Origin of the sequence: Kitasatospora sp. NPDC057936, assembly GCF_042887525.1 — a bacterium.
Classification (GTDB): Bacteria; Actinomycetota; Actinomycetes; order Streptomycetales; family Streptomycetaceae; genus Kitasatospora.
On the sequence record NZ_JBHVPD010000019.1, the window covers coordinates 56,282 to 106,163 of the forward strand.

The window sequence follows — 49,882 nt, forward strand, 5'->3', positions numbered from 1 at the left end:
TCGGCTACGTGGGTGCGGTGGCGTTCAGTCCGGACGGCAAGACACTCGCCACCGGATGGTCCGACCTAGCACACCTGGGAAACGGCTCGGCGCAGCTATGGGACGTCGGTTATTTGGTTGATACCCCGGCATGGCTTTGTTCCCGGGTGCAGCGTTCGCTCTCAGGTGCAGAATGGGCGAAGTATGTGCCGGTTGGACCGTCATACCGCAAGACTTGTCCCTGATCTGGCGGCGCTCCTGGACGAGCCGTTGGCGCTGCGCAAGCCCCGGACCGGCCACACCCCGGCCCGGCGCCTGACCTGGCACTGCTCGATACGCAGCACCACCCAGTCCGCGCTCACCGACGACCACTGGTTCGACCTGCTGCGGCAGGTGCTCACCGCCACCGTCATAGAGCCGGAGGGCGACCCCGAGGCTTGCCGCTGGGTGGCGGTACGCAACACCGACGACAGCCTCGACGTGGTCGCCACCGTCATTCGCAGGGACGGCCGTTGGGCCCGGCTGCACAACGATGAACTCTTCGCCCGCTTCGCCTGCGAGACGTTCGCCCGCGACCACGCACTCGCCTCACGGCGCTGACGCCTGCGCAGCCAGCGGCTGGTGCCGGCCGATGGCCGCCGCCTATCACCGATCTGCGGCCGAGCCAAACCGTCAGATCTGCGGACTCTGTCCCCGTCAGCCCGCACGCCGGGCTCCGCCGCCCGTCCGAGAGGGGACGCCGTGATCGCCTACCTGCAGCGCGCCACCACCACGGCCGCGCTGATTCCCACCCTGTACGGCCTGGACGCGCCGGGTGACCGGTCGCGTCCCCGGCTGATCGGCGCCAACTACCGCGGCGCCGACAAGCAGTTGCCGCTGTTCGGTGACCCGCAGGAGGTCCTCGGCGGCGGCGTGCTGGATGCCCCCGCCCTGCGGATCGGCGCCCGAGCGCCCAAGCACCCGGTGTGGATGTGCTCGGTGCGCTCCGACCCTCGCCACCCGGACCTGAGCGACACCCAGTGGGTCGACGTCGCCCGGCGTCTGGTCACCGCTACCGGGCTCGCCCCGGACGGCGACCCGCAGGGCTGCCGGTGGGCCGCGATCCGCAACGGCGACCGGTCGGTGCACGTCGTCGCCACCGTCGTGCGCGAGGACGGATACATCCACAGCACCTACCGCGACCCCTTCCACGTGCAGGCCGAATGCACCCGCATCGCCGCCGAACTCGGCAACCTCACCCGCACCGTCACCACCGCCAAGGACCACCGGATGCCCGCCATCACCATCAGCGCCGAGCCCAGCGGCAGCGTCGTCGCCACCGGCGCCATCGACGACCTGTCGGCCACCCTGCTCCGCCACGCCGGCTTCAAGCAGATCGACGACTGGCACGGCCGCCGCCACCGGCTGCCCACCACCACCGCCCCCTCCGACCGGGCCGCCATCGCCACCCACGCCACCGAGATGCTGCGCGCCGCCCGCTACACCGTCGGCCTCGACCCCAAGCTCAGCGCCGAACCGCTCAACACCGCAGGCCAGCAGATCCTGAATCTCACCGATGAGCTGCGCGGCGCCACGGACTTCGCCGAGCTCGCCGGGACGCTCGACCAGCTGCTCGACCCGGACGACGGGATGCTGGTGCGCCTCCAGGAGGCCCTCGAGATCGCCTCCGAGCAGATCACCGAACTCGACCCCGACCAGTTCGAACTCTCCGACCGGTTCGGCTTCGCGTCCGACCAGCTGGTCACCGCCCAGGCCGAACTGGCCGGGGCCGTCGACGAGGTGCAGCTCGCCATGTCCCGCGAAGCAGGCACCTCCGAGGTACGGAGTGCCGACGACCTGCGCACCCGCGCCGCCCTCGCTCGCAGCACCGCTTCCCCGGCCGTCGGCAACGCCCTGGGCGTGCCTGCCGCTGCCGCCTCCGCCTTGCCGGCGCCCGCACCGGCAGTTGCCGCCAGCCGCCTCCGCTGAACGTTCCCGCCCGCTACTACTTCCTGGGAGCCCCGGTGCCCGAGCATTACTCGTCGATCGGCGAAGCAATCGGTGCCGCGATGCAGCACAACATCCGCCTCGCCCACGGACCGGCCGTTGAACCGCCCCTCCGGGTCCGCTACTTCCCGCCGCCCGCCGCCGACCCGCTCTCGTTGCCCGGGATGGTCTCGCGCCTGGAGGTCACCGCGAGCCCGGACGAGGTCGCCGGGATCATCGAGGAGGTGACCGGTGCCCTGGTCGGTCCGCTGACGCAGCTCACCGAGCTGGTCGCCGCCTCGGCCGACTGGGCCAGGGCCAGGATCCACCTGGCCGAGGTCGGCGACTTCGAGGACCCCGCAGCCGGGACCTCCTACGGCCTGTGGGCACGGCTGGCCTCCGCCCACAAGATGCTGACCATCGCCCAGCAGGACCTGGAAGGCGCCGTCGCCCCCATCGCCGCCGCGCCGGCTCAGCTCACCGACCCCCGCAACCACGAGCCGTTCCAGGTCCTGCGGACCCGCGAACTCCTCCACGACGTCATGGGCAGCGTGCCGCCGTCCACGCCGGAGGCCCAACGCTGTCAGGCAGCCATCGCCGGCTCCCCCGGGCGCGTCCCCCAACCGTCCACCACCACCGCGACCGCGCAGAGCACCGCCCCCGTCACCGGCCCGGCAGCGGCACCGCGCCGGACCCGCTGACAGCAGCACCAGAAGGACTGACCATCATGGGAACCTCGCCGACACCTGCGGCACCGATGTCGAGATCTACCGCGGCGGCGACGGCCTGATCTGGGCCGACTGCCGTACCGACGCCCCCGCTCTCGTCGACCGCACCCTGCGCCAGTTCGGCTTCACCGCCCCGCCCGAGCCCGGCAACCCCGCCTCCTACAGCCTCCCGCCGGAACGGCCCAGCGCCGACCAGCTGACCGCCGCCTCCGGCGCGGCCTACCTGCTGGGCGTCCAGCAGCACCGAGTCGCCATCGAGCCACAGTTGGTCGTCGCCCTCGACGGCATGGACTACCCCACCGAGCTGCGGCGCACGGCAGCCCTCGCCACCTCCACTGCGGCGCCCGTGAACGCCGCCGTGCAGCAGCCCCCGGCCCCGCCGAGGGCGGCGGCAGAGCGCCCAAGCAGTCGTATCCGCTGAAACGTTCCTCCCTCCCTGCCCCGAAGGAGAGCAGCCCCGTGGCGATCCGTACGAGAGCCGAGCGCGCCCCGCCCACCGTCCGCTCGCACCCACCTGGACTCCCCCTTGCCCGCCCCGCGCACCGGCGCGCCGTCGACCACCTCCGGCACGGACGCCCTCCTCTACCTCCTGTTCGGCGTCCTCGGCGCCGCCATCGTCTTCGGCAGCCTCGCCTGGCTGACCGGAAACCTCACCAACTCCTTCGTCGGGTCCGGCCCTTGGGCGCCGTTCCACGCCACTGAGGCCCTCCTTCACCCCGACCGGCTGTGGCCTCACCTGGCTCCGACCGCCGTCCAGGTCGGTGCACGCGCGGTCCCCGGACTTCTCACCGTCTTCCTCGGCGGCATCGCGCTCGGCCTCGTGCTGCGGCGCCGCGCCGGGATGAAGAGCGGCATGGCCCGGCCTGCGGACGTCGCTCCGCTGCTGAACAAGGAGATCACCGCCAAGGCCCGTAGCCTGCGCCCGAGCCTGAACGGCCGGGAGTGTAAAAGAGGTCGCGCCGAACGACCGGGGCATCCCCATCGGGACGCTCTCCCCGGGCAACGGCGAGGTCCGGGCCTCGTGGGAGGACGTGATGGTCGCCATCATGGCGCCCCGCTCAGGCAAGACGAGCGGCATCGCGATCCCCGCGATCCTCGCAGCCCCAGGGCCCGTCCTGCTCACCAGCAACAAAGCGGCGAACGACGCCTTCACCACGACCGTTGACGCCCGTGCGAAGGTCGGCAAGGTCTGGACGCTGGACCCGCAGCAGATCGCGCACCACCCGCGCGAGATGTGGTGGGACATCCTCGCGGATGCCCGCGACCTCGCTGGCGCCAAGCGATTGGCCGGGCACTTCGTCACCGCGAGCGTGGACGAGTCCAGTGGCTCCGACTTCTGGTCTACCGCGGCGAGCAACACCCTCGGGTCGCTGTTCCTGGCCGCTGCGAGCCACCGGCGTCCGATCACCGACGTGCTGGCCTGGCTTGCCTCCCCCTCCGACCGCACCCCGGTCGATCTTCTGACGGATGCCGGCCACCACGCGGTCGCCGCCCAGCTCCAGGGCACCGTCACCGGCGCCACCGAGACCCGTGACGGGATCTACGAGACGGCGCGCCAGTACGCCAGCTGCCTGCTGGACCCGGAGATCGCGGCGTGGGTCACCCCCACCGAGGGCCTGTCGGAGTTCAAGCCGTTCGACTTCGCCTCCTCCCGCGACACCCTGTTCCTGCTCAGCAAGGACGGCGGCGGCAGCGCCTCAGCGATCATTGCGGCTGCGGCCGACGCGGTGATGCGTGCGGCCGTCATCGTCGCCGAACGCAGCGGCGGACGGCTCGACCCGCCCGCGCTGTGCGTGCTCGACGAGGCCGCAAACGTGTGCCGGATCGCCGACTTGCCGGACCTCTACTCCCACCTCGGCAGCCGGGGCGTCATCCCGATCACCATCCTGCAGTCCTACCGGCAGGGTCAGCGATGCTGGGGCGAGGCCGGCATGGACGCCCTCTGGTCCGCGGCCACCATCAAGGTCATCGGCAGCGGCATCGACGACGCCGACTTCGCGGACAAGCTGTCGAGGCAGATCGGCGAGCACGACGTGCAGACCGTCTCCGTGTCCGACTCCAGCAGCGGCAAGTCGACTTCGGTGTCGATGCGCACCGAGCGGATCCTGCCGCCCGACGAGATCCGGGCTCTGCCCAAGGGCAAGATCCTGCTCTTCGCGACCGGCATGCGGGTGGCGATGCTCAACCTCAAGCCCTGGTACAAGGAGCGCTCCGCCAAGGAGATCGGCCCGGCCTCCGCCCGCGCCACCAAGGCCATCACCGAACGCGCCATCGCCAAGGCCGCCACCGGCCGCGACGACTTCACCCTCTCGGCCTGACCCACCCCACCCGGCGGCGCCGACCGGGAACCCGCCTCTTCCCCGGCCGGCGCCGCCCCCAGCCGCTTCCCCTCCTCCGCCTCGACTCTGGAAGTTCTCTTCATGTCCGACACCAACTCGGCTGCTGCCCACCGCCGTTCGGCACCGCTGGCCGGGGCGCCGGTCGTCCGCCGGGGCGGTCAGTGGTGGCTGATCACCGGCACCGGTTCGATCCTGGCCAGCGACCCGGTCTTCACCGGTGAGCTGGACCGCTTCGCCGCCGCGATGGCCGCCGCCGACCGTGAGGTAGCCCTGCTGCGGGACAAGCAGGCCGCCACCCGGAAGAAGCGGAAGGGGAAGCGGCGGTGATGGACGCACTGCTCAAGGGCGAGCAAGCCCTTCTTGGCGCGGTCCTCCTCGACCCGGCCCAGCTCGACACCGTGGCCTGGCTGACGCCCGCCGACTTCTACCGTCCGGCTCACCGAGCCCTGTTCGCTGCGCACCGGACCCTGAGCAACGATCAGCGTCCGGTGCGGGAGGCTGACGGGACAGTGCCGCTCTCGTGGGTGACCGACACGGTCTCCGAGGCGAGCCGCCAGGTGCGCGGGTTGAACGCCTCGTACCCGTTCACCCTGATCGCCGCGTGCCCGCGCCCGCAGAACGCCCCGGTATACGGCCGCATGGTGCTCGAAGGGTCCTTCCACCGCACGGTGCTCGAGCACGCCGTCCGCCTGGAACACGTTGCCCGCATCGATGCCGAGCAGCACCAGGTCGAGGGCGTCCTGCACCACGCCGATGCCCTCACCGGTGTGCTCGGCGACCTCGCCCGCCGCTGGGGCACCGAGCCCCGTCCCGTCCCGCCGCCCGGACCGGGCGCGAACGCGGCGCCCTCACCGGTCGGGCTCGAGGAGACCGAGGACGAGCGGTTCCTCCTGGCCGTCCTCGTCCACCAGCCCGAAGCGATGGCCGAGGTGTACGACTGGCTGCGGCCCGGCGACTTCGTCGATGCCGACCACGGCCAGGTCTACCGCTGCCTCGGCTCCCTCCACCACCGGGGCGAGCCGATCGACGAGGTGACCGCCCTGTGGGAGGTCCAGCGGCGCGGTCTGCTGGCCGACGGCACCCTCTCGCGCGAACAGGTCGACGGTCTCTTCGGCGGGCCGGGGGCGGGTTCGGCCGAGTGGCTGGGTGACCAGGTCATCCGCTCTTCCGTCGTCCGCACCGCCGCCGGAGCCGCCACCACGATCAAAACGCTGGCCGAGGCCGAGGCAATGGCGCCCGGCCGACTCATCGGGCAGGCCCTGTACGCCCTCGGCCCGCTCGACGAGGTGCGCGCCCGCTGGCGCACGGCCAACCAACTCCCCTCCGCAGCACCCGAGAAGGACGCCGCCGAGGTACGCCCTGACCCTGCGGCTCGGGTGCGCGCGGCACTGTCCCGAAGCCCCCAGCCGCAGCTCGCCGCGAGGGCCGCCCCGCCCGTAGCCGCCCTGTCCAGGTCGGGCGCCGCGACTACGTCACCCGCCCGCCCCCTCCCCGCCCACCGCCTCCGGAGCACCCCGTGAACAGCCCGATATCGGAAGCACTGCTACTGCACGCCACCGCATCCGGGCTCGACGCCCAGCGCGCCAAACTGCCCCAGGTCAGTGCCCCGTTCCGCCTGCCCAATCCCATCGGCGTGGCCAGCCAGATCGCCGAACTCGGCGGATCCATCATCACGATGGGCGACGAGTACCTGTTCCATGCGGGCGCAGTCGGACCGCAGGAGCACGCGGTGCACGCGGCCGAGGCGCTCGCCAGCGCCATCGGCAGCGTCGCCCAGGCCGCGTCCGCTCTCCACACGGTCGCCCAGCAGATCGCCTTCGTCACCCGAACGGCCGGCAAGCGCGGTGATGCCGGCTTCGAGGACGCCCACACCGTCGCCGAGCAGATGATCGAGTTCGCCGTCGAGACCGCCCGCGACGACCTCTCCGAGGCAGCCCAGACCCTCCGGACCGCCGCCTCGGCCATCGCCCCACCGGCCGTGAAGCTCCAGCGGGCCGCTCTCGCACGCTCTCCGGGCGCTCCGGCACCAACCTCGGCTCCGACCGCAATCGCCGTACCTGCCACCGCAGCAATCCAGCGCGCCCCTGCCCGCTCGCACTGAACCAATCCCCGTCCCCTCCACCTCTGGAACCCGCCACCATGGACTTCATCCCCTACCGCCTCGAACGTGAGCAGCTCCACGCGCTCGCCGACCAGCTCGTCGACGCCGCCCGGCATCTGGCCCGGCTGGCCCCGACCAGCCGCCTGCCCGCCCCCGAAGCGGCCTCCGACGTCCTGACTGCTCTCGCGGGCCTGCAGCAGTACGTCCTCTCCTGTGCCGGCGATGTCAACGAGACCGGCGCTCTGGAGCCCGACCAGGCACGTGCCCACCATCGCGCCGTACTCGGCGACGCCTTGGTCGCGCCCGTGATCGCACACGCGATCACCGTGGCCTCGTCCGCGCTCATCACCACCGGCCACAAGATCGCCCGGACCCACCCGGTCCATCTGCCCACCGATGGCATGAGCGTCTACCTCGACCTCCTCGATGCCCAGACCACCCTGGTCGCCGCCGCCGGTGCGCTACGCCAGCTCGCCGGTCAGCTCACCCACGACCAGCCCGCCGCCCTGGACGAACTCGCTGCCCTCCACGCCTCGCCACCGCGCCTGCGCCACCAGGCCGCACCCGCCCCCGGCACCACCAAGCCGGAGACCCTGCGCGTGCGGGGGCGCTGACATGCACCCGGACTCCGTCCTGCCGCCGCTCGGGCAGGCCCCGCCTGCCGTCACCGCCCGTCCCGTCCTTCAGGAAGCACCCGTGAACGCACCCTTCGACGAGTCACTCACCCTGCACGCCAGCCCCGGCCCGCTGCTCGGGAGTTTGTGCAGCGGGTACGGGGGGCTCGACCTCGGCGTGCAGGCCGCGCTCGGCGGCCGTCTGGCCTGGCACGCCGAGACCGAGCCCGGCCCATCCGCGATCCTCGCCCGTCACTGGCCCGGCGTGCCGAACCTGAGCGACATCACCACCATCGACTGGTCCACCGTCCCGGGGGTGTGCGTCCTCACTGCGGGATTCCCCTGTCAAAGACGTCTCGGTTGCCGGCCGCCGCGCCGGGCTCAACTCCGAAACCCGATCCGGTCTTTGGCTGCACGTGGCTCGCGCTGTCGAGGCCCTGCGCCCGCACCTCCTGGCGGTCGAGAATGTACGAGGACTGCTCACCTCCCCCGCCGTCGCAGCCTCCGCTGGCGACGTGGAACGCTGCCCGTGGTGTCTGGGAGACGACCCAACTCAGTCTGATCTGCGGGCACTTGGCGCCACACTCGGCACCCTGGCCTTCCCTCTCAACTCAGCCTGTTGCAAGCGGAAGGGAAGGATAACGGCCCTTATCCTTCCTTTTCTCCCGGGCCGCCGGACGGGTGAACCCGCGCGGCGCGGCGCGCGGGCACCGCCGCGGGCCGGGCCGGCCGCCCGACGATGGGGGGATGACGCAGCCGATCCCGTGCGGGCCGTGAGCACCGCCCCCGCCTCGCAGGAACTGCCCCACTGGGAGCACTGCGGGCACGGCGCCGACCCCGCGACCGACCCGGTCGGATGCCGCGGCATCCACGTCCCCGGCCACACCGCCTGCCTGGCCCACATCCCCGACAACGACCGTGACGACTACCTCGCCGACCTGCACCCCGGCGCGGACATCGACCACCAGGGCACCCCCTTCACCGGCGACCTCCTCAGTTCCCTCCTACAGCCCCTTCGGGACCCTGCCACCCAAACCGCCAGAATCGGCAATGCCGGGTTCAACGAGGCAACGTTCTCCGACCACGCCGACTTCGACGGGGCGACGTTCTCCGGCGACGCCCGCTTCGAGAGGGCGACGTTCTCCGACGGCGCCGACTTCAGCGTGGCCACGTTCTCCGGCCTCGCCGCCTTCAGTTGGACGACATTCTCCGGCGGCGTCTGGTTCAACGAGGCGACGTTCTCCCACGGCGTCCGGTTCCACGAGGCGACGTTCTCCCACGACGCCGGCTTCGGCTACGCGGCGTTCCCCGGCAACGCCTGGTTCGACGGGGCGACGTTCACCGGCGACGCCTGGTTCGACGGGGCGACGTTCTCTGCCAAAGCCCACTTCAGAAATGCGACATTCTCCGGTAAAGCCAACTTCGACGGGGCGATGTTCTCCGGCGACGCCCGGTTCGGAGGGGCAATCTTCCGCCGCCCCGGGAGGTTTGAGCGGGTCAGGTTCGAGCAAACGCGGCAGTTCGGGCCGTTGCTGGCTCACCGAGGGCTGATGCTGGATGAGGCGCAGTTCATGCAGCCGGTGCAGATCGAGGTGAGCACGATCGGGCTGTCCTGCCGCCGCGCACGCTTCCCCGGCGGCGTCCAGTTCCGATTGCGGTGGGCTCGTGTCGTACTGGACGACGCCGACTTCCCCGCACCATCGATCCTCACCGGCATCCCCCAGCTGGCCGGTGACCGGCTGCGGGCCCAGGAACAGCGCATCGCCAGGGCCTGGCAACGCCTGTTGGCAGGGGAGTTCTCCGAGCGCCCGCAGCTGCTGTCTCTGCGGCGCGCCAACGTCGCGGGCCTGGGGCTGAGCAACGTCATCGCCGCCGACTGTCTGTTCTCCGGCGCGCACAACCTCGACAAGCTCCGCCTGGAAGCCGATGTCGGCTTCACGACTACACCGCAGAGCTTGGATTGGCGGCAGGTGATCGCCGAAGAGCGCAGCTGGCGGGCCGCCCGGTCACGACGCTGGGCCGCCCGGCTACCTCGCCGGGCCGCTTCTGCGCTTGATCGGGCCTTCCGATCGTTCCGCTGGGCCGCCCCGCGCTGGCCGAAGTGGTTCGAGCCGCCGCCTGGGGAACTGAACCCAGGCCAGACCGCCGCTCTGTACCGGGCCCTGCGCAAGGGACGCGAGGACGCCAAGGACGAGCCCGGTGCCGCCGACTTCTACTACGGCGAAATGGAAATGCGGCGATGCGCGCGCCCTGCTGCCGGGAGTCCGGCCGATGGCCGGACCAGCAGGGGGCAGGTCGAACACTGCGTATTGACGGCGTACTGGCTGGTGTCCGGGTACGGGCTGCGCGCCTGGCGGGCGCTTGCCTGGCTCATCGTCGTGACCGCGATTCTCGCGCTCGTGTTCCATCTGGTCGGCTTCACCAACCCACCGCAGCCGGTCTCGTACTGGACCAGCCTGCTGTATGCACTCCGTGCCACCCTGTCGCTCACCGACAGTGAGGTGACGCTCACCGCATGGGGAAAGCTGCTACAAGCCGTTCTCCGCGTCACCGGCCCGGTCCTACTCAGCCTCGCCCTCCTTGCCCTCCGGGGCCGCGTGAAGCGGTGAAATGTACAGGGCCGACTGCCCCAACGAGCATGCATGCCTGAATGGGAACCAGATTGATCAATATCCTTCATTACTCTGACGGCCCGCCGGGAGGGTGAACCCCTGCGCCGGGCCGTTTCAGATACCGCCGAGGGGCGATGGCATGGATCGATGATGGGGGCATGGAGAGCCGAACAGTCCGCCAGCCATGAGCACACCATTCACTCCGGCATGGCAGCGTCCCGGTTGGCCGAAGTGCGGGATGAGCCAGACCGATAGCGACCTGGTCGGCTGCCGAGGAAGCCAGCTTCCGGGGCTGAATATCTGTCTGGTCCACGCAGAAGCTGAGGACCGTACAGAGTACTTCCGGAGCCTTCGCGCGTCCGGCGCCCGCGCCAAGGTCGATCACCGTGGTACCCGCCTTGATGCAGCCCTCCTTGCTGGACTCCTGGGGGCACTGCGGAACCCGGACACAGGACGGATCGAGGTTGGCCGAGCCTGGTTCGACGAAGCGGAGTTCTCCGCCGACGCCGCGTTCGACGGGGCGACGTTCTCCGGCGAGGCACGGTTCGCCGACACAACGTTCTCCGCCGACGCCCGGTTCGACAGGACGACATTCTCCGCCGACGCCCGGTTCGACAGGACGACATTCTTCGGCGACACCTGGTTCGTCGGGGCTGAGTTCTCCGGCGAGGCCCGGTTCGACGGGGCGACGTTCTCCGGCGAGGCCCGGTTCGACGGGGCGGATTTCTCGTCCGACGCCGACTTCACCGACGCGACGTTCTCCGGCGGCACCTGGTTCGACGGGGCGACGTTCTCCGGCGACGCCGGGTTCATCAGGGCGACGTTCTCCGCCGACGCCGCATTCGACGGGGCGAGGTTCTCCGGCAGCGCCTGGTTCGACGGCGCGACCTTCTCCGCCGACGCCGAGTTCGCCGGCGCTGAGTTCGCCGACGATGCCGACTTCAGAAGGGGGACGTTCGCTGCGGCACGGTCGTTCGGGCCACTGGTATGCCAGCACGCGGTGAACTTGTCCGAGGCGGTCTTCGAGCTGCCGGTCACGATGGAGATCGCAGCCCGCGAAGTTCGCTGTGTCGGGACACGATGGGAGTCAAGAGCAACCCTGCGACTCCGCTACGCGGTGGTGGACCTGAGTGATGCCGTGCTGTCCTCCCCCACGGCCGTCACCGCTCACCCAGTCTCATTCACCGCAGATGCCGGCGAGGTCCTGGACGAACTGCTCCTCCTCCCACTCGACCCTCGCGCATGGGTGGCCTCAGTACAGGGGGTGGACGTCGCACACTTGGTGCTGACCAGCACCAACCTGACGGAATGCCGTTTCACGGAAGCCATCCACCTGGACCAACTCCGGCTGGAGGGAAGCTGCACCTTCGCCCGTACCCCGGCTGGCTACCACTGGCGCTGGCACCTATACAAGGTCGGGCTCTACCGGTGGAGCCGCCGACGGACCCTGGCCGAGGAGCATCACTGGCGGGCGAAGTGGGCGGAGGAGACCGGAATCAAGAACCCAAATCCGCCACGTGGCTGGCAGAAACCTGACACAGCAGTTTCCGCCGGCCCCGAGCCGGTGAGCCTAGCTGCGACATACCGGCAGCTCCGCAAGGCCTTCGAAGACGGCAAGGATGAGCCCGGCGCTGCAGACTTCTACTACGGCGAGATGGAGATGCGCCGCCACGACCGAACGGGAACCTCGCGCGCCGAGCGAGGCCTGCTGTGGGCATACTGGCTGCTCTCCGGCTACAGCCTGCGGGCCCTGCGCGCCGTGGGCTGGCTGGCCGCGGCCATGGTCTTGACCGTGATCCTTCTGATGGAGTTCGGATTGCCCCTAGACCCCGGCCCGACAGAGAAATCGCAAGGCACAGTTACTGCTGGGCAAGTCGTCAGCTGGAGTACCACGCCTCAAGAACCCGGCGGCGCCGCGCCCGGCGAAAGGTTCACCGTGCCGCGGCTTGAGTGGGCAACTCGAACCGCGTTGAACTCGGTGGTCTTCCGCTCCGCCGGGCAGGGGCTGACCACCAGCGGCACCTACATTGAGATGGTCTCCCGGTTTGTTGAACCGATCCTGCTCGTCCTCGCCCTGCTGGCGGTGCGCAACAGGGTCAAACGCTAGAAGCACGCGCCCCAGACGACACCCCTCTGGTCTGTACCTGTACCGAGAACACCTTCCCGCCCGCCAACGAGCATCCCCTTCAGATCGTCTTCAACAGGCACATCCAACGGGGAACTGGCCGAGCTTCGGTACGACGCGAAGTGGCTCGTGCTTCGCACCTCCGACGTCGGTGCACCCCACCACCGAGCCAGGGTCTTCCTCACCGCCTGGCCCACCGGGACTGGTGCTGATGAAGACGCCCACGAGCAACATCGGCTCCAACGGCGGGAGCCAGCACCCGGAGAAGAGGAAGCTCGGCGGCCACGGCCCGAACCTAGCGGACGAGGTGGAGTGACTGCTGCCCACTCCGAAGGCGTCCGACGGGATCAAGGGCTCGCCGAACCAGCGGCACGGCGGCGGGGACCTGACCCTGCCCTCGGCGGCCGCCTCGCTCCGGCCTTCCTCGCCCCGGAACCCGGCCTGGCGCTCCTCCCGGTGCCGGGCCTCGCCGACCTCGACGGCAGTGGCGCTGCCGCTGTGGCCGCAGGCGGAACAGGACGGCTCGACCCGGACGCTGGGGACCATACGCCGCAGCCGTCGCCCGATGGGAGATGCTCACCCGCCCGGCGCCGACGGCCACCGACGAGGGCGGCAAGCTCCGGGCGAAGTTCGTCGAGTGGATGCAGGGCCTTCCGCCAGGCTGGGTGACCGCCGCCCCCGGACTCGGCCGCCCGGCCCAGCTCACCGCCCTTGGCAACGGCGTCGTCCCCCAACAAGTCACCAAGGCACTGGAGTTGCTGGCCCCGCCCTTCCCCCGCTGCCCGCGCTGCTCTACCGGGTGAGGGGCTTCTACCTCTTTTTCCCGGCCGTACCAAATCCCGGAATCCGCGGACTCTTCTGCCCGCAGCCGCACCAAACCGAGGGGGCTGTCATGCCTGCGCATGCCCCGGTCCGGCGCGCCCGCGCGCCGCCGGCCGTACGACCGAAGGACCTTCTCCCTTGAGCACCACCACCGCCTGCGGCCCTACCCAGGACAGCGGATACCGCGCTGTCCTGGGTTCGCCGCACGTCGCCCGCCTGCTGGGCGGCACCCTGATCGGCCGCCTGCCCACCGGCATGGCGCCGATCGCGATCCTGCTGCTGGTGCGCACCGAGCACGGCCCGCTCGCCCTGGCCGGAGCCCTCGGCGCCTTGTACGGCCTCGCCTGCGCGCTCGGGCAGCCGCTGCTCGGGCGCCTGGTCGACCGCCACGGTCAGAGCCAGGTCCTCGTCCCCGCCACGCTCGCTGCCAGCACGGCGTTCCTGCTGCTGCCGTGCACTGGCCCGGCGCACCACCCGGTGCTCGCCGCGCTCACCGTGCTGGTGGCGGGGCTGGCAACGCCGCCGTTGGAGGCCGGTCTTCGGGCTCTGTGGGTGGTACTGCTGCCCGACGCCGGACGTCAGCGCACCGCACTCTCGCTGGACAGCAGCACCCAGGGCCTGGTGTTCGTCGCAGGGCCCCTGCTGGCCACCGGCTTCGCGGCCGGCGCCGGAGCGACCAGCGCGCTGGTGGCGACCGCGGCCCTCGGCCTGCTCGGCACTGGCCTGGTCGTCACGGCCCGGCCGTCCCGCTCCTGGACGCCGTCAGAGTTCACCGAGGCGGTGCACTGGACGGGTCCGCTGCGGGTGCCGGGACTGCAGGTGCTGTTCGCGGCGCTGGTCGGCACCGGTGTCGCGCTCGGCGCGGTCAACGTCCTGGCGCTGTCCGCCGCCGAGCACCACCACGCCGGGTGGCTGGCCGGGGTGATGCCGGCAGCGCTGTCCATCGGCAGCATGCTCGGCGGCCTCGCCTACGGCCGGCACGTCTGGCCCGGCGCCCCCGCCCGGCACCTGGTCGCCGCCTCGGTCGGCTTCGCAGCCGGATGGCTGCCGCTGCTGCCCGACCCCGCCCCAGCCGTCGCCGTCCTGGGCGCCGTGCTGCCCGGCACCTTCCTCGCACCGCTGCTGACGGTCGCGTTCCTCACCGTCGACCGTCTCGTCCCCGAGGGCGAGTCGACCGAGGCGTTCGCCTGGCTGATCGCCTGCATCGGCGTCGGCCAGGCCGCCGGCACCGCCCTGGCCTCCCTCGCCTCCGTCCCGCTGCTCGTCGCCGCCGTCCCGCTCGCCGGGGCCGCCTTCGCGCTGTGGCTGCTGCACCGCTTCAACGACCGCCTCTCCGCCTGACCACCACGCTCATCCCGAAGGACACCACCGTGAACACCCCCCTCTTCGCCGCCGCAACTCCCAACGCCCGCATGCACGTTGTGTGGGACTGGAACGGCACGATCAAGGACGACCTCGACGACCACGTCTGCGCCCTGAACGCCACCCTGCCCGCCCTCGGCGGCACCGTGGTCGACCGGGAGACCTACCGGGCCAAGCACACCGTGCCGATCCCCAACTTCTACGCCCGTCTGCTCGGCCGCACGATCACCGAACAGGAGTGGCTCTCCAGCGACAGCGCCTTCCTGGCCCATCTGCGCGCCCAGCCGGTGCGCGTGCGCGAGGGCGCCGTCGAGCTGATGGCCGCCCTGCGCGAGGCCGGGCACACCCAGTCGCTGCTCTCCCTGTGCCCGCACGACACCCTCGTGCGCGAGGTCGAGGAGGCCGGCATCGGCCACTTCTTCACCCGGGTCGAGGGCCGCACCGGGCCCTCCGGCGGCACCAAGGCCGCACCGCTCACCGCCCACCTCGAAGCCCTCGACCTCGCCGATCAGGCGCACCGGGTGCTGCTGGTCGGCGACGCCGTCGACGACGCGGACGCCGCCCACGCCAACGGCGCTCACGCGGTGCTGCACACCGGCGGGCTGCACCACCCCGCCAAGCTCGCCGCCGCCGGCCACCCGCTGACCGACACCCTCGCCGACGCCGTCGCCCTCGGCCTGCGCCTCATCCAGGACCACGGCGCCCAACTGTCCTGCGCCTAGCACGGATCGGCGGCCGGACCAAACCGCCGATCCTGCGGACCATCTCCTCACCAACCGCTGCACCGGAGCCCTGCCGTGACCCGAAGAAGACCTTCCGACCCCGCCCTCCCCGTCCGTCCGAACCCCCTGGATGTGCCATGTCCGAGTCCGCCCCGATGCCGGGCGCCCCCGAGCCCGAGCCGATCCGTATCCCCGACGAGGCCCTCGACGACCTCGTCAGCGCGCTGAACCGCACCATGGCCGAGGTGCGCCAGCACGGTGTGCTCCTCGACCGCCTCGGCTCCGAAACCGACGCCGAGACCGGGTCCGGCGCGGCCCAGCCGGTCCCCGAGGGCGAACCCGCCCCTGTCCCTTCCCTGTTCATCCTCGCGATGGGCGGCGCCCAGTACGCTGCCGAGCTGGCCGAACTCTCCTTCTGGGTCACCCACATCCTGCTGCCCGTGTACGGCCGGGAGGTCGGCTCCACCCGGCCGTGGTGCGCGAAGTGGCACGAACACCCCGAGGCCGTCGCCCGCCTCCACGCGCTCTGGCTCGCATGGCAGCAGCTGACCGCCGCCGAGGCCGGCCACACCGGCCCGTCCACCTGGCATCGCGACCACCTGGACCACACCCTGCTCCAACTGCGCTCACCCGACGGCCCATTCGCCGCCTGCACCACCAGCCCCTCCCGGCTGGCCCACCGCGTCCTGACCACCCCCGACCAGCTGGGACTCGCCGCATGAACACCCGCGACTTCCGCCTCGACGGCCTCAAGGCCGCCGACGAGTCCCCCGGCCATGCGTACAACCACCCCCGGGAGAAGGACTTCCAGCTCATCTCCCACCACGACGTGGGCGACCGCAGCTTCATCATCGCCTTCGACAACACGGCGACCTGGGACTACCCCAACAAGGCCAACATCGTCTCCTTCGACGTCAACCGCGACCGCAGCCAGGGCACCTTCAGCATGCACCGGGACAGGCACGCCACGTTCGCGTTCGCGCAGAACTGGCTCGTCAACCGCGGCTGCCCGCCGGACAAGCTCGCACCGGTCGTCGACGTCCCCCGCCCCGCCGACGAGCTGTCCGTCCGGGTCGAGGACCGCATCCGGCGATCCGGCGAAAACCTTGAGGTCGCTGACCACCAGGTGATCGACGGGGGCGACACCGAGGGCTGGAGCATCGCCGTCGACCGCCAGGCCAGCGAGCTGCCCGTCCGCGTGTTCCTGGAGACGCTTCAGCCCGAGCAGTTCACCTACACGGTGCGCGAGGGGGCCTTCGCCAACCACGCCGCCGCCGACGACTGGCTGGAGCATCGCTCGACCCCGCTGCCCGAGCCGCCCGAGTACCGCCGCGATACCGACGCTCTGCGCACCAGCGCCGCGCTCGCCCGCAGCACCACCGCCCCGACCGTCACCGCTGCCGGCGTCCTGGTCGCCGCGCCCGCAGCCGCCGCCGTCGCGCGGCCCGATCGGGGGCGGTCGCTGTGAGCCGCGCCAAGTTCGCCTTCTCCGCCCACCCCGACGCCATCGCCGACCTGCGCCAACTCCCCGAACCCATCCGCGACCAGGCCCTGCTGCACCTCCAGGACCTCGTCCACGGCGAGCGCGTCGCCACGCGCTTGGAAGGCCGGTTGGAGGGCTGCCACAAGATCTATCTCGGCGTCGGAAACGACTGGGCTTCGCACCGCCTGGTCGTGCAGTTCCGCGACGCCCCCGCATCCTCCCAGCACCGGCGCGAGGTGCACCTCGTGGCCGCAGGCCCCCGGCTCGACTACGCGGTCTACCGCTCCGCCCAGAACCGGCTCGGCCGCACCGGGCTCAACACCCCTGACGGCCTGGACCCGGCCCGGGAGGCCCACATCCGGCAGCAGCAGGAAGCCCGCGTGCGCGCGACCCGCGCCCGATCCGTGCGCCCCGCTCAGACAACCCCCGCGGGCGCTGCCTACACCACCGCATCCCTCGGATTCGCCACCAGCGCTGCCATCCGAAAGGCCCGATGATGACCAGCCCCGTCCCCACGCACACCGACCTCGCGACGTGGCTCGCCGAGGCCGCCGAGGCCGTCTCCGGCATCGCCACCACCGAGCACACCGCGCCGAGTTCGCGTTCCTACCTCCACCCCGTCCTCGGTCCGCTCACCGCCGGGCCGAAGGTGATCACGAAGCTCGCCTGGCGGATGGAGGACCTGCTGGACGCGAGGCTGCCGGCCACCCCCGCGGCCCTGTTCACCCTCGCCTCCTACGCCTCCGCCCTGGGCTGGCTGACCGAGTCGCTCGCCGACCTCACCCAGGCCGTCGACTGCTTGACCGTCGAGGTTGGCCTGCCGTCCGACGCCACGGCCACCGCCCCCGGCGAGGTCCCGGACTTCGATCTCTCGGCCTACGCCCCGCAGGACCGGCAGGCCATCACCGCCCTCGCTACCGAGGCCGCCCTCCCGCCGGGCCTCTACCTGCAGATCCTGGGCCAGGCTCTGCTCGCCTCGACGGAGTTCACGGACGCATGCACGGAGATCATCACCGCCCTGACGAAGGACGCCCACCGCCTCCTGGACGAGGAGGTCAGCTTCGTTCGCCTCGGCGGCGAGGGTCCCGACAGCCTGCCCACCCTGGTCCGCTCCCTCCTCGCCCGGATGGAGATGGCCGAATGAACCCCCACGACCCGCTGAAGAACCCCGGCGCGCACCTGGTCTTCGACCAGCTCGGTGCCGAGAACCCCTGGGAGCTGTACGCGCGCCACCCCGGCGAAAGCCCTCTCACCCGCCTCGCGTTCATGGTGGCGTCCTGCGCCCGCGAAGTCGACCGGCTCCACCAGGACCTCACCGCCAAGGCGCAGCAGGTGACCGAGCGTCTGGCGCCGATCGCCCGGGGCGATCACGCCTCGATGCGCGGGGTCAATGGAGTCATGCAGTCCGTCGGCCTTCAGGTCGAGTTGCTCGCCGCTCGGCGGGGCGCGGCGTTCGAGCAGCTCTCGGATGTGGTCAGCGCCTACGAGCGGTGTACCGAGGCGGGCCTGGCGGGTCCGCAGAGTCCTCTTGCCGTCAAGCGCGCGGCGATCATCGCCTGCCCGGTGCCGACCGCCGAGTACGACCTTCCTGGTACGCCGTCGAGGTACGACCCTCGGGCCCGGGAGTTCGAGGCGCTGGCGGCGATCGACCGTGGTCGCCTGTGGCTACGCAAAAGCGCTGTCTACGGCTACACGTTCACGTCCGATGGCAGTGACGTGGCGCCGTCGGTCTGGGCGCACACCGTCGAGGCTTTGATGGCCGAGGACCTCGTGGTCGCCGATACCAGCGCCTCGTCCTACCGACCCGGTCAGCTGCTCTCGCTGACACCCGCCGGACAGGCCCTCCTGGATGCCTCGCGCGCCACCGACCAGCGCGTCGCCGCCGCGCTGGCCCGCACCCCCTCCCGCCCCGTCGTCACGCCCGCGACCGGCCCCGCCCCGGCAGCGTCCCCGGCACCATCGGCCCGGCCCTCCCTCTCTTCCTCCCGCACCCGTTGAACAAGGAACTCCCGGCCATGTCCATCCAGTCGAGCACCCCGATGAGCGCCACCGACGCGCAGCGGACCGAGGCCGCCCTTCGCCGTCTCGCCCCGAAGTGGACCACCCACGTCGTGCACACGATCGCCAAGTACGGCCCGGAGATGCGTGTTTCCGACGTCGCCCAGCACTTCCCGGCTCTGTCGCAGTCGTACGTCAGCAAGCGCCTGGCCACGATGTCCACCGACGGCCTGGTGGTCCGCGACGGCGAGTTCGACCGTTGGGCTCCCTACCGGCTCTCGTCCGCCTCCCGCACGCTCGGCCCGGTCTACCGCGCTCTCGCCCAGTGGTCCTCCGACCACATCGACCACACCCCGCAGGGGCGGTACGACCGGGTCGAGGCCGCCCTGCACCGCCTGCAGCTGACGGACACCACCGAGACCATCCGCCTGCTCTCGGAGCGGGGAAGCCTGCGTCTGACCAACCTGTCCGAACTGCTCGGCTCCCCGCCGCCGGTCACGGCGGCCCGGCTGACCCGCATGCAGGCGGACGGCCTGGTCGCGCGCGCTGACAACCGGCACGGCGCCCCCTACCTCCTCACCGACGCCGGACGGGCGCTCGGCCCCGTCTACGCCACTCTCCAGCAGTGGGACCACCAGCACGCCAAGGCCGTGACCGCTGTGGTGCCGACTGCCGAGCGCACCCTGGGCTCCCCGGCGCAATCCGTACGGACCGCTGCTGCCCTGCGACGCAGCCCCGCCCCCTCCGCGCTGTTCAGCCACGCCCTGGTGCCGCAGCCGCGTGTCCCCGCCGGCGTCACATCGGCCGCCTCCTTCTCGCACGGCCGGTGAGCGCCGTGAACTCCCGGTGCAGAGCGGCTTCCTGCCCCCAGCGTCCCGGGTCCGCACGCTGCCTCGCCCACGGCCGTGTGCGGACCCGCTCCCCGCCACGTCCAGGAGCCCGTCCGTGCCCACCGTCCCCTTGCTTGTTCGTCCGCTCCGTCTCGCCGGCCCCGGCGACCAGCGGCTCGTCACCGGCCCCCTGGCCGAAGCGCCCGGCTGGCGCTTCGCCCGTACGGCGGACGAGGGTGCCAGCTTCACCAGCCCCTGCCGCACCACCGTCTTCACCAGCTCCGGCCCGCCCGAGACCCTGGGCGCGTGGAGCGTCCACGGCTACACCCCCTCCGGCGCGCAGCCGCTGTGGCGTGCGGTGTTCGGCCCCGGCACTCCCGCCGAGATCACCGGCGCGTTCACCGCCGTCCTCGTCGACGGCCTGCGCAGCGGGCACCGCGATTACCTCCTCGGCGGACCCCACCACCTCGACTGCACACCCGCGTCCGTCCTCGCCGACCGCGGCTGGCAGCCCGACCCCGGACCGAAGGGCTTCCATGACCAGGTCGCGCCGGACGGCACCGCCCTCTACCGGCACCGCGTCGGACACCAGTCCGACGAAGCGGAGATCGCCGGCCTGGTCCCGCCGTCGTGGAGCATGATCGCCGGTGACCCGCAACGACCCTCCTGGCGTGCGGACTTCACCATCGGCGTGCCGTTCTACCCGCTCGTGCACGCTGCCCTCGCCTTCAGCTCCCCAGAACCTGTCGAGCGGGCCCTCGGCAGCATCCCCGCCCGCCACCTGCCCCACGTCACCGCCCGCCGTGCCCCGGCCCCGGCCTCCACCTGGCAGCCGCACGCCCGCACCCCGCAGGGCCCCGCCGTCCCGCCCGCCGCGCTGCCGGTTCTCGGCGGAGCACGTCGGCGCTGACCCACGGAGATCTTCCATGCCGTACACACCCAAAAAGCCCCGCGAATACCGGATCGCTCCTCGCTACCTCGCGGACACCAAGGCCGACGTCACCGAGGCCATCACCCCGTTGATCAAGGCCGGGTGGGCCGCCACCAACGACGACCTGGGCAATACCTACGTCACCGCACCCGACCTGACCGCCCGCCTGGCATTCCTCCCCGAGGGTCCGGACTCGACGCTCTGGAAGATCAGCGCCGGTCCGGAGCCGACCGTCCCCCAGTGGCTCGTCACCTTCGACGACCGCGTGCCCACCGAGATCGTCCAGGACTTCACCACCGCCCTCGCCGACGCCTACACACGCGGTCCCGACACCTACCTCGGCGCCGGCCGACCCGCCCCGCGCCGAGTGGCCGGACAGTGGGCGGATCCCCTCCTCCTCCAGAGCCCTGATCAACTCGTCACCCGGTCGACGCGTCCCGGCTTGCTGTCGCACGCCGAGGAGATGGACGACACCACGGAACGGTGGTTCTTCGAATCGGGACCGCCGCAGCGCCCTTGGTACGTCACCGCCTCCTCGCACGTGCCCGCCCCCCTGCTGGAGACGCTCACCTCCGCCGCCTTCGACCCGGCCCCGGTGCACCGGTACCTGCGGCGCGACCAGCTTGCGCGCCTGCCCGCGAGCGTCACCGCGACGCCCACCGCGCCGAGCCCGCTGGAGGTCGCGCGCGTCAGGGCGGCCACCTCCCGCTCGCTCTCGGTCCCCCGGGCGGCTACCTCTGTCCTCGCTCACACCACCTCGACCCGCCCTCCGGCGCTTCCCCAGCCGGTGCTCGCCGGCCGCGCCCGCTGACCCGCAAGGAGGAGTAGGCCATGCCCAAGTCCCGTGCAAACCAGCCGGATTTCGGATCGCGCTCCACCTCCGCTCCTCGAAGGAGACCCCGTTGAGCAAGTCCCTGCTCGGCCTGCCCCTCGCCCCCGCCGAGGCAGCCACCCTGCGCTACCTCACCGAGGGCTACACCGTCGCCGAGATCGCCCGCCGGCAGAGCACCCGCGCCTCCACTGTCCACTCCCGCGCCGCCCGAGCCCGCCGCAAGCTCGGCGCCGGCAGCAACGACCACGCCGTCCAGCTCTACGCCCAGCAGCAGGCTGCCGCTTCCCGCCCGGTCGCTGAGCAAGCCCCCTTGGAGACCACCGTGTCCGACCCGACCGCCCTCGCCCACGCCGACTCGATGATCGAGAAAGCCTGGGGCCGGCCGATCGCCGAACTGGAGAAGGCCTCGGTCCGCCTGCCCGTCGAGGACCCGCTGCTGCGCACGGCGATGCACACGCGCTCCCACCTCGTCGTCGTCTCCAACGCCGCTGTCGTGCACCAGGAACGGCTGCACGCCCTCACCCGACCCGATCACGTCCCGGCCTTCTACGACCTCGACCGCATCACCCAGACCGCGAGCGCGCTGCGCACGGCCTACGCCGAGAGCAACACCGCCCTGCAGGCCATCAGCCACGTCATCGACGCCCGCGAACTCTCTCAAGGCCGAAGGGGGCCCGGACGCCGCGCGCGTACGGGCCGCCACCGCCCGCACCTCGCTGGCACCCCGCCCCTTGGGGCTGCCTGCGAACCAGCCCGCCCCGCCGGCTCCCGCCGCCTCGGCCCGGCCGGTGGCGAACCGGCTTTAGCCGCCGGTCAGTTCGCCTCGCGGTCGTGGTGGGCACCCGGGTCTACGGCGCCCACCGCGCGGGCCAGCTCCTCCACGGTCAGCTCAACCCGCCGCCCGTCCGCCAGTCGTGCCCCCACCGCCTCGTCCTGCTGCCGCTCGGCGCGGCTCACCGTGCGCACGGCCCACTGGCCCTCGCCGATCACCGCGACGTCGCCCATCGTCCAGGCCCGCCCCGCGCTGCGGATCTTGCGCTCCAGCGCCGCCATGTCCCGGCCTCTGCTCGGCACCAACGCCTTCGTCCCCCTGCGCCCTGTACGGCCCCGCGCCGTAACCCTGGTCTAGCACCCGGATGCCCCGATCCATTCCCTTCCAGTTCGCCCACGGCAGAGCCCGATCGCGGATAACGACTACGAACTTCGGGACGCTGCATGTCAAAGTACTCATGCCGCCGAAACCGCAGGTCAACGAAGGGACCGGCCCCCGTGAACACCCTCAGCAGCCTCCTGCCCGCCCCCGTCCACACCGCCGCCCAGGACCGCTCCTGGCTCTCCTCGGACCACTGCGCGGATCCCGTGCTCGCCCTCCTCGGTGGACTCGGCTGGCCGATGGCCGACACGCCGGAGGGGAACGTCCACTGCACCAGCCCAGACGGTCGGGTGTACGTCGGCTGGCTGCCGGAGGACCCCGGCGCCTGGCAGCGCGACATCGTCTGGCGCGTCCAGGTCCGCCCCGCCGACGCCGATCCGTGGACCCAGGAGTTCGGCATCCACACGCCCTCCGAGGCCGTCGCCGGGTTCCTCACCGCGCTGATCTCCGTCCCCGCCCGCTGACCAGCGCTCCCCGAACGAACCGCCCAACGAGACCCAGGAGCAATCGCGTTGTCCTTCGTCCGCACCATCGAGTCCGCCCTCACCGACAAGCTGCCGGACGGCGAGAGCCCCGTCTCCGGGCGTTCGGTCTACCAGACCCTGCGGCAGCGCGGCCTCGCCTTCGAGCCCATCCACACCGGCGGCGGCTACTTCGCCCTGTCCCTGCTGGTCCCCGGTGGAGAGATCCTGGTCACCGACGACGACGGACAGATCGCGCGCCCCGCCGAGTTCCACTCCGCCTGGCTCGCCTGCTTCTACCCCGAGCCGACCTCGCCCTTCGATGCCGACGAAGAGGACGTGGTGGACATCTACGTCGGCGACGGAAGCCTCTCCCTCGCGGACGACTGCACCGCCTGCACCGACTCGGTCGCCCGCTGGCTCACCACCCGCCAGGCCAGCAGCTCGACCGGCCCGCGCAGCGTCAGTCTCGACACCGAGGCCGCCGCCCCCGTCAGCAGCTCCGACCTCACCCTGGCCAGCTGACCCCTCGCCTACAGCACGACACGGGGCCCGCCGCGCGCCCACCTCTGGGCACCCGCCCGCAGCGGCGGGCCCTTCTTTGGCCCCAGCAACTCCCGTTCCAACGAAGGGAACCCGCACGTGAAGCTCACCATCGACCCCACTCGCATCCCCGGCCCGGCCATCGCCGCGCTCGGAGCGCTCAACGCCTTCTCCGTCCAACCGGGCTCCGCCGCCTTCGCCCTCAGCCTCTGCGTGACCGTCAGCGGCCTGCTGAGCGCCTTAGACGACGTCCACGAGCTGGGCCTGCGCCGCGACCGGAAGGTCATCGCCCACCTCGCCAAGGCACCCGACGGCGCCCGCGTGCGCCAGATCGGCAACGCGCTCGACCTGGGCGACCGCACGGTCGCCAGATCGCTCGACCGCCTGGCCGCCGACGGCCTCGTGGTACGCGAGGCCGAGGGCGAGTCACTGCCGATGCGCTCCTACCGGCTTGCCGACTGAACCACCCGCCCTTCCCCGGCCGGACGCCCGGGAGGAACCGCCGACCAGCAGGGAGAGACCCACGAGCACCCAGCACGCCGACTTCCACCCGGTAGTCGTCACCGCGACCACCGAGCACCAGGCGAGCCACGGCATCCTCGCCAGCATTCACCTGCGGATCGTCCGCGCCGACCAAGTCCGCTCCGGCGACCTGATCGTCTCCGCCTTCGAAGCCGCTGAACCCGGACGACTCCACCGGACCGGCTACTTCGCCGCTGGCCCGTACCCGGCCCGGCCGAACTCCTACGACCCCACCTGCGGCTGCGGCGTCTGCGGCCTCCCTGAAGTCCACGGCCCCGACGGCACCGTCGTCCTCACCACCGGCCATCCCTGGGACACCTGCGACCCATGGCCCGCCGACGACCTCGTCCTGATCCGCCCCCGCCGCGACCTGCACGGCACGGCAATCCCCTCTCCCGAGCCGACCACGAGGACCTGATGCCCGCCTACCGCGCCCCGCTGGCCAACCACCACGCCGACCGCAGTCTCTGCCCGCCCGAGCACAAGCACACCAGCTCCGGCAAGCCGCTCCACCCCGACTGCCCCGGCCGCTCCTACTCCCAGGCCGTCTGCACCTGCGGCGGCTGGGAGATCAAGAACTCGGGCAAGGGCTACGTCAACGAGTCCCGCAAGCGGCACCTCGCCACCCACCCCAAGCCCGCCTCGAACGGCCTGGCCATCCTGCGCGAACTGCTCCGCCTCGACCTCCCGTGACCGTCGCCCACGCCCACCAGCCCCTCTCTGCTCGGAGACCCTCGATGCCCCAGTACTTCACCGTCGCTCACCTGATCGCCCAGCTCCAGAACCTCGACCCGAACCTGCAGGTCCGCCTCGCCGTCAATCCCGACTTCGCCTTCGCGCACTACGTCGGGGCGAACGTCGTCGTCGACAACGGCGCCGCCTACCTCTGCGAGGACGGCCAAGAGGGCTACCTCCCGCCCGCCGTCCGCGACGAATTCGCCTGGTCCTGACCCACTCGAAGGAGACCCGCATCCCCACCTCACGCCGTCTCGCCCGCCCGCAGCCGCTCGACCGCTTCGCACTGCACCCCATGCCGTCGTGGGCGAGCGGAGCGCTCGTCCGCCGCATCCCCACCGCCCCCGACCAGCCGGTCGACGTCCTCTGGCTCCCGGCCGCCGCGCCCCGGCTCCCCTTCGGCCGCATCCGGCTGCGGTGGGAGAAGGCGCCCGAGGCCGGCTGGGACGTCACCGCCCGTCTCGGCCTCGCCACCGGTGACGTCCACCTCGCCACCTGGCCCGCCGCCCCCGACGACTGGCCGCGCCTGGTGCGCCCCACGCTGTACGAGGTCTCCGGCCTGTGCTCCGCCCTCGCCTTCGCCACCGCCGCCCTCGAACTCGCCAACCACCACGCCGGCTCCTGAGCACCACCGCACAAGGCCGCCCCGTGCCGACCAGGACGGGGCGGCCTCGCCGTACGTACACCCGCCCTGTGGCGCGTACGCTCGTCACCGGAACACCGAGGAAGGACATACGCATGGCCGACGACCAGCAGCTCTGGGGCTACGCCGAGGTCGCCGCGCACCTCGGCATCAGCGTCGGCGCCGCCCGCAACCGCCGAAACCGCGGCACCCTTCCCGCCCCCGACGACACCAGCATCCCTGACCGCCCCCGCTGGCGGCCCTCCACCTTCCAGGGCTGGAAGCCGATCGGCCAGGGCCACCGCAGCGACCTCCGCGACAGTCCGGCCACCAACACCAGCAGCTGAGGGAGTTCGCCGTGCCCGCCTCTTCGATGCCCTCGCCCCCGTTCCCCGCGCCCGACTCGGCCGTGCTCGCCCTGATCGTCGCCAACGCCGTCAACTCTGTGCACTCCGGCGAGGCCACCGTCGAGCAGGCGATCCTGCACGCAGCCGTCCATGGCTGGTACGAGGGCCACATCGAGGGCGAAGACGCCTGCCCCGGCTGCGACTTCCGGGGTCCGATCCAGCCGCGCCCGTGACCGGACAAGCCAGAGGAGACTGCCAACCGGTGACCAATCGCCCGATCCACCGCCCCGGCGCGCTCGTCGCCTACTGCGCCCTCGCGGCTCTGGGCGCCGCCACCGCCGTCCCCGCCGCCGTAACCGACGCCTACGCGGTGTGCGCCGTCGGGCTGTTCGCCCTCGGCGGCGGTGCGCTTGCCGCTTACCGCACCGCCCGGGGGCGCCGAGCACCGGACCGACCAGGCCGTCCTCGAGCGCCTGCAGCAGACCCCCGACCTTGGCCCCGAGGCACTCGCCGACAGCCTCGGCCTGCGCCCCGCTGCCGTCCGGCTCAGTGTTCACCGGCTGACCGTCTCCGGCCAGCTCCCCCCGTCAACACCTCCCGACTCGCGCTGACCAGCAGCGATAAGGACCGCCACCGATTCCGGTGGCGGTCCTTTCTGCTGTCCGGGCTAAGAGTCGAGGTAGACGCCGACGAAGGTGCCGTCGAATCCGAGGGCCACCCGCCCGGCCTCGGTCGAGGGGTGGTGGGTCCAGGTCGGGTCGGCGATCAGGGCGTCGAAGTCCTGGCGGGTGATCTCCGGCTCCAGCCACTCGTTGCCGCAGCGGCAGCGCACCCAGACGTTGCGGCGGCGGTTGAGCAGCAGCCAGTCCCGGCGGGCCCGGCAGGCGGAGCACGTCACCGGCATGCCGCGCAGCGCGAGTTCGGCCGGGTGCAGAACGCCCCGGACAGCTTCCGGGCCGCTGGGGGGCTGGGTCTCGTACGCCAGTTGCAGGAGCGGGTCGGAGGCGGCCGGGACCGGGGTGGTGATCGGGGTCGGGGTGGTGGTGATCTGCTCGGTTCTGGTCACGTGCTCTCCGTTCGCGGTGCTCGGGTACTTGCGTAACACCTGGTGGAACCGGGTGTCGAGGGGTTTCGGGCAGGCTGCCCGCAGGGTTGGCGGGTCAGCGGCGTGGTGCCGGGCGGCGCGGGTCGGTCACGGGCTGGGCCGGTGCCGGCTGCGCGGTGAGTGGCTGTGCCGGTCCGGTCCTGGCCCGGGTGCCGGCGGCCGGGCCCTTGCGGGGGTGTTCGGGGTAGGCGGGCAGGTCGGCGAGGCGTCGGATGCGCCAGACGAGGACGTCGGTGGTGTTGCGGGCGGTTTCCAGCTCCCGGCGATCGACGGCCTTCTCCAGGAGGGCCTTGGGGTCGTGGCCGGCCTTCTCGGCTTCGGCGAGGACGGCGGCCAAGGCGTCGTGCTGGCGGGCCGAGCCCTTCTGGTTGTCGGTGTCGCCGAGGACCGTGCGGATGGTGGTGTCGTGGCGGCGGCGCTCGCCCTCCGGGAGGGTGCGGCCGATCTCGCGCATGGTGCGCATCGGGGTGGCCGCAGCCTGCTGGTAGGCGGCTCGCAGGTGGTCGGCGGCCTGGCGGGAGGCGGCTGCCTGCTGGGCGTGCCCCCGAGCGGAGTGCCAGCGCGCGGCGGCCAGGGCGAGCAGAACGAGGGTGGACAGGACCATAGCGGTAGTGCCGCCGTCCTCTCCACGTCCCAGCGCGCTGCCGGCGTGGACTATTCCGCGGGCGGTCGAGCGCAGGGCGCGGATGTCGGCATTCTCGGCGCGGACGTGGCTGCGGGTGGCGCGTTCGAAGGCGCGGGCGGCTTCTCGCAGTTCGGTGCGGGTGGCTGCCGGAGAGGTCTGGGCGAGGGCATCGAGGAGTTCGCCAGTGCCAACGAGGTGGGCTGCGGCTTCGTCGTCATCCTGGTCGAGGACAGCGACGGTGCGCTCAGCGGTGCCTGCGGCGTCTCGGCGTCGGCGCGCAGGCGCGGAGCGGTCGGTGCGGGCCGGGCGGTCGTCCGGCGCCGGCGTGGCGGGGGCGCTGTCGAGGCGACGGCGGATCCGCGGCAGGGACAGGTCGGGGGCGAGCTTGGACCCGGGGAACCAGATCGGCTCGCCGTCGCGGTTGCGGTCGCCGGGCAGGGCGACGTTGTAGCCGAGGACGTCGCCGGAGGGGGCATGGCGCAGCTTCACCCGAAGGCCGGCTTCGCGCAGGCGGGTGAAGAACTCCTCCTCGCTGGCGGCACCGGCGACGGCCTGGCGGACCGCTTCGCGCAGGGTTTCGCGCGGGGGCTCGGTGCGGCCGGTGCGCTCGGCCTTCCACTGTTCCTGGCTGGTGGGGTTCTTGGCGGCGGTGCCGTCACCGGGGTTGAGCTGTCGCAGGCCGTACTCCTTCTCTATGAGGCGGGCCTCGGCCTGGGCCTTGCGCTTGTCAAAGCTGAGGCCGGCCAGGCGGCCGTCCTGGCGGACCAGCGTCGCGGCGATGTGGATGTGGTCGTCGGCGTGGCGGACGGCGACCCAGCGGCAGGCGGCGGTGTCGCCTTCGGGGGCGATGCCGGTGGCGTGGACGATGCGCCGGGCGATGGTCGCCCACTCGGCGTCGTCGAGGTGCCGGTCACCGGGGGCGGTGCGCAGTGAACAGTGCCAGATCTTGTTGACGGGTGCCTGCTTGCCGAGGGCCTTGACCGGCTGGTCGAGCTGGTTGGCGAGCTTGGCGACCTGGTGGCGCTCCGGGTTGGGGCCCGGGTCGGGCGCGAAGCCGTTCCAGGAGGCGACGAGGTGCTGGTCGGTGTGCTCCTCGTGCTTGCCGGGGCCGAACAGGTAGTCGATGAGCGGGAAGGCGCGGTCGGTGCCGGTTCGGATCTTGGGGATCACCGGCGGACCAGCCAGTCGACGGCCTCGTCGACCGCGTCGATGGAGGCTTCGACGCGGGCCAGGAGCTGGCTAAGCTCGGCGCCCGGCTGGCCGCCGGCGTTCACGTAGTGGGCGAGCTGGTTGAGGTTGTTGCCCACGGCGCCGAGCTGGCGGTTGGACTCCATCAGCTCTTGGATGCCGCGTCGGTAGTCGGCAACCGCGGCGCTGGGGTCGGTGCTCGCGGCGGCGGCCACGGCGGCTGCAGCGGCGTAGCCGCCGGGGGCGAGGTCGGCTCGGGCGGCGGCGCGCTGGAGAAGGGCCCACTCGGGGTCGCTGAATCGTGGGCAGATGCGGTTGGTGCGCGGCACGCTCTGGCGCAGGCGGCGGCGCGGCGCGGCGCGGACGGCTTCGGCGGGCGGCTGGGTCTGCTGCTTCTCCCCCTTCGTCGGCACCCCTGGGCCGACTCCCCGGTCGGCGGCAGGCCCCCCTGGGTCTGCCGACGACCGGGGAGCCTCCGCCCCCTTCGGGGCGGGGGCGGGGTAAGGACTCCTTACCCCACAACTTGCTCCGCCAGGAGCCTGATCACGGTCATTCTCCTGTCCCTGCGTAGTGCCGTCCTGGTCGGAGGCGGTCACCGGCTGGCCTCGGTGTCGCGCTGGCGGATGTCGAGGAGGAGGTCCTCGACGAAGTCGAGCGCGAGGACGGGGTGGTGGAGGGTCCAGGGGCGGGAGTACCGACCACGCTGGACGCTGCGGGCACCGTCCGGACCGGTTTCGACGCGGTGGACGTGGCCGCGCTGGGTCAGGACGGCGAGCCAGGAGTCCGCCTCGGCCCAGGTGGCGGGGGTGGTGCGCATGATGGGTTGCTCCCGTTCGGCGGTGGTGCGGGTGGGTGACCGCCGGGGTGACCTGGTCGTCACCCCGGCGGTCAGGGGTAGGTCAGTTCCGGTCAGCGATGACCGGCTGACCGTGCTGCTCGCGCAGCTGGGCCATCAGCTGGGTCAGGGTGTCGGAGGACAGGGGGATCTGCTGACCGCGGATCGCCTGGGCGACGACCTTGCGGGTCAGCTTGTCCTCCTGGCTGACCGCCTGCCGGGCGATCTTCAGCAGGTCCTCGGTGTCCAGGTCAGCGCGGCGGTCACCGTCCCGGTCAGTGACCGGCGGGGCAGTGACCGGCGGGGCAGTGACCGGCTGACCGGTGGCCTCGGTGGGGCTGACCGGCGGGGCGGTGACCGGCGGCTCGACCGGCGGTCGGTCAGTGACCGGCCGGTTGGTGACCGGGTGACCGCCCAGGTCAGAGGGCTCGGTCAGGCTGACCGCGCTGACCGGGGTCAGCTGCGGCTGCGGCGTCGGTGCGGTGACCGGGCGGCTGACCGGCTGACCGGGGGTGGGGTGACCGGCGCTGTCCTGACCGGCGGTCAACGCTGCCGGGGGCTCGGTCAGTGCGACCTCCTCGGCGGTGACCTGACCTCGGTCAGAGGTGACCTGACCAAGGTCAGCCTCGGCCGGTCGGTCACCTTGACCGTCCCGGTCAGTGGGGCTGACCGGTCCTCGGGCGATGAGGATGTAGAGGTGGACAGCTCCGGCCAGGGCGAGCGGGGCGATGGTGGACAGCACCGCGACCACCGTGTCACCCAGCCGAAGGCCCGGGGTCGCGTTCTGCTCGTTCAGCCGGACAGCATGCAGGGCGTTGGCCCACAGGCTCGTCCCGGTGGCTGCGCCGAAGAGCGTCCACACGTAGATCCGTGCCCGCAGCGGTGCGGAGCGCAGGACCAGCAGGGCGCGCACCCCGTAGGCGATGAACCCGTCGACGATGATCGGGAAGAAGTAGGTGAGGAAGCCCCTCACGTGGATGGCGATGGCCATCTGCTGCAGCGCGTCGTAGGAGAGCGCGCAGCCTGCGGCGCCGAGGGCGATGACGACGGCCCGGTCCCAGGCGGTGACCTGGGCGGTGGTCGGGGCGGTTGCGGTGATGGTGCTCATGCGGCCGTCCCGAAGTCGTTGCGGGTCAGATCGGTGCTGGCGGTGCCGTGGTCGGTGGAGGCGGTGCGGGCGGCTTCCTCGGCGATCTGCCGGTGGCGGATCGCGCGGCGGGTCTCGCGGTAGAGCTTGAGGGCGTGCTCGGGGGTGATCTTGAGGAGCCGGGCGAGGCGGTCGACCGGGACGCCCTGGCGGTAGCCGGCGAGGACGACGGCGTGGCGCTCCGCCTTGGTGACGGAGATGTCGCGTCCGGCCAGTACGGCGTTGACGCGGCTGTAGTCCAGGCGGTCGTTGATCCTGGCGTGCAGGGGTTCGCGTTCCTCCTCGGTGAGCCCGCCCCGGATGCCGTGGGTGTCGCCGGTCTCCAGGGCGGCGTCCAGGCAGATGCGGGCGACGGGGCACTGAGCGCACAGGGCCTTGGCCGTGGTGATCTTGTCGGCCTCCTCCGGGCCAGGGAAGAAGGTCTCCGGGTCGACGGGGTTGTACTCGGTCGGGCTACAGACGGCCTGGTCCTGCCAGGTGTGGTCGCCGAGGGCCCGGTGGCGGGTCGTGGTGGTCATGCGGGGTCGCTCCGATCGCTCTCCGCGCGCAGGGCGGCGTCGGCGGAGAGGGCACTGGGTCGGTGAAGGTTGGGCGGCTCGCCGTGGGGCGGCCGGTGCGGCGGCCGTCAGGCGGCGCGCTGGAGGCGTCTGCGATCGACCAGCTCGAACTCGACCCGGGTGGTCATCTGAGCGAGCCGGGAGGTGACGCGGTCACCGAGGTGGGCCTTGAGGTCCCTGATCTGCAGGTTCGTGGTGATCAGGGTCGGGAGCATGTGGTTGTAGCGGCGGTTGATCAGCCGGTAGGTCTGCTCTTCGACGAACTCCGTGCTCTTGGCGGCGCCGAGGTCGTCGAGGATCAGCAGCGGCACCCGGCTGTAGGCGGCGAGGACCCGCTCGGAGTCGGTGTCCGAGCTGGGCCGCAGCTCGGCGTAGAGGTCGGCGGCGGTGGTGGCGCGCCAGCGCACGCCGATGCCAGCCTGGACGAGGGCCCGTACGGCGCCGTACGCCTCGTGGGTCTTGCCCGCGCCGACGACTCCGGCCATCAGCAGGCTGGGGCCGGTGGCGACCTGGCGGCGGGCGCCGGTGCTCGGGGCGGCGGCCTGGGCGGCGATCTGCCGGGTCCAGGCCAGGACCTGCGGGTGCGTGGCGAGCGCGTCGCGGTAGCGCGGCGGCAGCCCGGCCGACAACGCCTCCTCCGCCGAGTAGGGCTCCGGCTCGTCCGGCAGGGCGTCGACTGTGCGCTGGTCGATGCCCCGGGCGGCGAGGATGCGGGCCATCCGGTCGAGCACCGAGGGGGCGTCGGCGAGGGTCTGCGGGTCGCGGTGGGTGCGCATCACAGCTCCTCGGCGTAGGCGTTGGCGGCGTCGACCGGGTTGGTCCACGCCTGGTGAGCGGGCACGTTAGGCCGGAATCCCGGCCGCGCCAAACCGGCGCCTCGTGCGTTCATGGCGTCGTTGACCAGGCTCGGCAGCCGGGAGGGGTGGCCCTGGATCTCGGCGAAGCGCCGCAGCCCGGCCTGGACGTGCTCCGGCGCGATGCGCTCGGCCAGCAGGGTCTTGATGACCTTGCCGAGGTGGCCGAGCACGCTCTCCGGGGGCCGCTCGGTGCAGGCGGCGATGTACTCGCCGACGAGCTGCTTGGTGAGGACGGCCGCGTCGGGCGCCTGGCGCCCCGTAGGGAAAGAAGATCCAGGATCCAAGATCCTAGATCCAGGCGCCGAGGGCTCCGGGAGGCTTCGGCGAGCCTTCGGGGAGGCTTCGTCGAAGGCCGTCTGACCTGCGGTTTTCTGCGAGGTCGGGACCGGCTTCGGCTCGGCGTCGATCGCTGGGGCGACTGCTCTGGCGGCGGCGGGAACCGTCAGCGCGGCGGGCGCCGGGATGGGCTCGTTCGGCTGCTGGAGGGCGGCCCGAGCGTTCGCCGAGGTTTCGGCGAACACTCGGGGAGCGTTCGCGGCGGTCTCGGCTGTCGTTACCGGGGTGGCGGCGAGGGCCGCCCGCTGGATGCAGGGGCCCTTGCAGACGCCGCACCGCTCCGGCTCGCAGTGCGGGCACGCGGGCAGTCGGGACAGGCTCGGCTTGTCGATCTTCTGGTGGTTGTGCCAGGTCGGGTAGTGGAAGTACTTGCGGCCGTCGCAGCCGGTGTACCGGCAGACCGCTCCAGCAGCGGCGAGTTGCTGCAGGTGGTCCTCGACGTCTGCGCGGCTGATCTCCTCGCGCATCGGCCAGACGAGACCGTAGACGATCGCCGCGTTGTCGCGGTGGCGGCCGTGGTCGTCGGCGTGGTTGGTCATCCCGAGAAAGGTGACCATGGCCGGGATCGACACCTCGGCCAGCGTCTCGGAGACCCAGGTCTCCGGCTTGACCGATCGGATGCGGGCCATGTCAGCGGCCCCGGAGCGCGGTAGCGGCGAGCTGCCCGGTGGCGAGGTCGAGGCTGTGCGGGCGTGTCCAGTCCGCCTCCGGCCAGGTCCGCTGCACCCAGCGGGCCGCGACCTTGGTGGTGGTGCGGCTCAACTCGAGCTGTTCGCCGTGCTCGTCGATCGCCACCATGTAGGGGTGGGGCCACTGACGCTTGGGGTCGGCGAGGCTGACGTGGACGCTTACCGCGCCGGGGATCATGTCCGCGAGCCGGACTCCGAGCCGCGGCTGACTATGGCCGACGGCCGGGTAATGGGTTTCCTTCGGCACAACGAGCATGCGATACTCCGTGGTTCGTAGGAGCGCGCGCGGCGGTCCCTCGTGCTAGGAAGTCCCGCCGCTCGCGAGGTAGTGAATCGGCCCCCTTCGGGGTGCCGGCCCGGCGTCCAGGAGTTGGTAGCTCCAGGGCGCCGGTCTCATGTCGGGCTGTGATCTACGGCATCAGCCCCCTGTTTCGCCCGCCGACCTCGCGGCGGGAGCAGAACCATAGGGCGACCAGGCACCACACATCCACTTGTTAACTCCCAGGCCAGGGCACCATTTTCCGCGCGCTTGCCGCAGTGTCCACAGACCTGGTTGAGCACCGGAGGGCCGAAGGGCAAGGCGCCAGCGCGGGACCCGAGGAACGCTTCGGGCCGCCACTAGTGATGCCCACCCGGCACCGCGCCACCAAGAACGCATGCCTTGCGCTATCGACTCGTGTGCGATACTCCGATATCGAGAATCATGGCCGGGCCACCTGAGGGCAGGTGGCAGATGCACTCGCACCTGCGTCTCCAAGTAGGCGATCGCCGGCCATGCTGGATTCTCCAGGTCGGGCCAGCGGCCGGGTACAGCAACCCGGCCGGAGTTGATTGGGAGGCGGACGCGCCGCTCGCGGTAGGCCGAGCAACTCTCCGATAGCGGACAGTATTCTATATGCCTACAGCTATCAACCCAGGAGTCGGGACGTTCCCGGACCTCATGAATCGTCAGCTGCCACCAGGAGTATTCGGATGCCCGCTCGCCGCTTCGACGGCCAGGAACTCCGCCGCGTCCGCAGAGCCCGCGAGCTCTCCCAGGAGGCCCTGGGCCGCGCTGAGGGCGTAGACGCGGGACAGCCCGCGGTCGCGAGGTGGGAGAGCGGCGCGGCATTTCCCGAACCGGATCGCCTGCCCGCGATCGCGCGGGCGCTCAGCGACCTACTGGACAGGCTGTTCCCACGCGACGGCGAGCCCGACTTGGCCGACTTGCGATGTGATGCCGGCTACCCGCAGAAGCTGACCGGCAAGTTGATCGGCGCCAAATCCCACATCCCCGTCAGCAACGCCGAGCGCGGAGTACGGCGCCTCGCTGCGGCCTACGTGCCGCGGCTCGCCGAAGCGTATGGGGTGACCGAGGAGCAGCTCCTGGCGGCGCAGGATCGCAGTTTCGGCGTCAGCCCCGCTCCCGCTGTCAGCGCACCGCCGGCTCCTCGGACGCTCGCAGAGAAGATCACGTACCTGCTGGAGCAGACCTTCCCGGATGGCCGCCCGGCGGATGCCGAGATCGCGGCGGCCGTCAATTCCCACGCCGGCGTCGAGGTCGTCACGCCCGACGCCGTGGAGGCCCTGCGCACAGGCACGCCGCCGCCCGCCGAGGTGCTCGCCGGGCTCGCGGCCGGCGTCGTCCTGGAGGGCCTGGCCTCGTTCTTCGGGGTCACCCCGCTCTACTTCCAGAGCGACGAAGAGCTGGAGCGCCAGGTCGCGGACGCCATCAGCCTTCTCGCATTGCGCGGCACCAGCCAGGACTTCGCCCTGGCGGCACGTGGAGGCGAGGGCGGCCTGGACCCGGCAATGCTCGCCATGATCAGCGCGCTCGTGGCGGAGGTACAGCAGAAAGCGGACCCCCGCCGCTGAGGCAGGGGTCCGCTTCGTTTGCGGGTCAGACGAGCCATGCGGCGGCCGTTGCGGCGCCGAGCGCGGCGCCCGCCACGGTCTGCGCGACCGTGTGGTACTGAAGTGCCACCCTCGACCAGCACACGGCGACGGCCAGCGGGTACGCGGCGATCCACCAGAGTGAGTGGACGACGGTGAGCAGCGTGACCACCGAACTGGCCACGGCGCTGTCCACCGAGATCTTCCACGCCGTGTTGATCATGAGCAGGCCCACGGTCATCACCCACAAGGCGATCATGGCGACCAGGATGTCTCGTGGGGCATGGCCGAGAAGCATGACGGTCGAGCCGGTGCCGATCGAGCCGAGGATCACGAAGAAGATGGGTGCCCGCTTGGTCCGGTCGACCACGTGCCGGTCGCCCCAGGTCCCCCGCTTGCGCTCCCACTCGATGTAGGTCGCCGGGATGATGCCGGCGCACAGCGCCGCCAGCAGGCCCCAGCCGATTCCCGTCCAGCTGCCGGCGGCGGCGACGCCCAAACCCGTCAGCCCGGCGAGCAGCACGTTGCGCGGCTGGAGGATGTCCGTGACGGTCCTGGCTACGGTGGTGGTGCTCACAGCGTCATCTCCTCTATCTCCATGGCCAGTTCCTCGGCCTCCGCGCCGGCCAGCACCTCGCGGATCTGGACGTCGGTCGCCGACGCGTACGTCTCTTCGACCCGCAGCAGCCAGGCCACCTCCGCAGCCGTGGTTGTGATCGGCTTGCTGGGCAGCGCGGGAGCCGGCACGTCGTGGCGGCGCCCCTCGCGGGTGTTCGCCAGCGCCGCCTTGATCCACAGCGCCTCGGCCGCCGCCTGCGGGTCCGTGCTCGATTCCACAGCCACCTCGATCACGGGGAGCAGCACCGGCGAAGCATGGTGGCGCAGTTGCTCGACTACGTCCGCGATGTCCTGGGTCCACCGGTCCAGCCGCACGTCCATCGGCGGGTCGGTACGCAGGACTTCGCGCCAGCGGCTCGCCGGCCGCTGGAACGGGGTGTCGGGGAAGGCTGCCATCAGGTCGTGCCACAGCGGGTAGAGGCGCCACAGAGCTCGCCAGGACCGCCACCGGGTGGCGGCGGCGTTGGTGGTCGGGACGCTGACACCCACGGCGAACGTCATGAAGAGCAGAACCTGCAGGTACTCGGTGTAGACGCCCAGTGCGTGGTCGAAGTCGGCGCCGAGCGGCTCGAAGAGCGTGACCCACATGAAGGTCGTCCGGACCGCGACGTAGGCCACCCCGAGCGCCATGGACACTGCCATGAGGCCCAGTCCGATGCGCAGGATGCGGGTCTCGGCGCGGCGCATCGCGCTGGACCACTGGTAGCAGGTGACAGCGCTAGAGGTGCCGAGGTACACGTAGAAGATGGTCTCGTAGAGGATCGCGCCCCACTGCCCGGCGTGGTCCGGGACAAAGTCCGTGCTCGGTCGGCTGCGGTCTACGACGGTGAAGAAGAGCACCGTCATCAGGGCCAGCATGCCAACTGCCGCCTTCCAGGCGACCCTCTCGATCAAGCGCGCCACGGCGACGTGACGCGGGATCACCGCTTCGTCAGACCGGCCGTACGAGGCGACCACGTACGTGAGGATCGCCAGAATCGCGCCGGTGCTCACATAGTGCTTGAGCAGGACCGACAGATCGGTGATCGGTTGGCGATTCATCAAGCTGATCACTGCCGGGCTCTTGAGCCACAGAGCCAACGCGAAGCCCAGGTAGCAGCCCCAGAGAGCACGCCGATGCGCGTCCCCGTAGAGCACTGCGGGCAGTCTCCAGACCGCGACCGCGGTCATGGTGGTCGCGGCGGTGTACGCAGCGAGAGCAAGCACAACGTTTCCTTCTTATCGCTGGCCGCGACGGGGCGCGGCCACGGGGTGGGACAGCGTGGATTCCAGGAGGCTGACCATGTCGCTGCTGGCGGGCATCTGGCGCTGGACGAGCCGCTTGATCAGGCTGGCGCTCAGCTCCGCCTCCTGCTCCTCGCGGGTGTCATAGCGCGCGCGGGCCTGGACGACGGCGCCGCGGCCCATCCGCTCGACGAGGCCTTGGCGCAAGAGGTCGGGCAGGAGCAACCCCAGCTCGCTGGCGTTGAGGCTAGTTCCATGATCGAACCATTCGTGTACGAGCTCGTGGAGCTTCACGTGGTCCGTCTGGTGCTGCGTCGGCCTGGGTCTGTAGAAGATCAGCGAAAGCTCGTCCGCCCGCATTCGCAGACCGCAGGCTGTACGCAGGTCGATCCCGCGATCGTCCAGCGGGACTAGCGTGACGGTGCGACCGGTCTCCGCTTCCATGGCGGCTACCAGGGCTTCGATCGTGAACGGATCCGGAATCGGCAGGGCCTCCAGTTTCCGCTCGCACTCCTTGCGGAGTTGGCGCATCCTCAGCACGACCCGCTTCTCCGCCCGTACTCCCTCCGGCTGCGCGCCCCCTGTCGAGGACGGCCAGCGGAATCCTGTCGCCGCCGCGGAGATGCGAGCGGAACCGAGAAGCAGGGAACTCCCTTCGCACACACGAAGGTGGCCGTCCTTGATGACCCCCACGGTGGGCGGTTTCAACGGCCTAGCGTCCAGCTGCTGTCGAGCCGGGAATTCATGGGTAGACACCGAGTCCTCGCGAGGGGGTTGGGGCACGGTTTCGCTGGTATTCAGGCACGGCGGGCGGGCCCAGCGCTTCGCACAGCGCGGGGTCCGTAGTAGAGCTGCGCTACGCAAGCTCTCCCCCAGCGGCGCTTTCGCCGCCACGGCACAAGGCGACCCACCGCGGAGACATCAAAATCTGAAGCTGGCTACACCTCGAACGGATAGCTTCGCCGGTGATCAACACACGATCCGGTTGCAGCCAATGAGGCTCACCGGACCGGCCTGGCATCCAGCCACAGCAAGCTGCAACAGCGGCCCGGCCGATACCACACACCCCTCAATGACTGGGGAATAGCGGTACCGCATGGCGACTCCTTCGTGCTTCAAAGCGCCGCGCAGCCCGTCCGCTGCCCGACCTTCTCACCATGCCAGCCCACGGGTCGAACCGTGAATTCAGAAACGGAAGCCACAAAAGTCACAATTTCGAAACTTTCAACCCCGCATCACCGCACACCGGCAACGCAGAGTAACTTTTCCGACATGCAGGGTAACCTCTACGGAACGTGCCACATTGGCTACCCGCAGGATAATTTGACTTCCCGTCATCGGGCGCCATGGATTTCGACGAGAACCTAACAGATCGTCATTCCATGAAGGCTGGCCACGGGGCAGTGGGCAATCACGCCCGCATGCTCGGCATTGTGGCTTTCCCCACACTCTATCCAGCAAAGATCGACTGGCCCGCGTTGCATAGTCCCTCTACCGCAACCGCCGACTCGAAGCACCGCCCGGCAGCATCGACCGGTTCCGGCCAGGAGCGGACGACGAGGTGATCTTCAGCATGCCCTCGCGTTCGGCGCATTCGTGCCGGGTACCTGAGCAAGCCCAGATGCTCTCTCCGATGCTTGGCGCAGACGCCGAGCCGGTCGCCGTCGCCGCGGTCCTCCAAGACACCGGCTATGCCGCCTCCGTGGTCGACACGGGGCAGCACATGATCGACGGCGCACACTATCTGAGCCACCTCGGTGTCGAGCTGGCGGTCTGCTTGCTCGTCGCCTACCGTTCGTCGCCGGATTGGGAAGCGGCCGAACCAGGCTTGTCGGCCGAGCTGACGGCATTCCGCCGGGAAGGAGCAATCATGCTGCGGACGCCTCGGCGGCACCTGCCGCCAGCCCGAGTCTGGTGTCACCAGCCGGTGACGTCCTGGCCGAGAAGCCGCTGACACACCTGCCACAGCATCGCGGAGCGGGAGGCCTTGACCAGCACCTTGTCGCCGGGCCTGACGATGCTCTCCAGGTAGGCGGCTGCGGTCTCGGCGTCGGCGACCATGGCCACGTCGGTGCCGTGAGCGGCGGCAGCGAGGGCAAGCTGCTTGGGAAGGTCACCGCCGACCGCGATCAGCAGGTCGATTCCTTGTTCGGCAACGTACCGGCCGATTTCGCGGTGCGAGGAGGCGGCATCCTCCCCGAGCTCCCCCATCTCGCCGAGAACGGCGATCGTGCGACCGACCGCGGGGAGGGGCGGGAACGTGATGGCGCGGCCCGTGTAGGACTTGGCGAGACGGCTCAGCGGCACGCGGTCGTTGTCCTGGCCCCACGCTGAGGGATCCCGGAAGTGGATAACCGGGTCATCGCCCAGCTCGAACCCGTGGGCGACGACAAGGTGTCCTCCGCGTCGGCCGTCGCTGGGGAACTGCTCGGTCACGGAGATGATCAGCGGCGCCTTCGCCAGCCGTTCGGTCAGCTCTTCGGCCGGCACCGGCTCGGCCTGGCCGGCGATGTCGAAGTCGGCGGCGATCTCGGCGATCCCTGCGTGCAGCCAGCCCCGGTCGGTCAGGGCATCGCGTTTGACGCCGATCTTGATCAGCTCGGTGAGGACCGGGGGCTCCATGCCGTAGGCGAGCAGGATCATGCGGAGGGCCGCCATGCCGCAGGCTCGGTTCGACCAAGTGAGCCGATCCCCGAGATCCGTGCCGCCCTGCTGTTCCCACTCCTCAACGGGAACGAGCTGACGGCACATCGGGACCTGGTGGACATGCAGCATGACGGTGACCTTCCGAATGCGTTATCGGTCAGGCGGTGGCGTGCAGTTGGGCCGGGACGGCACCGAGACTCGGGACGGGCAGAGGCACATCGTAGGTCGGCCGAGCGAGTGCCTGGTGGAGCATCGCGCGGACGACGTCCTCATGGGTCAGGCCGCACACCGACGCGCCGGCGGCGAAGTTGCTGTCCCGCGACATGCCGGGGGTGGTGTTCACCTCAAGGGCGAAGACCTCGCCGTCGGCGGTGACCATGAAGTCCACCCGGGCGCCCCCCTGGCAGCCGAGACCGTCCCACAGGGTCCTGGCGTGCCTGGTGAGCGTGCGCAGGACGGACTGCGGCAGGTCGGCCAGCGTTACCGACACGCCGCCGCGGCCGTCGGCGTCGAGCTTCGTGTGGGCGTCGTAGAACTCGGCTTGCTGGACCTCGGTGGCCAGCGGCGGGAACGCCAGTACGCCACCAGGAAGTTCCAGCAGCCCCACCGTCACCGGCGTCCCGGAGATGTAGTGCTCTACCAGGACCGGCGGCGGGTCGGTGCGGGCCGCTTCTTCGAGCGCGGCGGTGAGCTCTTCGGTGGTGCGGACCAGGCTCATTCCGACGCTCGACCCGCCCATGGCCGGCTTGACCATCATGGGTTGCCCGCCGCACGTCACAGCGCTGTCGCGGGTCCACACCTGCCACGGCGGAGTCGGCACGCCGAGGCCCTTCATGTACCTCTTGCAGAGGATCTTGTCGGCGGCAATGGCGGACGCCGCGACGCCGTTGCCGCAGTACGGCTTGCGCAGCCAGTCCAGCAGACCCTGGAGCCGGCCGTCTTCCCCGAAGGGCCCGTGCAGGTTGGACAGGACGAGGTCGACGTCGAGCAGCTCCGCGACGAACCCGGGCTCGCACGGGTCCAGGACGCGGAAGGTGGTGCCGATCGCGTCCAGGGACTCAGAGAGCGCGGTCACGGACATCTGCTCGATGGGGCTCTTCGCGAGGTACAGGCGGTCCTCGGCAGAGACACCGCCATAGACCAGGCCCACGCTGGTGCCGTGGTACTTACGGTCCCGCAGGGCCTGGACCTCCTTGCTCAGCGCGGCGCTGTCGTGCCAGTCGATGGTGATCATCACGAGAGGACTCCTTCGTATGCGAGGGTGACGGGACCGGAGACCCAATACGACCGGGCGGGCCGGTCGGCGTGCGGGGTGACGATGAGGGGAGTGCCGGCGCGGTTTCGAACGGCGACGGGGCCTGCGGTGACCAGGCCGCGGCGTCCCGCGATGACGACAGCGGCGACGGCCCCGCTCCCGCAGGACAGCGTCTCGGCCTCGACACCGCGCTCGTAGGTTCGGATCTTGAGGGTCTGCTGGTCGACGCTCTCCACGAAGTTGACGTTCGCGCCGAGCGGGGCGAGCTTCGGGTGATGGCGCATCAGGCGGCCGCAGGCCTCGGCATCGATGCCGTCCACGTCGTTCACGACGGCGACCACGTGTTCGGTACCGGTGTGTGCGGAGTCGAACCAGAAGGGGCGGCCGCCCCACACGGACTCGACCACGCGCATGTCGACGGCGCCGACCTCGGCGGTGACCGCCACGGCCCTACCGGTGACGGTCGCCTCGTGCTTGACCCCGGCCATGACCAAGGTCATCGTGTCGAAGCCGAAGTCCCCGGCCGCGGCCCAGGCCGAGCACCGCAGGGCGTTTCCGCACATCGTCGCGATCGAGCCGTCGGCGTTGATGCACGAGATCTCCAGGACCGGGGGGTCGGTGCTGATCAGCGTGCTGACCACCAGGCCGTCGGCGCCGATGCCGGTCCGGCGCGCGCACAGTCTCACCGCGGTGTCGCGCCAGTCGCAGCCGGTGTCCTGGTCGGTGCCGTTGAGCAGTACGAAGTCGTTCCCGGCTCCGTGGATCTTCCGGAAGGGGGTGCTCAAGGTTCCTCCTCACGTGGGTATCGGGATGCGGGGCGCCGTGGTGGGGGCGCGCCGTGAAGGAGGTGCCGGCCGCTGCTCGGGCGATGCCTGCGGCCGGCACGGGATCCGCCCGGGGCGCCGGGCGGAGTCTGAAGGGCGCCGTCAGGCGTGCTCGCCGGGCACCTCGAGGTCAGCGTGGATGACCTTGCCGCGCGGCCACAGCTTTACGCCCCACTTGGCCTTCGTGAGGCGGTGGACCAGGTCTAGTCCCCGTCCGGACTCGTTGGAAGGACCGGCTTCGATCCGCACCGGGAGTGCCGCGGAGCCGTCGGAGACCAGCAGGCGCACGACTCCGACGGTGGGCCGGCGCACGGCGACGATCATGTACGTCCGGCAGCCCGTCTTCGCCGCGTTGCTCACCAGCTCAGAGATGATCAGCTCGGCGTCGTCGATCAGGATCTTCAGGCCCCACTCGACGAGCTTGGCGTTGACCAGGAGGCGCGCTGCGCGGGCCGACTGGAAGTCGTACGGCAGCCGCATGGTGGCAGGTGCCAGTCGGGCGGTAACTGGCGCGCCCTCGGCTTCCTGGGGCCGTTCGAGGGTGGTGTTCATCGCCGGTCCCGCGCGGGCGTCACCGTGCGGATCAGCATCCGGAGGTCCTAGGGTCGGTGGCTCGTCCTGCTGCACGACGGGGAATGAACAGGCCCGCGGCCGAGGACGCGAGTTCGCGTCGTCGCCAGTGGTCGCTCGGGGAGCGGCGCTCCGGCATGGCGCCGGCCGGGGTGTCCGGGTGGGCGGCGGCGGTGAGGAAGGCTCCGCGCTCGCGCAGGACGGTAGCGAGCCGGTCGAAGGCGTCCGCGTGCCGGCTGGGGCTGGCCAGGGGGTCTTCGTGGACCATGCAGCGGGTCCAGGTGACGACCCCGGATGCCCTGTTCTCCGACAGGGCGTCGGTGATGACCTGCCAGCCAGGCCGGTCGGTGAGGGGCTGCGCGGGGTTGCTGTCCACGGCGAGCACGGGCACGGTCCACTGGCGGGCCTCGGCGAAGATGCGGACGTGGGCGGCGATGAGGTCGGCGGCGGGTTCGTCACCGGCGCAGATGTAGATGGCGACGGGGACGCGGCCGACGGGTCGGAGTTGGTCGCTGGTCATGGCGACCACTGTCACCAACAGCTGACCCTCGGTGAATACATGGGCCGTGGTAACCGGAGAACTCGTACGCCGTCGACTACCACGCCCCGTGGTACCCACGCCTGCAGCTGCGGCTGGGCGTCACGCGGCGTGGTAGTGGCATATACCGGCAGGTCACGGGCACCACGGTCCGGCGCGGAGGGCTTATCTGATCACCAGCGGAACGCCGGCGGCCTGCGCGACGCTCCTTGCCATCGCCACCGACACGTCCGCGATCCGGTCTGTGATCACCCCGGGGAGCGCCTGGTGCCGGACCCACGTCGGGGCGATCCGGCACGCTTCCTTCAGCTCTGCGGCCGCTGCCTCCCACTGCCGCGTCTCGGTCCGCGTCAAGGCGATGTCCAGGTGGAACCTGGCGCGTGTGGACAGCGGCGTGCCGGGATCGAGATGGGTCGTCTCGATCAGTCTGAGCGCGCCTGCGGTGTCGCCCAGGGCCATCGCCACCGACATGGCCTGCGTGGCGGCGTAGGAGGGACCGAACGGCTGGCCCTGGTCGCCCCGGGCGTGCTCGCGGCCGATCCGGGCCGCGACGGCGTGGGCCTGGCTCAAGTAGTCCCGGGCGCTGTCCGCGCTCGCGCCGCCCCGGGACGCGGCGACGGCCGCGTTCGTGACCAACTGCCCGTACACACTGAGCCGGTCCGGGTCGCTGTCGGACATGCGGGGCTCGACCTTGGCGGCGGACTGCTCGGCGACGTGGACGCCCTTGGCGGTGTGGCCATCGCGCAGGCAGATCCACGACAGCGAAGCCATCAGGTGGGCCGAGCGGAGGTCGTCACCGACCTGGTCGGCGACGTTGCGGCCGTGGGTGATCGCGGTGTACCCGAGGTCGCGGGCGCCGAGGATGTTGGCCATGACGGCAGCGGTCTGGAAGGCGTCGGCGAGGACTCCACCGGCGGCTTCGCGCCGATCCGGTGCGGTGGCATCATAGAGCGCTCGTGCCTCCGGCAGCAGGAGAGACAGGATCGCCCCGAGCTCGACGTAGCGGCCGCTCCAGAACGCGGCGTCGGCGCGCCGTGCCGCGTCCCGCAGGTCTTCCAGGCTGCCAGGCTCCACGTCGGCGCCGATTCCAAGTCCGGTGTCGTGGACGGCGGCTGACACTGCGCGCAGGGCCGAGCGTTCCTCCAGGACCATGCCGCGGCGCGGGGACTGCTGTCCGAGGATCACCGAGACGTCGGTGCCGAGGCCGACGGCGACCCTCATCAGCGAGGGGAGCGAGAGGTTGCCGCCCTGTTCGAGCTTTCGGATTGTGCCCAGGGAGACCCCTGACTTGTCCGCCAGGTCTTCCTGAGTGACCTCCCGGCCGCGCAGGATCTTGACTCGGTCCGCCGTGGTGCGTTCTGCCCAGAGGGTCATAGGCTGACTCCGTCTCAGGTAATGGCCTTCCCCGGACGGTACCCCAGCAGGATGGGGCTGTGACAGAGAACGGTCACGCTCCGCAGCTCAATTGACGCGCGGGGTGACCGTTCCATGGGAGCTCAGACACAGGCCCCGATGCCAAGCAAGGACGCGATCCGGGCGACGGTCTCCGGCCGGCCGTCGGCGAGCACCGTCGTGATTCCGAGCGCTTCGGCCGGCGGCAGGTTGACCAGGTGGTCGTCGACGAAAACGCACGCCTCGCCCGGCAGGCCCATTCGCTCCAGCACCAGCTCGTAGATCGCCGGATCCGGCTTCGCAATGCCCTCCAATTCGGACACCACAGTCACGTCGAACAACTCCCAGACACCGCAAGCAGCGTACGGGTCAAAGGGGTCCAGCCCGAAGCTGTTGGACAGCATGGCGACCACGTAGCCGACCTCATGAGCCGCCTTGGCAAGGGCGACCATGTCGGCGGCCGGACGGACTCCGGCCCATGCCCGGCCCATCAGGTTCTCGTGGTCGGCCAGACCGAGATACGGCGCGACCTGCCGGTTCCAGTCCGCCTGGCTGAGAGCGCCGCGTTCCAGGTCAACGTACAGTTGTCGGACCACGGGGTGGGTGTTCAGTGTGCGACGCCATGCCTCGGCGTCAAGTCCCTGACTGACGCACCACTCGCGGTGTACCGCGAGGACGTCCGTCGTGAGGACTCCGGCAAAGTCCAGGATCAGGCCCCGGTATGCGGACGGGGTCGTGTCGGTGCCGCTCGATTGCGCCATGATGAGTTGCCCTTCTCGGTCATCCCTGTACCGCGAAGGTACCCGCCGCCGGGTGCGGCGCGGCCCGGCGCTCTGTGTTACGGGGGCCGGACCAGCAGCTGGCCTGCGAACAGCGGAGTCTTTTCATGACTGCTGCTGTTGCGGCCTGGTCATCCGACGAGCTTGTTGAAGAACTCGTCGAGCATCTTCGCAGGTTGCTGGTGGTCGAAGAGCTCGTAGCCGCCGAACCGGAAGACCTCGTAGCCGAGAAGACGGTTGGCGCGATCGGCCTTGACGGTCGCCGCATATGCCTTCGGATCCGCCTTGTCGTCCGAAGTGGCGTAGTGGGTCCGCCCGTCGATCTCCAAGATGACCCGCCTGCCACCGGGCAGGAAGATCATGAAGTCCCGGACCTGGGCTGGAAGGACGCGACCCCCGTTTGTGCGACATCCCGTGAGTTCTCCTGAGCCCCGCTGAGTGGCCGTGGCCGTGGCCAGGGGCTTCCTCCTCGCCCGGGTGAAGACCACCTCCCCGCCCAAGGCGCAGCGCCAGACCTGTGGCACCACTACGGCCGCACCCGCACCAACACCGACCGGGCCGTCCCCGGCTCCTTCTCCTGGGTCTGGGCTCCGGACGGCGGCCCTGGGGCCGAGGTGCTGGGTGACCTCGCCGGCCTCGTCGTGGCCGACCTCGGCGCGGGCGCCGCCCGCCACGCCGCCCACCTCGCCGCCCACCGGCCCCGGCCCGGGTCGACGCCGTTGACGCCTCCCCCGCTCAGCACTCGATGGCCGGCGACCTCTACGGCCACCTCGCGCCGCGCCTACGCCCGGTGTACGCCGACGTGGTCGAGCACCTGGACGCGCACCCGGGCGAGTACGACGTCCTCTACTCGGTGTTCGGCGCCGTCGACTTCGCCGACCCCCGCCAGCTGCTCCCGGCCGCGGCCCGGGCCCTGGGTCCTGGCGGGCTGTTCGCCGCCTCCACCCTGGGTCACTACATCGGCGGAGCGCCCGCCGAATCGGACGTAGTTCACGCCGACGTCCCCGCCCGCACCCCGGACGGCACCGCGACATCGATGCCGCGCTGGGTCCTCCAGGAGCACGCCTGGGGGAAGCTGCTGGACGAGGCCGGGTTCACGGCGATCAGCGTCGACCTGCTTCCCCCGGCGTCGTCGGGCGCGCGCTCAGCGGACACCCTGCTGCTCCGGGCCTACCGGTCTCGGTGAGGCCCCGCCGCGTCGTGCCGGCCACCGTCAGCGGCCTTCTCTCGGCGGTCGGGTGGCACGGCTACCGGCCGCGCCGTACAGGGCGCAGCGGGCACCTCGCTCTCAACGCGGCGGCGGCCGGTCAGGGACGCTGCCGGCACCGGTGGGGATCACCATCCCAGGAGGCCGCCGAGCAATTCCCCGGCGAGCCGTGCCGCGATCTGGGCCGCGCCCTGCCAGCGACATTGGTCTCGTCCCTAGCTGTGGCGCTGAGACGGTCGGGGGCGGCGTAGACGCGGCCTGCCTGTTCGGCACGCGGTCCGGCTGTACGGTGTCATGGCAGTCTCCTTCCGGCTGAGGGCCGCCAGGTGCTGGCGGCTGGAAGGAGACAGTGCCCGAAGTCGGCCTCGGCGACGGCAATCCCCAATTCTCCTGTGGATAACTCCGGGCCTGTGGAGAACACGCCCCCGAATGGGGGCCCTCTCAGGAACCTGGCGAGCCGTGTAGGACCCCCGGGCGTGCGGTTCCGCCGGTCGGTGGCTCGGCTACTGGATGCGCCGCACGGGGCGCAGGTAGCCGGTGAGGAGGTGAGGGAGCCCGTCGTCACCTGGCCCGGTCTCATCCGGCCCCAACACATCTTGGAGCTGGGCGAGTTGACGTTCGAGGCCCCCGAGGTTGGCGGTGTTGTCCATGGTGACCACGCCGTCGACCACAAGGCGCAGCGGGTCGGCGAGGAGGCGGGCGCGGCGTTCGGCGAGGACCTCCAGGGCGACGGCGCGGGCGCTGTGGAGGCGCTGGTAGCGGGCTTGGAGGTCGGCGGGGTCGGTTGCGGGCCCGAGCTGCGCGAGGAGCCAGGCCTTGGTTGCGTCGTCCATCGCGGCTTGTCCTTCGGGATGTGGTGAGGCCCGGCACCTGGGCGGTGCCGGGCCTTGGCCGGTGGCCAGCCGGGGCCATTCGCTGGTGGTGCTCGTGGTTCGGCGGCGGCGGGCGGATGTGTCCTCGAGGCCGTCGTCGTCCCGGTCGTCGTACTGCTCGGCGTCGACGTCGTCGTCCGGTTCCCCGGCGTCCGGGTGGGTGATCCGGTCGGCGACCTCGGGATCGGGTTCGTCGCCAGGCTGGAGGAGGAGTCGTTCCCCGGTGGTCGGGTGGTCGATGTGGATGGCAGTGGCGAGTCGGCGCGGCATCACAGCACCTTCGCGACGATGTGGGCGTCCGGGGTGTGGATGATCGGCATGCCAACGGCAGCACCCTTGGTCCAGATCTGGACCGGGTCGTCCTGGACGCCTCGGGTGATGATGATGCCGGGGGCGTCAGTCTTGTCGATCTCGGGGTTGGTGCCGCGGGCGAGTGCGAGGGACTCTGCGGTGGCCCCGTAGAGGGTCTGGGCCCACTTCTGGCGGTCCGGAGGCAGGAGGATCCACCGGTCGTCCGGCAGGACCCGGGTAGGGGTTCCGTCGACGCGAACCTGGGCCTTGTAGATGGTTACGGGCGGCAGGCCGTAGTTGCCGCGTACGACGTTGACCTGCTGCGGAGTGAGCGTGGCGGTCGGCGTGGTCGACGGGTTGACGGAGCCGTAGTAGGCGGCACGGTAGGCGTTGTTCTTGCCGAGGTAGGACAGGGCGCGGCGGGAGGTGAGGACCATCTCGGGCTCGGGCAGGCCGAGGTCGTCCAGGTACTGGATCCAGCCGAGTTCGTCGGTGATCGGGTCCGAGGTCGGATCGGACCAGGGCTTGGGCGCGGTGGGCATGTTGGCGCTCGGGACGCCGAAGTCGATTTCGGTGGTGAGGCCGTTCTCGCCGTTCAGGGTGAAGCGGCCGTCGAGGAGGACGTCGCCGGCGGCGAGTTCCATGCGGCTGCGGATGGCTTCGACGTGCCGCTCGACGTCGTCGTAGAGCAGCTCGATCAGGCGGTCCTGGTTGGCGCCGTGGGACTGCTCCAGGAGCAGCTGTTCCTGCTCGCCGACGAGCAGCTTCTGGCCGAGGGCGGAGAGCATGCCCTCGCGGGTGTTCTGCCAGGCCTGGCGCTCGGCGAACGGCACCGAGCTGTCGTAGGCGCGGTACTTCGCGGTGTTGACGTAGCGGCCGGTCTGCCGGATGCGCCACTTCACCTCGGTGGCGACGACCGTGGGCAGGATGTTCTGGGTGAGTAGGAAGTCGGCCGGGGTGGGGATCGATCGGGCGAACGCGGTCAGGTCGGTGGTGCTGACCGGTCAGCAGGTCCTGGATGGTCACAGGTCAACCTCCTTTCAGACGAAGCGGATCAGCGGGCCGGTGGACGACGGGAGGATCTTGCTGGGGTCGATGCCTCCGGGGACCTTCGTGGTGCGTACGACGCCGTGCCAGAGCATCGCGGCGGCGTCCTTGGTCTGGCCGGGCGAGAACACGGCGTCGGCGAAGACCAGGTCGGCCAGCTGCTGGCGGCCGTCGGTCGCGGCTGGGTCGAACGGTCCGTACAGGCCGGACGCGGTGATCCGGGCGACGGGGACGCCGGACAGGACGCGGCTGTACGGCTGGGTGGGGTCGGTGGACGCCTGGTAGTGCGTGCCGGCGGTGAACTTGGTGATGTCGAGGGTGATCGTCTCGGTGGAGTCGATGCCGTGCAGGGAACCGAGCCAGCTGCGGTCGGCGGTGTACGACGCCGACGTGGAGATCTGCTGAACGGTCAAGGCGGCCCCTCCTCGGGGTCGGTTGGGCGGTGGGGTTCGGGCACTCACCGCGCGGTGGTGCTGTCCACGGGCAAAAGAGGGGCGTGGTCCCCGCAGGTCCCGGGTTGCTGCCGGGTCAGGTGGCTGTCAGCTGGTGGGCAGGTGTCCGCGGCGGCGGGCCATGTCCAGCCCTGCGGAGCCAGCGGCGGCGGCCCGCCGGCAGGCGATCCGCCCGGCGCGGCCGGCGGTGTAGTGGGTGCGGCGGTGCCGAACAGCTCGGGGCGGCGCTCCTTGAGGACGGCAGCGGCGGCAGCGACGGCCTGCTCGTCGGCGTCGTCGGGAACGTCGAGCAGCCGGTCAGCGTCGGCGAGGTCGTCGCCACCCGCGCCCAGGCGGGCCAGGGCCGTCTGCCAGACGGCGGCCCGCAGGCGGGCGAACGCCTCCGCCTCGCGCTGTTCGGCGGCCGGCTCACGCCGTTCGACCTCGGACAGCGAGGCCTGTTCGGCGGCGCGCTGCGCCTCGACCCAGGCGGACAGCGCGGCGCTGTCCGCGAAGCCCAGGTCGGCCACGAGCTTCTTGATCGCGGTGCGCTCGCCCTGGGACTTCTCGCGGGCGAGGAGACGGGTCAAGGTGTCCTGAGTGATCAGCGTGCTGCCGGTGTCCGGCGCGGACGGGGCCGGCGGCTGGCCGGTCGGGTCGCCCGCGGGCTGGGAGGGCAGGGGGGCGGTCACGGTGAACCTCCGGAGGAGCGCCTCCGCGCCGATGATCAGTGTAGGCCACCCACGACGGCAACACCTTGGATTCTTGATCAAGGGGTGCTCGGTTGTCTCCCCATTGTGGGATGCCGCAGGCGCTCAGCTACCCCATCGCTCGGCATCGCTCTTTCCGCGTCCGTACTGAGCGAGTGCTGCTGCGGCGCGGCTCGCTGATGACCTGGCATCGGGCCGAGGACACAGAGAGGCACCATCATGCCATTCGGCCTAAGATAGGATTCGAATTAGGCCACCCGGCAGGCCGATATCCGGCCATTCCGGCTGGCGCGCAACCAGTGATGTTGACTGGTTTAGGACGCGCGGGCGGAGGTGGCGGCGGCCTGGACGCGGGCCACCGAGAGCCCTGGTCGCCCGCCAAGCGCAGACTGACACTCAAGGGCCCCCGAGCAGCTGCTCGGGGGCCCTTGAGTGTCAGTC

At 71.1% G+C, this 49,882-nt stretch carries 58 protein-coding genes and 4 pseudogenes (1 of these 62 only partly in view); 38 read left to right on the forward strand and 24 right to left on the reverse strand.

Features of this window, described 5'->3' with window-relative positions; all coding sequences use genetic code 11:
- The 35 genes and pseudogenes from ACFVU9_RS13145 to ACFVU9_RS13315 form a co-directional block, all read left to right on the forward strand.
- Nucleotides 1–224, forward strand: partial view of a hypothetical protein gene (locus ACFVU9_RS13145; protein WP_387592924.1) — the end only. The gene continues 3,067 nt to the left of window position 1, outside the view; 224 of the gene's 3,291 nt are visible here — the last part of the coding sequence; its start codon lies beyond the left edge, outside the window; it ends in the stop codon at nt 222–224.
- Between the two features lie 25 nt (nt 225–249).
- A complete protein-coding gene (locus ACFVU9_RS13150) occupies nt 250–579 on the forward strand; it encodes a hypothetical protein (protein WP_387592927.1) in 330 nt (109 codons plus the stop codon).
- Between the two features lie 141 nt (nt 580–720).
- Nucleotides 721–1,947 (forward strand): hypothetical protein, encoded by a 1,227-nt coding sequence (locus ACFVU9_RS13155; protein WP_387592930.1) that lies wholly within the window; start codon nt 721–723, stop codon nt 1,945–1,947.
- Nucleotides 1,948–1,982: 35 nt separating this feature from the next.
- Nucleotides 1,983–2,645 carry a hypothetical protein gene (locus ACFVU9_RS13160; protein ID WP_387592933.1) on the forward strand — a complete coding sequence of 221 codons (663 nt, stop codon included), beginning with the start codon at nt 1,983–1,985 and terminating at the stop codon, nt 2,643–2,645.
- Between the two features lie 553 nt (nt 2,646–3,198).
- Nucleotides 3,199–4,990: pseudogene (locus ACFVU9_RS13165) on the forward strand (type IV secretory system conjugative DNA transfer family protein).
- 102 nt (nt 4,991–5,092) lie between these two features.
- Nucleotides 5,093–5,338, forward strand: a complete 246-nt coding sequence (locus ACFVU9_RS13170) for a hypothetical protein (protein WP_387592936.1) — start codon at nt 5,093–5,095, stop codon at nt 5,336–5,338.
- Nucleotides 5,338–6,531 carry a DnaB-like helicase N-terminal domain-containing protein gene (locus ACFVU9_RS13175; RefSeq protein WP_387593078.1) on the forward strand — a complete coding sequence of 398 codons (1,194 nt, stop codon included), beginning with the start codon at nt 5,338–5,340 and terminating at the stop codon, nt 6,529–6,531. The genes ACFVU9_RS13170 and ACFVU9_RS13175 overlap by 1 nt, the downstream gene beginning before the upstream one ends.
- The gene (locus tag ACFVU9_RS13180) at nt 6,528–7,112 is read left to right on the forward strand and encodes a hypothetical protein (protein WP_387592939.1); all 585 of its coding nucleotides are present in this window, start codon (nt 6,528–6,530) and stop codon (nt 7,110–7,112) included. Before ACFVU9_RS13175 ends, ACFVU9_RS13180 begins: the two co-directional genes overlap by 4 nt.
- A gap of 38 nt (nt 7,113–7,150) precedes the next feature.
- Nucleotides 7,151–7,726, forward strand: coding sequence for a hypothetical protein (locus ACFVU9_RS13185; protein ID WP_387592942.1), 576 nt, complete (start codon nt 7,151–7,153; stop codon nt 7,724–7,726).
- Between the two features lies 1 nt (nt 7,727).
- Nucleotides 7,728–8,060: pseudogene (locus tag ACFVU9_RS13190) on the forward strand (hypothetical protein); the annotation flags it as partial.
- Nucleotides 8,056–8,154: pseudogene (locus tag ACFVU9_RS13195) on the forward strand (hypothetical protein); the annotation flags it as partial. The pseudogenes ACFVU9_RS13190 and ACFVU9_RS13195, both read left to right, overlap by 5 nt.
- 345 nt (nt 8,155–8,499) lie before the next feature.
- Nucleotides 8,500–10,335, forward strand: coding sequence for a pentapeptide repeat-containing protein (locus ACFVU9_RS13200; RefSeq protein WP_387592945.1), 1,836 nt, complete (start codon nt 8,500–8,502; stop codon nt 10,333–10,335).
- A gap of 241 nt (nt 10,336–10,576) precedes the next feature.
- Entirely contained in the window at nt 10,577–12,445 is a 1,869-nt protein-coding gene (locus ACFVU9_RS13205; protein WP_387592948.1) for a pentapeptide repeat-containing protein, read from the forward strand.
- Nucleotides 12,446–13,035: 590 nt separating this feature from the next.
- Nucleotides 13,036–13,266: a hypothetical protein gene (locus tag ACFVU9_RS13210; RefSeq protein ID WP_387592951.1), complete on the forward strand. Its 231-nt coding sequence runs from the start codon at nt 13,036–13,038 to the stop codon at nt 13,264–13,266.
- Between the two features lie 157 nt (nt 13,267–13,423).
- On the forward strand, nt 13,424–14,626 hold the full coding sequence (locus ACFVU9_RS13215) for an MFS transporter (protein WP_387592954.1): 1,203 nt from the start codon (nt 13,424–13,426) through the stop codon (nt 14,624–14,626).
- Between the two features lie 29 nt (nt 14,627–14,655).
- Entirely contained in the window at nt 14,656–15,369 is a 714-nt protein-coding gene (locus ACFVU9_RS13220; protein WP_387592957.1) for an HAD family hydrolase, read from the forward strand.
- Between the two features lie 137 nt (nt 15,370–15,506).
- Nucleotides 15,507–16,091: a DUF4913 domain-containing protein gene (locus ACFVU9_RS13225; protein ID WP_387592960.1), complete on the forward strand. Its 585-nt coding sequence runs from the start codon at nt 15,507–15,509 to the stop codon at nt 16,089–16,091.
- Complete coding sequence (locus tag ACFVU9_RS13230) at nt 16,088–16,837, forward strand: glycosyl hydrolase (RefSeq protein WP_387592963.1); 750 nt, start codon at nt 16,088–16,090, stop codon at nt 16,835–16,837. Before ACFVU9_RS13225 ends, ACFVU9_RS13230 begins: the two co-directional genes overlap by 4 nt.
- The gene (locus tag ACFVU9_RS13235) at nt 16,834–17,349 is read left to right on the forward strand and encodes a hypothetical protein (protein WP_387592965.1); all 516 of its coding nucleotides are present in this window, start codon (nt 16,834–16,836) and stop codon (nt 17,347–17,349) included. Before ACFVU9_RS13230 ends, ACFVU9_RS13235 begins: the two co-directional genes overlap by 4 nt.
- On the forward strand, nt 17,346–17,996 hold the full coding sequence (locus ACFVU9_RS13240) for a hypothetical protein (protein ID WP_387592968.1): 651 nt from the start codon (nt 17,346–17,348) through the stop codon (nt 17,994–17,996). The genes ACFVU9_RS13235 and ACFVU9_RS13240 overlap by 4 nt, the downstream gene beginning before the upstream one ends.
- Nucleotides 17,993–18,850 (forward strand): hypothetical protein, encoded by an 858-nt coding sequence (locus ACFVU9_RS13245; protein ID WP_387592971.1) that lies wholly within the window; start codon nt 17,993–17,995, stop codon nt 18,848–18,850. Before ACFVU9_RS13240 ends, ACFVU9_RS13245 begins: the two co-directional genes overlap by 4 nt.
- 17 nt (nt 18,851–18,867) lie before the next feature.
- Nucleotides 18,868–19,680, forward strand: a complete 813-nt coding sequence (locus ACFVU9_RS13250; protein ID WP_387592974.1) for a winged helix-turn-helix transcriptional regulator — start codon at nt 18,868–18,870, stop codon at nt 19,678–19,680.
- 115 nt (nt 19,681–19,795) lie between these two features.
- Complete coding sequence (locus tag ACFVU9_RS13255) at nt 19,796–20,590, forward strand: DUF317 domain-containing protein (protein ID WP_387592977.1); 795 nt, start codon at nt 19,796–19,798, stop codon at nt 20,588–20,590.
- A gap of 16 nt (nt 20,591–20,606) precedes the next feature.
- Nucleotides 20,607–21,422 carry a DUF317 domain-containing protein gene (locus ACFVU9_RS13260; protein WP_387592979.1) on the forward strand — a complete coding sequence of 272 codons (816 nt, stop codon included), beginning with the start codon at nt 20,607–20,609 and terminating at the stop codon, nt 21,420–21,422.
- Between the two features lie 91 nt (nt 21,423–21,513).
- Complete coding sequence (locus tag ACFVU9_RS13265) at nt 21,514–22,572, forward strand: hypothetical protein (RefSeq protein ID WP_387592981.1); 1,059 nt, start codon at nt 21,514–21,516, stop codon at nt 22,570–22,572.
- A 140-nt stretch (nt 22,573–22,712) separates the two neighbouring features.
- The gene (locus ACFVU9_RS13270) at nt 22,713–23,060 is read left to right on the forward strand and encodes a DUF317 domain-containing protein (RefSeq protein WP_387592984.1); all 348 of its coding nucleotides are present in this window, start codon (nt 22,713–22,715) and stop codon (nt 23,058–23,060) included.
- A gap of 48 nt (nt 23,061–23,108) precedes the next feature.
- Nucleotides 23,109–23,582 carry a hypothetical protein gene (locus tag ACFVU9_RS13275; RefSeq protein ID WP_387592987.1) on the forward strand — a complete coding sequence of 158 codons (474 nt, stop codon included), beginning with the start codon at nt 23,109–23,111 and terminating at the stop codon, nt 23,580–23,582.
- Between the two features lie 117 nt (nt 23,583–23,699).
- Entirely contained in the window at nt 23,700–24,062 is a 363-nt protein-coding gene (locus ACFVU9_RS13280; RefSeq protein ID WP_387592989.1) for a helix-turn-helix transcriptional regulator, read from the forward strand.
- Nucleotides 24,052–24,540, forward strand: coding sequence for a hypothetical protein (locus tag ACFVU9_RS13285; protein ID WP_387592992.1), 489 nt, complete (start codon nt 24,052–24,054; stop codon nt 24,538–24,540). Before ACFVU9_RS13280 ends, ACFVU9_RS13285 begins: the two co-directional genes overlap by 11 nt.
- On the forward strand, nt 24,540–24,815 hold the full coding sequence (locus ACFVU9_RS13290) for a hypothetical protein (RefSeq protein WP_387592995.1): 276 nt from the start codon (nt 24,540–24,542) through the stop codon (nt 24,813–24,815). The genes ACFVU9_RS13285 and ACFVU9_RS13290 overlap by 1 nt, the downstream gene beginning before the upstream one ends.
- A gap of 44 nt (nt 24,816–24,859) precedes the next feature.
- Nucleotides 24,860–25,072 (forward strand): hypothetical protein, encoded by a 213-nt coding sequence (locus ACFVU9_RS13295; RefSeq protein WP_387592998.1) that lies wholly within the window; start codon nt 24,860–24,862, stop codon nt 25,070–25,072.
- Nucleotides 25,073–25,152: 80 nt separating this feature from the next.
- Nucleotides 25,153–25,482: an esterase gene (locus ACFVU9_RS13300; protein WP_387593001.1), complete on the forward strand. Its 330-nt coding sequence runs from the start codon at nt 25,153–25,155 to the stop codon at nt 25,480–25,482.
- A gap of 113 nt (nt 25,483–25,595) precedes the next feature.
- Entirely contained in the window at nt 25,596–25,826 is a 231-nt protein-coding gene (locus ACFVU9_RS13305) for a MarR family transcriptional regulator (RefSeq protein ID WP_387593004.1), read from the forward strand.
- Between the two features lie 11 nt (nt 25,827–25,837).
- Entirely contained in the window at nt 25,838–26,059 is a 222-nt protein-coding gene (locus tag ACFVU9_RS13310; RefSeq protein WP_387593007.1) for a hypothetical protein, read from the forward strand.
- Nucleotides 26,060–26,236: 177 nt separating this feature from the next.
- Nucleotides 26,237–26,437: an AsnC family protein gene (locus tag ACFVU9_RS13315; protein WP_387593010.1), complete on the forward strand. Its 201-nt coding sequence runs from the start codon at nt 26,237–26,239 to the stop codon at nt 26,435–26,437.
- Nucleotides 26,438–26,493: 56 nt separating this feature from the next.
- Here the strand turns inward: ACFVU9_RS13315 and ACFVU9_RS13320 are convergent, their stop codons facing one another.
- The 9 genes from ACFVU9_RS13320 to ACFVU9_RS13360 all read right to left on the reverse strand — a co-directional run bounded on the left by ACFVU9_RS13320 (nt 26,494) and on the right by ACFVU9_RS13360 (nt 33,343).
- Nucleotides 26,494–26,892, reverse strand: a complete 399-nt coding sequence (locus ACFVU9_RS13320; RefSeq protein WP_387593013.1) for a hypothetical protein — start codon at nt 26,890–26,892, stop codon at nt 26,494–26,496.
- A gap of 94 nt (nt 26,893–26,986) precedes the next feature.
- Nucleotides 26,987–28,726, reverse strand: coding sequence for a relaxase/mobilization nuclease domain-containing protein (locus ACFVU9_RS13325; protein ID WP_387593016.1), 1,740 nt, complete (start codon nt 28,724–28,726; stop codon nt 26,987–26,989).
- Nucleotides 28,723–29,157, reverse strand: coding sequence for a MobC family plasmid mobilization relaxosome protein (locus ACFVU9_RS13330; RefSeq protein ID WP_387593019.1), 435 nt, complete (start codon nt 29,155–29,157; stop codon nt 28,723–28,725). The genes ACFVU9_RS13325 and ACFVU9_RS13330 overlap by 4 nt, the downstream gene beginning before the upstream one ends.
- Before the next feature lie 179 nt (nt 29,158–29,336).
- Nucleotides 29,337–29,561 carry a hypothetical protein gene (locus ACFVU9_RS13335; protein WP_387593022.1) on the reverse strand — a complete coding sequence of 75 codons (225 nt, stop codon included), beginning with the start codon at nt 29,559–29,561 and terminating at the stop codon, nt 29,337–29,339.
- 82 nt (nt 29,562–29,643) lie between these two features.
- Nucleotides 29,644–30,687, reverse strand: a complete 1,044-nt coding sequence (locus ACFVU9_RS13340; RefSeq protein WP_387593025.1) for a DUF2637 domain-containing protein — start codon at nt 30,685–30,687, stop codon at nt 29,644–29,646.
- Nucleotides 30,684–31,244 (reverse strand): WhiB family transcriptional regulator, encoded by a 561-nt coding sequence (locus tag ACFVU9_RS13345; protein ID WP_387593027.1) that lies wholly within the window; start codon nt 31,242–31,244, stop codon nt 30,684–30,686. The genes ACFVU9_RS13340 and ACFVU9_RS13345 overlap by 4 nt, the downstream gene beginning before the upstream one ends.
- 107 nt (nt 31,245–31,351) lie before the next feature.
- Complete coding sequence (locus ACFVU9_RS13350) at nt 31,352–32,059, reverse strand: ATP-binding protein (RefSeq protein ID WP_387593029.1); 708 nt, start codon at nt 32,057–32,059, stop codon at nt 31,352–31,354.
- The gene (locus tag ACFVU9_RS13355; RefSeq protein WP_387593032.1) at nt 32,059–33,105 is read right to left on the reverse strand and encodes a hypothetical protein; all 1,047 of its coding nucleotides are present in this window, start codon (nt 33,103–33,105) and stop codon (nt 32,059–32,061) included. The genes ACFVU9_RS13350 and ACFVU9_RS13355 overlap by 1 nt, the downstream gene beginning before the upstream one ends.
- Before the next feature lies 1 nt (nt 33,106).
- On the reverse strand, nt 33,107–33,343 hold the full coding sequence (locus tag ACFVU9_RS13360; RefSeq protein ID WP_387593034.1) for a transcriptional regulator: 237 nt from the start codon (nt 33,341–33,343) through the stop codon (nt 33,107–33,109).
- Nucleotides 33,344–34,137: 794 nt separating this feature from the next.
- On the opposite strand from ACFVU9_RS13360, the gene ACFVU9_RS13365 reads away from it, so the two are divergent.
- The gene (locus ACFVU9_RS13365) at nt 34,138–35,019 is read left to right on the forward strand and encodes a helix-turn-helix domain-containing protein (protein WP_387593037.1); all 882 of its coding nucleotides are present in this window, start codon (nt 34,138–34,140) and stop codon (nt 35,017–35,019) included.
- A gap of 25 nt (nt 35,020–35,044) precedes the next feature.
- On the opposite strand, the gene ACFVU9_RS13370 is transcribed toward ACFVU9_RS13365, so the two are convergent.
- The 3 genes from ACFVU9_RS13370 to ACFVU9_RS13380 are packed head-to-tail and all read right to left on the reverse strand — an operon-like array spanning nt 35,045 to nt 37,410.
- Entirely contained in the window at nt 35,045–35,614 is a 570-nt protein-coding gene (locus ACFVU9_RS13370; RefSeq protein WP_387593040.1) for a hypothetical protein, read from the reverse strand.
- Nucleotides 35,611–36,825, reverse strand: coding sequence for an MAB_1171c family putative transporter (locus ACFVU9_RS13375; protein ID WP_387593081.1), 1,215 nt, complete (start codon nt 36,823–36,825; stop codon nt 35,611–35,613). Before ACFVU9_RS13375 ends, ACFVU9_RS13370 begins: the two co-directional genes overlap by 4 nt.
- A gap of 48 nt (nt 36,826–36,873) precedes the next feature.
- Nucleotides 36,874–37,410 carry a hypothetical protein gene (locus ACFVU9_RS13380; protein WP_387593084.1) on the reverse strand — a complete coding sequence of 179 codons (537 nt, stop codon included), beginning with the start codon at nt 37,408–37,410 and terminating at the stop codon, nt 36,874–36,876.
- Between the two features lie 1,030 nt (nt 37,411–38,440).
- Here ACFVU9_RS13380 and ACFVU9_RS13385 point away from each other — a divergent pair.
- Nucleotides 38,441–38,833: a hypothetical protein gene (locus tag ACFVU9_RS13385; protein ID WP_387593043.1), complete on the forward strand. Its 393-nt coding sequence runs from the start codon at nt 38,441–38,443 to the stop codon at nt 38,831–38,833.
- On the opposite strand, the gene ACFVU9_RS13390 is transcribed toward ACFVU9_RS13385, so the two are convergent.
- The 8 genes from ACFVU9_RS13390 to ACFVU9_RS13425 all read right to left on the reverse strand — a co-directional run bounded on the left by ACFVU9_RS13390 (nt 38,797) and on the right by ACFVU9_RS13425 (nt 45,245).
- Nucleotides 38,797–39,654 (reverse strand): glutamate ligase domain-containing protein, encoded by an 858-nt coding sequence (locus tag ACFVU9_RS13390; protein WP_387593046.1) that lies wholly within the window; start codon nt 39,652–39,654, stop codon nt 38,797–38,799. The two genes, ACFVU9_RS13385 and ACFVU9_RS13390, sit on opposite strands and share 37 nt — an antisense overlap.
- Before the next feature lie 28 nt (nt 39,655–39,682).
- A complete protein-coding gene (locus ACFVU9_RS13395) occupies nt 39,683–40,759 on the reverse strand; it encodes an ATP-grasp domain-containing protein (RefSeq protein WP_387593086.1) in 1,077 nt (358 codons plus the stop codon).
- Nucleotides 40,759–41,565 (reverse strand): diaminopimelate epimerase, encoded by an 807-nt coding sequence (dapF, locus tag ACFVU9_RS13400; protein WP_387593049.1) that lies wholly within the window; start codon nt 41,563–41,565, stop codon nt 40,759–40,761. The genes ACFVU9_RS13395 and dapF overlap by 1 nt, the downstream gene beginning before the upstream one ends.
- Before the next feature lie 141 nt (nt 41,566–41,706).
- Nucleotides 41,707–42,156, reverse strand: a complete 450-nt coding sequence (locus tag ACFVU9_RS13405; protein WP_387593052.1) for an ATP-binding protein — start codon at nt 42,154–42,156, stop codon at nt 41,707–41,709.
- Nucleotides 42,157–42,187: 31 nt separating this feature from the next.
- Entirely contained in the window at nt 42,188–42,694 is a 507-nt protein-coding gene (locus ACFVU9_RS13410; protein ID WP_387593055.1) for a hypothetical protein, read from the reverse strand.
- 183 nt (nt 42,695–42,877) lie between these two features.
- Nucleotides 42,878–44,086 (reverse strand): helix-turn-helix domain-containing protein, encoded by a 1,209-nt coding sequence (locus tag ACFVU9_RS13415; RefSeq protein WP_387593058.1) that lies wholly within the window; start codon nt 44,084–44,086, stop codon nt 42,878–42,880.
- 122 nt (nt 44,087–44,208) lie between these two features.
- Nucleotides 44,209–44,865: an HAD-IA family hydrolase gene (locus tag ACFVU9_RS13420; protein ID WP_387593061.1), complete on the reverse strand. Its 657-nt coding sequence runs from the start codon at nt 44,863–44,865 to the stop codon at nt 44,209–44,211.
- A 149-nt stretch (nt 44,866–45,014) separates the two neighbouring features.
- The gene (locus ACFVU9_RS13425; protein WP_387593064.1) at nt 45,015–45,245 is read right to left on the reverse strand and encodes a hypothetical protein; all 231 of its coding nucleotides are present in this window, start codon (nt 45,243–45,245) and stop codon (nt 45,015–45,017) included.
- A gap of 153 nt (nt 45,246–45,398) precedes the next feature.
- Between ACFVU9_RS13425 and ACFVU9_RS13430 the strand changes: the two are divergent.
- Nucleotides 45,399–46,069 (forward strand): annotated as a pseudogene (locus ACFVU9_RS13430) (class I SAM-dependent methyltransferase).
- Between the two features lie 524 nt (nt 46,070–46,593).
- On the opposite strand, the gene ACFVU9_RS13435 reads toward ACFVU9_RS13430, so the two are convergent.
- The 4 genes from ACFVU9_RS13435 to ACFVU9_RS13450 are packed head-to-tail and all read right to left on the reverse strand — an operon-like array spanning nt 46,594 to nt 49,423.
- Nucleotides 46,594–47,232, reverse strand: coding sequence for a hypothetical protein (locus tag ACFVU9_RS13435; RefSeq protein ID WP_387593067.1), 639 nt, complete (start codon nt 47,230–47,232; stop codon nt 46,594–46,596).
- Complete coding sequence (locus ACFVU9_RS13440) at nt 47,232–48,239, reverse strand: major capsid protein (RefSeq protein ID WP_387593089.1); 1,008 nt, start codon at nt 48,237–48,239, stop codon at nt 47,232–47,234. The genes ACFVU9_RS13435 and ACFVU9_RS13440 overlap by 1 nt, the downstream gene beginning before the upstream one ends.
- 54 nt (nt 48,240–48,293) lie before the next feature.
- Entirely contained in the window at nt 48,294–48,713 is a 420-nt protein-coding gene (locus ACFVU9_RS13445) for a head decoration protein (protein WP_387593069.1), read from the reverse strand.
- 44 nt (nt 48,714–48,757) lie between these two features.
- Complete coding sequence (locus tag ACFVU9_RS13450) at nt 48,758–49,423, reverse strand: hypothetical protein (RefSeq protein WP_387593072.1); 666 nt, start codon at nt 49,421–49,423, stop codon at nt 48,758–48,760.
- Nucleotides 49,424–49,882 lie beyond the last annotated feature (459 nt).

Excerpts from the sequence above, each read along its gene's own strand:
- ACFVU9_RS13185 (WP_387592942.1), top strand. The coding sequence starts at position 7,151 with ATGGACTTCATCCCCTACCGCCTCGAACGTGAGCAGCTCCACGCGCTC.
- ACFVU9_RS13305 (WP_387593004.1), top strand. The coding sequence starts at position 25,596 with ATGGCCGACGACCAGCAGCTCTGGGGCTACGCCGAGGTCGCCGCGCAC.
- ACFVU9_RS13175 (WP_387593078.1), top strand. The coding sequence starts at position 5,338 with ATGGACGCACTGCTCAAGGGCGAGCAAGCCCTTCTTGGCGCGGTCCTC.
- ACFVU9_RS13350 (WP_387593029.1), bottom strand. The coding sequence starts at position 32,059 with ATGCGCACCCACCGCGACCCGCAGACCCTCGCCGACGCCCCCTCGGTG.
- ACFVU9_RS13355 (WP_387593032.1), bottom strand. The coding sequence starts at position 33,105 with ATGGCCCGCATCCGATCGGTCAAGCCGGAGACCTGGGTCTCCGAGACG.
- ACFVU9_RS13365 (WP_387593037.1), top strand. The coding sequence starts at position 34,138 with ATGCCCGCTCGCCGCTTCGACGGCCAGGAACTCCGCCGCGTCCGCAGA.
- ACFVU9_RS13410 (WP_387593055.1), bottom strand. The coding sequence starts at position 42,694 with ATGACCAGCGACCAACTCCGACCCGTCGGCCGCGTCCCCGTCGCCATC.
- ACFVU9_RS13250 (WP_387592974.1), top strand. The coding sequence starts at position 18,868 with ATGTCCATCCAGTCGAGCACCCCGATGAGCGCCACCGACGCGCAGCGG.
- ACFVU9_RS13240 (WP_387592968.1), top strand. The coding sequence starts at position 17,346 with ATGATGACCAGCCCCGTCCCCACGCACACCGACCTCGCGACGTGGCTC.
- ACFVU9_RS13405 (WP_387593052.1), bottom strand. The coding sequence starts at position 42,156 with ATGAACACCACCCTCGAACGGCCCCAGGAAGCCGAGGGCGCGCCAGTT.
- ACFVU9_RS13435 (WP_387593067.1), bottom strand. The coding sequence starts at position 47,232 with ATGCCGCGCCGACTCGCCACTGCCATCCACATCGACCACCCGACCACC.
- ACFVU9_RS13395 (WP_387593086.1), bottom strand. The coding sequence starts at position 40,759 with ATGATCACCATCGACTGGCACGACAGCGCCGCGCTGAGCAAGGAGGTC.
- ACFVU9_RS13170 (WP_387592936.1), top strand. The coding sequence starts at position 5,093 with ATGTCCGACACCAACTCGGCTGCTGCCCACCGCCGTTCGGCACCGCTG.
- ACFVU9_RS13340 (WP_387593025.1), bottom strand. The coding sequence starts at position 30,687 with ATGAGCACCATCACCGCAACCGCCCCGACCACCGCCCAGGTCACCGCC.
- ACFVU9_RS13425 (WP_387593064.1), bottom strand. The coding sequence starts at position 45,245 with ATGATCTTCCTGCCCGGTGGCAGGCGGGTCATCTTGGAGATCGACGGG.
- ACFVU9_RS13360 (WP_387593034.1), bottom strand. The coding sequence starts at position 33,343 with ATGATCCCCGGCGCGGTAAGCGTCCACGTCAGCCTCGCCGACCCCAAG.
- ACFVU9_RS13245 (WP_387592971.1), top strand. The coding sequence starts at position 17,993 with ATGAACCCCCACGACCCGCTGAAGAACCCCGGCGCGCACCTGGTCTTC.
- ACFVU9_RS13415 (WP_387593058.1), bottom strand. The coding sequence starts at position 44,086 with ATGACCCTCTGGGCAGAACGCACCACGGCGGACCGAGTCAAGATCCTG.
- ACFVU9_RS13375 (WP_387593081.1), bottom strand. The coding sequence starts at position 36,825 with ATGACCGCGGTCGCGGTCTGGAGACTGCCCGCAGTGCTCTACGGGGAC.
- ACFVU9_RS13345 (WP_387593027.1), bottom strand. The coding sequence starts at position 31,244 with ATGACCACCACGACCCGCCACCGGGCCCTCGGCGACCACACCTGGCAG.
- ACFVU9_RS13390 (WP_387593046.1), bottom strand. The coding sequence starts at position 39,654 with ATGCTGCATGTCCACCAGGTCCCGATGTGCCGTCAGCTCGTTCCCGTT.
- ACFVU9_RS13380 (WP_387593084.1), bottom strand. The coding sequence starts at position 37,410 with ATGCGCCAACTCCGCAAGGAGTGCGAGCGGAAACTGGAGGCCCTGCCG.
- ACFVU9_RS13210 (WP_387592951.1), top strand. The coding sequence starts at position 13,036 with ATGCTCACCCGCCCGGCGCCGACGGCCACCGACGAGGGCGGCAAGCTC.
- ACFVU9_RS13230 (WP_387592963.1), top strand. The coding sequence starts at position 16,088 with ATGAACACCCGCGACTTCCGCCTCGACGGCCTCAAGGCCGCCGACGAG.
- ACFVU9_RS13420 (WP_387593061.1), bottom strand. The coding sequence starts at position 44,865 with ATGGCGCAATCGAGCGGCACCGACACGACCCCGTCCGCATACCGGGGC.
- ACFVU9_RS13300 (WP_387593001.1), top strand. The coding sequence starts at position 25,153 with ATGCCGTCGTGGGCGAGCGGAGCGCTCGTCCGCCGCATCCCCACCGCC.
- ACFVU9_RS13225 (WP_387592960.1), top strand. The coding sequence starts at position 15,507 with ATGTCCGAGTCCGCCCCGATGCCGGGCGCCCCCGAGCCCGAGCCGATC.
- ACFVU9_RS13205 (WP_387592948.1), top strand. The coding sequence starts at position 10,577 with ATGAGCCAGACCGATAGCGACCTGGTCGGCTGCCGAGGAAGCCAGCTT.
- ACFVU9_RS13335 (WP_387593022.1), bottom strand. The coding sequence starts at position 29,561 with ATGCGCACCACCCCCGCCACCTGGGCCGAGGCGGACTCCTGGCTCGCC.
- ACFVU9_RS13290 (WP_387592995.1), top strand. The coding sequence starts at position 24,540 with ATGCCCGCCTACCGCGCCCCGCTGGCCAACCACCACGCCGACCGCAGT.
- ACFVU9_RS13260 (WP_387592979.1), top strand. The coding sequence starts at position 20,607 with ATGCCGTACACACCCAAAAAGCCCCGCGAATACCGGATCGCTCCTCGC.
- ACFVU9_RS13295 (WP_387592998.1), top strand. The coding sequence starts at position 24,860 with ATGCCCCAGTACTTCACCGTCGCTCACCTGATCGCCCAGCTCCAGAAC.